At 69.2% G+C, this 57333-nt stretch carries 55 protein-coding genes (1 of these 55 only partly in view); 33 read left to right on the plus strand and 22 right to left on the minus strand.

All coding sequences use genetic code 11. The features are described from left to right. The 4 genes from HPO96_RS33435 to HPO96_RS33450 form a co-directional block, all read right to left on the minus strand. Positions 1-334, minus strand: a 334-nt coding sequence (locus HPO96_RS33435) for a substrate-binding domain-containing protein (RefSeq protein ID WP_171678423.1), incomplete at its 3' end; no start/stop codon positions are given. A gap of 11 nt (positions 335-345) precedes the next feature. Next, on the minus strand, positions 346-1338 hold the full coding sequence (locus HPO96_RS33440; protein ID WP_238355798.1) for an ABC transporter permease: 993 nt from the start codon (positions 1336-1338) through the stop codon (positions 346-348). Continuing rightward, positions 1335-2834 (minus strand): sugar ABC transporter ATP-binding protein, encoded by a 1500-nt coding sequence (locus HPO96_RS33445; RefSeq protein ID WP_337796916.1) that lies wholly within the window; start codon positions 2832-2834, stop codon positions 1335-1337. The genes HPO96_RS33440 and HPO96_RS33445 overlap by 4 nt, the downstream gene beginning before the upstream one ends. A 144-nt stretch (positions 2835-2978) precedes the next feature. Beyond that, positions 2979-5960 carry a 3-keto-alpha-glucoside-1,2-lyase-like domain-containing protein gene (locus HPO96_RS33450; protein WP_171678424.1) on the minus strand — a complete coding sequence of 994 codons (2982 nt, stop codon included), beginning with the start codon at positions 5958-5960 and terminating at the stop codon, positions 2979-2981. A gap of 136 nt (positions 5961-6096) precedes the next feature. Between HPO96_RS33450 and HPO96_RS33455 the strand changes: the two genes are divergently transcribed. Continuing rightward, positions 6097-7224, plus strand: a complete 1128-nt coding sequence (locus HPO96_RS33455) for an ROK family transcriptional regulator (protein WP_171678425.1) — start codon at positions 6097-6099, stop codon at positions 7222-7224. Here the strand turns inward: HPO96_RS33455 and HPO96_RS33460 are convergent. Next, positions 7221-8162: a helix-turn-helix domain-containing protein gene (locus HPO96_RS33460; RefSeq protein WP_171678426.1), complete on the minus strand. Its 942-nt coding sequence runs from the start codon at positions 8160-8162 to the stop codon at positions 7221-7223. The genes HPO96_RS33455 and HPO96_RS33460 overlap by 4 nt on opposite strands. Positions 8163-8251: 89 nt before the next feature. Here HPO96_RS33460 and HPO96_RS33465 point away from each other — a divergent pair, with 89 nt between their 5' ends. Together HPO96_RS33465 and HPO96_RS33470 are read left to right on the plus strand one after the other, a co-directional pair. Then, the gene (locus HPO96_RS33465; RefSeq protein ID WP_171678427.1) at positions 8252-8683 is read left to right on the plus strand and encodes a hypothetical protein; all 432 of its coding nucleotides are present in this window, start codon (positions 8252-8254) and stop codon (positions 8681-8683) included. After that, positions 8680-8922 carry a hypothetical protein gene (locus HPO96_RS33470; protein ID WP_171678428.1) on the plus strand — a complete coding sequence of 81 codons (243 nt, stop codon included), beginning with the start codon at positions 8680-8682 and terminating at the stop codon, positions 8920-8922. Before HPO96_RS33465 ends, HPO96_RS33470 begins: the two co-directional genes overlap by 4 nt. Before the next feature lie 44 nt (positions 8923-8966). On the opposite strand, the gene HPO96_RS33475 is transcribed toward HPO96_RS33470, so the two are convergent. Beyond that, a complete protein-coding gene (locus HPO96_RS33475) occupies positions 8967-10241 on the minus strand; it encodes a glycoside hydrolase family 18 protein (RefSeq protein ID WP_171678429.1) in 1275 nt (424 codons plus the stop codon). A gap of 241 nt (positions 10242-10482) precedes the next feature. Here HPO96_RS33475 and HPO96_RS33480 point away from each other — a divergent pair, with 241 nt between their 5' ends. The 14 genes from HPO96_RS33480 (at position 10483) to HPO96_RS33545 (ending at position 26272) form a co-directional block, all read left to right on the plus strand. Beyond that, a complete protein-coding gene (locus HPO96_RS33480; protein WP_337796917.1) occupies positions 10483-12810 on the plus strand; it encodes a chitobiase/beta-hexosaminidase C-terminal domain-containing protein in 2328 nt (775 codons plus the stop codon). Positions 12811-12917: 107 nt separating this feature from the next. Next, entirely contained in the window at positions 12918-13823 is a 906-nt protein-coding gene (locus tag HPO96_RS33485; protein WP_171678430.1) for a metal ABC transporter substrate-binding protein, read from the plus strand. After that, positions 13820-14560 (plus strand): metal ABC transporter ATP-binding protein, encoded by a 741-nt coding sequence (locus HPO96_RS33490; RefSeq protein ID WP_171678431.1) that lies wholly within the window; start codon positions 13820-13822, stop codon positions 14558-14560. The genes HPO96_RS33485 and HPO96_RS33490 overlap by 4 nt, the downstream gene beginning before the upstream one ends. Next, positions 14557-15426 carry a metal ABC transporter permease gene (locus tag HPO96_RS33495; protein ID WP_171678432.1) on the plus strand — a complete coding sequence of 290 codons (870 nt, stop codon included), beginning with the start codon at positions 14557-14559 and terminating at the stop codon, positions 15424-15426. Before HPO96_RS33490 ends, HPO96_RS33495 begins: the two co-directional genes overlap by 4 nt. Before the next feature lie 14 nt (positions 15427-15440). After that, positions 15441-16100, plus strand: coding sequence for a metal-dependent transcriptional regulator (locus HPO96_RS33500; protein ID WP_337796918.1), 660 nt, complete (start codon positions 15441-15443; stop codon positions 16098-16100). Positions 16101-16153: 53 nt separating this feature from the next. Further along, a complete protein-coding gene (locus tag HPO96_RS33505; protein ID WP_171678434.1) occupies positions 16154-16357 on the plus strand; it encodes a hypothetical protein in 204 nt (67 codons plus the stop codon). Beyond that, positions 16311-16919 (plus strand): hypothetical protein, encoded by a 609-nt coding sequence (locus HPO96_RS33510; RefSeq protein WP_171678435.1) that lies wholly within the window; start codon positions 16311-16313, stop codon positions 16917-16919. Before HPO96_RS33505 ends, HPO96_RS33510 begins: the two co-directional genes overlap by 47 nt. Positions 16920-16960: 41 nt before the next feature. Beyond that, positions 16961-17320, plus strand: a complete 360-nt coding sequence (locus HPO96_RS33515) for a VOC family protein (protein WP_171678436.1) — start codon at positions 16961-16963, stop codon at positions 17318-17320. Positions 17321-17423: 103 nt separating this feature from the next. Continuing rightward, positions 17424-17876, plus strand: coding sequence for a hypothetical protein (locus HPO96_RS33520; RefSeq protein WP_171678437.1), 453 nt, complete (start codon positions 17424-17426; stop codon positions 17874-17876). 150 nt (positions 17877-18026) lie between these two features. Continuing rightward, positions 18027-20660 carry a glycoside hydrolase family 97 N-terminal domain-containing protein gene (locus HPO96_RS33525; protein ID WP_171678438.1) on the plus strand — a complete coding sequence of 878 codons (2634 nt, stop codon included), beginning with the start codon at positions 18027-18029 and terminating at the stop codon, positions 20658-20660. A 177-nt stretch (positions 20661-20837) separates the two neighbouring features. Next, complete coding sequence (locus HPO96_RS33530) at positions 20838-23291, plus strand: glycoside hydrolase family 97 catalytic domain-containing protein (protein WP_171678439.1); 2454 nt, start codon at positions 20838-20840, stop codon at positions 23289-23291. After that, entirely contained in the window at positions 23288-24556 is a 1269-nt protein-coding gene (locus HPO96_RS33535; protein ID WP_171678440.1) for an ABC transporter substrate-binding protein, read from the plus strand. The genes HPO96_RS33530 and HPO96_RS33535 overlap by 4 nt, the downstream gene beginning before the upstream one ends. After that, complete coding sequence (locus HPO96_RS33540) at positions 24553-25455, plus strand: carbohydrate ABC transporter permease (protein WP_171678441.1); 903 nt, start codon at positions 24553-24555, stop codon at positions 25453-25455. Before HPO96_RS33535 ends, HPO96_RS33540 begins: the two co-directional genes overlap by 4 nt. Continuing rightward, complete coding sequence (locus HPO96_RS33545) at positions 25448-26272, plus strand: carbohydrate ABC transporter permease (RefSeq protein WP_171678442.1); 825 nt, start codon at positions 25448-25450, stop codon at positions 26270-26272. Before HPO96_RS33540 ends, HPO96_RS33545 begins: the two co-directional genes overlap by 8 nt. A 4-nt stretch (positions 26273-26276) precedes the next feature. On the opposite strand, the gene HPO96_RS33550 is transcribed toward HPO96_RS33545, so the two are convergent. Both HPO96_RS33550 and HPO96_RS33555 read right to left on the minus strand, forming a co-directional pair. Then, positions 26277-27140: an AraC family transcriptional regulator gene (locus HPO96_RS33550; RefSeq protein ID WP_171678443.1), complete on the minus strand. Its 864-nt coding sequence runs from the start codon at positions 27138-27140 to the stop codon at positions 26277-26279. A gap of 25 nt (positions 27141-27165) precedes the next feature. Then, the gene (locus HPO96_RS33555) at positions 27166-27699 is read right to left on the minus strand and encodes an Lrp/AsnC family transcriptional regulator (protein ID WP_171678444.1); all 534 of its coding nucleotides are present in this window, start codon (positions 27697-27699) and stop codon (positions 27166-27168) included. 108 nt (positions 27700-27807) lie between these two features. Between HPO96_RS33555 and ald the strand changes: the two genes are divergently transcribed. Then, on the plus strand, positions 27808-28908 hold the full coding sequence (gene ald / locus HPO96_RS33560; RefSeq protein WP_171678445.1) for an alanine dehydrogenase: 1101 nt from the start codon (positions 27808-27810) through the stop codon (positions 28906-28908). A gap of 60 nt (positions 28909-28968) precedes the next feature. Next, the gene (locus tag HPO96_RS33565) at positions 28969-31611 is read left to right on the plus strand and encodes a M36 family metallopeptidase (protein WP_171678446.1); all 2643 of its coding nucleotides are present in this window, start codon (positions 28969-28971) and stop codon (positions 31609-31611) included. Here HPO96_RS33565 and HPO96_RS33570 read toward each other — a convergent pair. Continuing rightward, the gene (locus tag HPO96_RS33570; RefSeq protein ID WP_171678447.1) at positions 31608-33653 is read right to left on the minus strand and encodes a P-loop NTPase family protein; all 2046 of its coding nucleotides are present in this window, start codon (positions 33651-33653) and stop codon (positions 31608-31610) included. The two genes, HPO96_RS33565 and HPO96_RS33570, sit on opposite strands and share 4 nt — an antisense overlap. A gap of 145 nt (positions 33654-33798) precedes the next feature. Continuing rightward, the gene (locus HPO96_RS33575) at positions 33799-35127 is read right to left on the minus strand and encodes an FAD-dependent oxidoreductase (RefSeq protein ID WP_171678448.1); all 1329 of its coding nucleotides are present in this window, start codon (positions 35125-35127) and stop codon (positions 33799-33801) included. A 203-nt stretch (positions 35128-35330) separates the two neighbouring features. Here HPO96_RS33575 and HPO96_RS33580 point away from each other — a divergent pair, with 203 nt between their 5' ends. Continuing rightward, positions 35331-35669 (plus strand): hypothetical protein, encoded by a 339-nt coding sequence (locus tag HPO96_RS33580; RefSeq protein WP_171678449.1) that lies wholly within the window; start codon positions 35331-35333, stop codon positions 35667-35669. A gap of 46 nt (positions 35670-35715) precedes the next feature. On the opposite strand, the gene HPO96_RS33585 is transcribed toward HPO96_RS33580, so the two are convergent. Further along, entirely contained in the window at positions 35716-37266 is a 1551-nt protein-coding gene (locus HPO96_RS33585) for a carboxylesterase/lipase family protein (RefSeq protein WP_171678450.1), read from the minus strand. Then, positions 37266-38405 carry a chymotrypsin family serine protease gene (locus HPO96_RS33590; RefSeq protein ID WP_171678451.1) on the minus strand — a complete coding sequence of 380 codons (1140 nt, stop codon included), beginning with the start codon at positions 38403-38405 and terminating at the stop codon, positions 37266-37268. The genes HPO96_RS33585 and HPO96_RS33590 overlap by 1 nt, the downstream gene beginning before the upstream one ends. 169 nt (positions 38406-38574) lie before the next feature. Between HPO96_RS33590 and HPO96_RS33595 the strand changes: the two genes are divergently transcribed. Next, entirely contained in the window at positions 38575-38880 is a 306-nt protein-coding gene (locus tag HPO96_RS33595) for a class I SAM-dependent methyltransferase (RefSeq protein WP_171678452.1), read from the plus strand. Here HPO96_RS33595 and HPO96_RS33600 read toward each other — a convergent pair whose 3' ends face one another. Then, on the minus strand, positions 38881-40290 hold the full coding sequence (locus HPO96_RS33600) for a S8 family peptidase (RefSeq protein WP_337796919.1): 1410 nt from the start codon (positions 40288-40290) through the stop codon (positions 38881-38883). A gap of 302 nt (positions 40291-40592) precedes the next feature. Between HPO96_RS33600 and HPO96_RS33605 the strand changes: the two genes are divergently transcribed. The 3 genes from HPO96_RS33605 (at position 40593) to HPO96_RS33615 (ending at position 43218) form a co-directional block, all read left to right on the plus strand. Then, positions 40593-41183 (plus strand): TetR/AcrR family transcriptional regulator, encoded by a 591-nt coding sequence (locus HPO96_RS33605; RefSeq protein WP_171678454.1) that lies wholly within the window; start codon positions 40593-40595, stop codon positions 41181-41183. An 81-nt stretch (positions 41184-41264) separates the two neighbouring features. Beyond that, a complete protein-coding gene (locus HPO96_RS33610; protein ID WP_171678455.1) occupies positions 41265-41822 on the plus strand; it encodes a hypothetical protein in 558 nt (185 codons plus the stop codon). A 1-nt stretch (position 41823) separates the two neighbouring features. Further along, complete coding sequence (locus HPO96_RS33615) at positions 41824-43218, plus strand: dihydrolipoyl dehydrogenase family protein (protein WP_171678456.1); 1395 nt, start codon at positions 41824-41826, stop codon at positions 43216-43218. Here HPO96_RS33615 and HPO96_RS33620 read toward each other — a convergent pair. Continuing rightward, positions 43206-44144, minus strand: a complete 939-nt coding sequence (locus HPO96_RS33620; RefSeq protein ID WP_171678457.1) for a LysR family transcriptional regulator — start codon at positions 44142-44144, stop codon at positions 43206-43208. The two genes, HPO96_RS33615 and HPO96_RS33620, sit on opposite strands and share 13 nt — an antisense overlap. An 84-nt stretch (positions 44145-44228) precedes the next feature. Between HPO96_RS33620 and HPO96_RS33625 the strand changes: the two genes are divergently transcribed. Continuing rightward, positions 44229-45149 carry an alpha/beta fold hydrolase gene (locus tag HPO96_RS33625; protein WP_171678458.1) on the plus strand — a complete coding sequence of 307 codons (921 nt, stop codon included), beginning with the start codon at positions 44229-44231 and terminating at the stop codon, positions 45147-45149. Here the strand turns inward: HPO96_RS33625 and HPO96_RS33630 are convergent. Continuing rightward, complete coding sequence (locus tag HPO96_RS33630; RefSeq protein WP_171678459.1) at positions 45066-46814, minus strand: transglycosylase domain-containing protein; 1749 nt, start codon at positions 46812-46814, stop codon at positions 45066-45068. The genes HPO96_RS33625 and HPO96_RS33630 overlap by 84 nt on opposite strands. A 178-nt stretch (positions 46815-46992) precedes the next feature. Between HPO96_RS33630 and HPO96_RS33635 the strand changes: the two genes are divergently transcribed. After that, positions 46993-47535, plus strand: coding sequence for a hypothetical protein (locus HPO96_RS33635; protein ID WP_171678460.1), 543 nt, complete (start codon positions 46993-46995; stop codon positions 47533-47535). Here the strand turns inward: HPO96_RS33635 and HPO96_RS33640 are convergent. The 4 genes from HPO96_RS33640 to HPO96_RS33655 form a co-directional block, all read right to left on the minus strand. Next, the gene (locus HPO96_RS33640) at positions 47532-48299 is read right to left on the minus strand and encodes a DUF899 family protein (RefSeq protein WP_171678461.1); all 768 of its coding nucleotides are present in this window, start codon (positions 48297-48299) and stop codon (positions 47532-47534) included. The genes HPO96_RS33635 and HPO96_RS33640 overlap by 4 nt on opposite strands. Positions 48300-48301: 2 nt before the next feature. Beyond that, positions 48302-48652 carry a metalloregulator ArsR/SmtB family transcription factor gene (locus HPO96_RS33645; RefSeq protein ID WP_171678462.1) on the minus strand — a complete coding sequence of 117 codons (351 nt, stop codon included), beginning with the start codon at positions 48650-48652 and terminating at the stop codon, positions 48302-48304. After that, the gene (locus HPO96_RS33650; protein WP_171678463.1) at positions 48649-49083 is read right to left on the minus strand and encodes an SRPBCC domain-containing protein; all 435 of its coding nucleotides are present in this window, start codon (positions 49081-49083) and stop codon (positions 48649-48651) included. The genes HPO96_RS33645 and HPO96_RS33650 overlap by 4 nt, the downstream gene beginning before the upstream one ends. A gap of 80 nt (positions 49084-49163) precedes the next feature. Continuing rightward, the gene (locus HPO96_RS33655) at positions 49164-50606 is read right to left on the minus strand and encodes a glycerophosphodiester phosphodiesterase (protein ID WP_171678464.1); all 1443 of its coding nucleotides are present in this window, start codon (positions 50604-50606) and stop codon (positions 49164-49166) included. Positions 50607-50773: 167 nt separating this feature from the next. Here HPO96_RS33655 and HPO96_RS33660 point away from each other — a divergent pair, with 167 nt between their 5' ends. After that, positions 50774-52009 carry an Nramp family divalent metal transporter gene (locus HPO96_RS33660; RefSeq protein WP_171678636.1) on the plus strand — a complete coding sequence of 412 codons (1236 nt, stop codon included), beginning with the start codon at positions 50774-50776 and terminating at the stop codon, positions 52007-52009. Between the two features lie 65 nt (positions 52010-52074). On the opposite strand, the gene HPO96_RS33665 is transcribed toward HPO96_RS33660, so the two are convergent. From HPO96_RS33665 to HPO96_RS33675, 3 genes are all read right to left on the minus strand, one after another. After that, entirely contained in the window at positions 52075-52704 is a 630-nt protein-coding gene (locus tag HPO96_RS33665; RefSeq protein ID WP_171678465.1) for a ferritin-like domain-containing protein, read from the minus strand. 10 nt (positions 52705-52714) lie between these two features. Next, positions 52715-53374, minus strand: a complete 660-nt coding sequence (locus HPO96_RS33670) for a ferritin-like domain-containing protein (protein ID WP_171678466.1) — start codon at positions 53372-53374, stop codon at positions 52715-52717. A gap of 69 nt (positions 53375-53443) precedes the next feature. Further along, positions 53444-54142 (minus strand): class E sortase, encoded by a 699-nt coding sequence (locus HPO96_RS33675; protein WP_171678467.1) that lies wholly within the window; start codon positions 54140-54142, stop codon positions 53444-53446. 80 nt (positions 54143-54222) lie between these two features. On the opposite strand from HPO96_RS33675, the gene HPO96_RS33680 reads away from it, so the two are divergent. The 6 genes from HPO96_RS33680 to HPO96_RS39955 form a co-directional block, all read left to right on the plus strand. Next, positions 54223-54435 carry a CDGSH iron-sulfur domain-containing protein gene (locus HPO96_RS33680; protein WP_171678468.1) on the plus strand — a complete coding sequence of 71 codons (213 nt, stop codon included), beginning with the start codon at positions 54223-54225 and terminating at the stop codon, positions 54433-54435. Between the two features lie 76 nt (positions 54436-54511). After that, complete coding sequence (locus HPO96_RS33685) at positions 54512-54763, plus strand: hypothetical protein (RefSeq protein ID WP_171678469.1); 252 nt, start codon at positions 54512-54514, stop codon at positions 54761-54763. 170 nt (positions 54764-54933) lie between these two features. Then, positions 54934-55902 carry an iron-containing redox enzyme family protein gene (locus HPO96_RS33690; RefSeq protein WP_171678470.1) on the plus strand — a complete coding sequence of 323 codons (969 nt, stop codon included), beginning with the start codon at positions 54934-54936 and terminating at the stop codon, positions 55900-55902. After that, entirely contained in the window at positions 55887-56720 is an 834-nt protein-coding gene (locus tag HPO96_RS33695) for an SDR family oxidoreductase (protein ID WP_171678471.1), read from the plus strand. Before HPO96_RS33690 ends, HPO96_RS33695 begins: the two co-directional genes overlap by 16 nt. After that, positions 56720-56947, plus strand: a complete 228-nt coding sequence (locus HPO96_RS39950) for an alcohol dehydrogenase catalytic domain-containing protein (protein WP_420371482.1) — start codon at positions 56720-56722, stop codon at positions 56945-56947. Before HPO96_RS33695 ends, HPO96_RS39950 begins: the two co-directional genes overlap by 1 nt. Then, positions 56944-57333: the start of a zinc-binding dehydrogenase gene (locus tag HPO96_RS39955; protein ID WP_420371483.1), read on the plus strand. 558 nt of this gene lie beyond the right edge of the window; only the first 390 of its 948 coding nucleotides appear in the window; its start codon is at positions 56944-56946; its stop codon lies off the right edge, out of view. The genes HPO96_RS39950 and HPO96_RS39955 overlap by 4 nt, the downstream gene beginning before the upstream one ends.

Genomic DNA, 57333 nt, shown 5'->3' on the forward strand with positions numbered 1-57333 from the left:
CGATCGCATCAACCTTCTGGTTGATGAACGTCTCGACCTGGCTGATCTGCAGGTTCACATCATTGGTGCCTTCAGCAACCAGCAGCTCGACGTCGGAGTACTTCTTCGCCTCGGCCTGGGTCGCCTTGGTGATCGCACCCATCCAGCCATGGTCGGCAGCCGGCGCGGAGAAGCCGATCTTCACCTTCTTACCGGGCTCGTCGTTCTTCCCGCTGGCCACGGCCTGCGGCGCGGGGTCGTTCGTCTCGGCCTTGGGGGTGTTGCTGGTACAGGCGGCCAGCGCGAGGACGCCGAGGCCGGCCACGGTGACGGTGAAGGCGGTACGTCGGAACATCGGTCTCTCTCCTATGTGCGGGCGAAACGTTGCTGGAGCAGGACCGCGATCACGATGATCAGGCCCTTCGCGACGGACTGGGCGGAAATGCTCAGATTGTTCAGCGTGAACACGTTGTTGAGCGTGGTGAAGATCAGGACGCCGAACACCGTGCCGACGATCGTGCCGCGACCACCGGACAGCAAGGTGCCGCCGATCACCACCGCCGCGATCGCGTCCAGCTCGTACAACTGACCGTGCGTCGAGCTGCCCGTCGTCGTCCGCGCCATCAACATCACGGCCGCGATCCCACAGCACAACCCGGCCAGCACGTAGAGCGCGACCGTGTGCCGCTGGACCTTGATCCCGGCCAGGCGAGCCGCCTCGGCGTTCCCGCCGACCGCGAACGTCCGGCGACCGAACGTCGTCCGATTCAGCACCACCCAGCCGGCCGCGGCGACCAGCAGGAAGATCCAGACCAGGACCGGGACGCCGATCAGCGAACCCCCGAAGAAGTCGACAAAGGAGTTGTTCGACACGATCTGCGTCCGCCGGTCCGAAATGATCTCGGCCAGCCCGCGAGCGCCCGCGAGCATCGCCAGCGTCGCGATGAACGGCACCACCTTGCCGTAGGCAACAAGTAACCCGTTGACCAGGCCACAGGCCGCGCCGACCAGCAGCGCGGTCGAGACCATCACGATCCAGTGGATGTCCTCGGCGAGTTGCTGGGTGGCCAAAGTGGTGGCCCAGACCGACGCCAGCGCGACCATCGCACCGACCGACAAGTCGATCCCGCCGCCGGTGATCACGAACGTCATCCCGATACTCACCACGCCGATGACGGCGGCCAGCCGCAGGATCGTCAGCACATTGGCGCCGGTCGCGAAGGTGTCCCCCGCGGTCGCCGCGCCGACGATGCAGAGCAGGACGAGCGCGACGACCAGGCCCAGGTTGCGCCCGGCCCCGGTCCTCAACAGGTTCGTCGAGCGCGGCGCCGCCGGTGCTCCGACCGTGTCCTGGCTCATCGGGTGGCTCCTTCCATCACCAGGTCGAGGACCCGGTGTTCGTCGATCTCCTCAGCAGGCCCGGTATGGACGGCCCGACCCTCGCGCAGCACGATCACCCGGTCGGCCAGCCCGAGCACCTCCTCGACCTCGCTGGAGACCAGCACGATCGCCACTCCACTCGCGGCCAGCTTGCGAACGAGCGCATAGATCTCCGACCGCGCTCCGACGTCCACACCCCGCGTCGGCTCGTCCAGCAACAGCACCCGGCACTCACGCAGCAGCCAGCGCGCGAGCACGACCTTCTGCTGGTTGCCGCCGGACAGGTTGCGGACCGGCCGCTCCACACCCTTCGGCCGGACGTCGAGCGCCTCGACCAGCTTGGCCGCGGCCGCCCGCTCGGCGGCCCCGTTGAGCAGACCGCCGCGCGCGAACCGGCCCATCGTCGAGACGGTGATGTTCTTGTAGACGGCCTCGTCGAGCAGCAGCGCCTGGCTCTTCCGTTCCTCCGGGGCCAAACCGACACCGGCCCGCACCGCGGACTGAACCCGCCCGGGCTTCAGCTCCCGGCCGTCCACCCGAACCACCCCGGTGGTCGCGCGCCGAGCGCCGTACACGGTCTCCAGGATCTCCGACCGCCCCGAGCCGACCAGCCCGGCCAACCCGAGAATTTCCCCGGCGCGCACTTCGAACGAGAGCTCGGCGAACTCCCCGGCCCGGCTCAGCCCCTCGACGGCCAGGACGGTCGGCGCGGTGGTCAGGATCTCCTCCCGCGGCGGGAACACGTACTCGATCGAACGCCCTGTCATCAGCCGGATCAGCTCCTGGGTCGGCGTCTCCCGCGCGTCCAGGCCGGTCGCGACCGTCGCGCCGTCCTTGAGGACGGTGACCCGATCGCCGATCTCGCGGATCTCCTCGAGCCGGTGCGAGATGTAGACGACCGCGACGCCGCGCGCGGTCAGGCCGCTGATCACCCGGAACAGGTTCGCGACCTCCTCGGGATCGAGGACCGCGGACGGCTCGTCCATCACGATCAGGCGCGCATCCCGCGACAGCGCGCGAGCCATGCTCACCACCTGCTGCCCCGCGGCCGGCAGCGACCCGACCGGCCGGTGCAGTGGGATCTCGCCGTGGCCGAGCCCTTCGAGGATCTCCCGGGCCCGCGTGTTCGCCTCGTGCCGGCGGCTGAACCCGAAGGACGACGGCTCGTGGCCGAGGAAGATGTTCTCCGCGACGGTCAGCTCGGGGACCAGGTCGAGCTCCTGGTAGATCGCCGCGATCCCGCGCTCGATCGCCGCGGTCGGCGTGTTCAGCCGGACCGGCTCGTCGTTGATCGCGATCGACCCGGCGTCCGGCTGGTGCGCGCCGGTCAGCACCCGGATCAAGGTCGACTTCCCCGCGCCGTTCTGCCCGAGCAGGCAGTGCACCTCACCGGCGCGCACATCCAGATCCACGCCGTCCAGCGCGCGGACGCCGGGGAACTGTTTGACGATCCCCGTCATACGCAGCAGATCCACCGAGTGCTCCCCCGACTTTCGACAGTCGTGCACGGACTTTTGGTTATGAGCAACACAAAGTAGGGAGGTCGGCAGCGCTCGTCAAGACCTGAACGCTGCCGATCGGGCCGAGGGGCCCGGGTCGAACGGGCCCCTCGGGGTTCGTCAGCCGATCGGCTCGATCCAGATGTTGCGGAAGCGCGGGTTCGCCCCGGGGTCGCCGTGGTCCTGGAGCCGGATCGCGCCCGGCGTCGGGCCCTCGGGGATGTTGCCGCCGGTCCCGCCGTCGATCGCGACGTCGCGATGGACGGTCTCGCCGTTCCAGACCACCGTGACGCGCGCGTTGTCGACCTTGCCGGCCGCATCGAACCGCGCCGCGCGGAACGTGATGTCGTAGCTCTGCCAGGTGTTCGGCGCGGTCGCCGCGTTCACATCCGGCGCCTTCTTGGAGTAGATCGAGCCGGCCTCGTTGTTCCGCGGCGGCTGCCCGAACGACTCCAGCACCTGGATCTCGTACCGCTCCTGCAGGTAGACGCCGCTGTTACCGCGACGCTGGCCGGTCACATCCGGCGGGTAGTCCGGTTCGAGCCACTCGACGTGCAGCTTGAAGTCGCCGAACTCCTGCTTGGTCCTGATGTCACCGCCGAGCGACTCCATCGAGCCGCGCGCGATCGGCCAGGTCGCCGGGCTGCCGTCGCCCTTCTGCCAGGCATTCAGGTTCCGGCCGTCGAAGAGCTGGATCCGGGTCGCCTCGGTAATGGTCAGGTTGTCGAGGTTGACCTTGCCGGTGTCCAGACCGTCGTACCGGTAGGAGATCGTGTTCTTCCCGGCCTTCAGCCGGAGCGGCTCGGTCTGCGTCGCCCACGCACTCCAGATCCCGGTGCTCGCCAACCGGGTCTGCTGCACTTTCACGCCGTTCACATAGACGCTCAGCGACTTCAGCCCCGGCGGGTTGGGCCCGTTGGAGTAGCGCAGCCCGGCGTTGTACGTCGCTGCCTTCGGCGCGTTCACCGTGAAGATCGTCTCGGCGCCCTCGGTCGTGTACCCGTCGACGAATCCTGGGCCGTAGTACCCGCTGTGGTTCTTGTTGACACCCGCGCCGTTGCGCAGCGTCGCCTTCTCCGCCTCGTAGGTCTGGCCGGGCAGCTGACCACCGACCAGCGAGTTCAGCGTGTACCAGGCCTCCGTGCTCCACAACGGCGTACCGGACGCCGAAGCGAACGGCCGCGGCGAGCGGACGTGGACGACGTGCCCGGCCCGCAGACCATCGATCCGCAGCGTCACCTTCTTGCCGTCCGCGGACGACGTCGCCGTCGTCACCCGCAGCGTCTGGTTGTCGATCTTCGGCCCGCCGTACCCAATCGTCGGGTGGTACCGCCACTGCTGGACCTGGTACTTCTTCGCCAGCTCCTGCAGCGTCCCGGCCGACAGTGGCTGGGTGTACTCGAGCTCGAAACCGCCCGCGACCGCGCGCATCGCCTTGATGTCGAACGCGCTGGTGCTGTTCGGCGTCAGCTTCTGCAGGCCGAACTTGAGCTTGCCCTCCTGGCCCCAGTTGCCCCCGGCGCCGATCCCGCCGGTGTAGAGCGCGCCGTCCGGCCCCTCGCTGAGATGGTTGACGCCGGACTCCAGACCTTGGGTGAGCCGGAAGACCGCGCCCTGGTACTCGCCGTTGACCTTGTCCAGGAAGACGCGCTGGATGCCGCCGTAGGTGACATCGCCGTACGCGAGCTGCCCGGCGAACGGGCCGCGCTTGAGCAGGATCGGGTTGGTGGGCGAGTTCGCGATCTCGTTGTGCGGCAGCCAGACGACGGGCGCGATCACCGGCGTCGCGTCGAACGGACCCGCGGGATTCGTGTAGTGGTTGAAGAATCGGCCCGGCTTGATCCGGACGATCTTGTTCGACGGCAGCCAGCCGCCCTGGTTGTCGGCGACGAAGATGTCCCCGTCGGGACCCCAGCCGATCCCGTTCGGCGTCCGCAGCCCGCCCGCGAGATACGTCACCGCGCCGGTGCGCTTGTCGATCTTGATCGTCGTGCCGCGATTGGCCGCCGGCTGCGGATCAGTGGTCGCGCCGCCGTAGTTGATCGCAACGGAGAGGTTCAGGTAGAAGTAGCCGGCCTCGTACAGCAGCCCGAACGCGAACTCGTGGAAGTTGCCGCCGTACGGCCAGGTCGCGACCGTTCGCGGGGTGTCGGCGACGCCGTCCCGGTTGGCGTCGTTGAGCTCGACGAGCCGGTTCTTCTCCGAGACGTAGAGCTTGCCGTCGACGTACTTGATCCCCTGCGGCTCCTTGAGGCCGGTCGCGAACCGCTGGAACTTCACCTTGCCCGGATCGGTCGCGCCGGTGACGTTGCTGAGCAGGTAGACCTCGCCCTGGACGAGGTCGGTCCCGCCCCAGGTCGTGATGGCCAGCCGGCCGTCGGGCAGCCAGTCCATCCCGGTCACCTGCGGCTCGAAACCGTCCGGCCGCAGGTTGGTCAGGGTGAGGCCCGGATAGACGCTGTCGAGTGGCAGCCCGTCACCCGGCGAGTCGGTCGAGGCCTCACATTCCTTCTGGCCCGGCGAGGTCACGCGGACGACGTCCGCGTCCGTGCTCAGAACGGACGTCGGGACGACCACGAACGTCTCCGAGTTCGGCGTCCGCCACTCGAGTTTGATCTCCTGTCCGTGCAGGTTGTCGAAGTGCTCGATGCGCAGCGGGTGCGAGCCCGCGGCCAGCTCGACGGACGCCGTCGCGGCCGGATCCGAGCCGTGCAGGCCGTCGTGGTTGATCACCAGCTCGTCGTCGAGCAGCAGCCGGGAGCCGTCGTCGCTGGTCAGCCGGAACTCGTAGCGGCCGGCCGCGGCGAGGTTCAGGTTGGCGGTCACCTCGGAGACGAACCGGTCCGCGATCCCGAAGTCGTCGGTGCTGCTCCAGTTGATCGTGGGCAGCAGCTTGTCCACGTTGGGGGTCTGGCCGGGTTTGAGCTTGCAGATCCGGTCGAGCGGGGCCTGCAGGTCGAAGACCCGGAGCGTGACGCCGGGCTCCTGCGGCGGCAGCGCGGCCCGCGCGGGCCCGGTCACCAGGCCGGGGAGCGCGATCAGGACGGCGGCCGCGGCGGCGATCGGGCGTCGGTAACGTTTCCGTACGGAGGGAAGCAACATCGTTACTCCTCGAAGTGGGCGGTGACCGGACCTTAGGCCGACTTTTACCGTGCGTCAATCGAAAGTCGCTGACCAATCGGCGGAAGGTTTGGACGTAAGCTGTGCCAACTTGCCGTCGGACGGAAGGGTCAGGTGGATGGGCGAACAGGACTCAGCGGGTTCCGACCTGTTCCTGCGGCTGCTCCTCGACGGCCGCCCGCGGACCCGCGCCGAGCTCGTCGACTCCAGCGGTCTCGGCCGCTCGACGGTGAACATCCGGATCGAGTCGCTGCTCTCGACCGGTCTCGTCGTCCCGTACGACGACGCCGAGTCGACCGGCGGCCGGCCGGCCGCGCGCTTCCGGTTCAACCCGGCGGCCCTGGTGATCCTGGCCGCCGATATCGGCGCCACCCATGTCACGGTCGCGCTGACCGACCTGCACGGTGAGATCCTCGACCGCGCCAACACCCCGCTCAGCATCGCCGAGGGGCCGGAGGCCGTCCTGCGGACGGTCGCGAAGACCGGCCGCGCGCTGCTGCGCAGCACCGGGCGCGCCAAGACCGAGCTGGCCGGGATCGGCATCGGCCTGCCCGGCCCGGTCGAGCACTCGACCGGCCGTCCGAACCACCCGCCGATCATGCCCGGCTGGGATGCGTACGACGTCGCCGGCCGGCTCCGCGACGAGTTCGCCGTGCCGGTCCTGGTCGACAACGACGTGAACATCATGGCGCTCGGCGAACACGCGACGCAGTACGCCGAGGTCGAGCATCTGCTGTTCCTGAAGGTTGCCACCGGCATCGGCGCCGGCATCATCAGCGGTGGCCGGCTGCACCGCGGCGCGCAGGGCGCGGCCGGCGATATCGGCCACATCCAGACGCCCGGCAACACGGAGATGTGCCGCTGCGGCAACCTCGGCTGCCTGGAGGCCGTGGCCTCGGCGTCCGCGCTCGCCGCGAAACTCGACGGCGCGAGCTCGAGTCAGGACATCGTCGACCTGGTCCGCGCCGGCAACACCGCCGCGACGTCGGCGGTTCGCCAAGCAGGCCGCGAGATCGGCACCGTCCTGGCCGCCGCGGTCAACCTGCTCAACCCCTCGGTCATCGTCGTCGGCGGCTCGCTTTCCCAAGCCGGCGACAGCCTGCTCGCGGGTATCCGCGAAACCCTCTACGCGCGTTCGTTGCCGCTGGCCACCACCGGCCTGCGGATCGTCACCGCCCATGCCGGCCAGGACGCCGCGCTGCGCGGCGCGGCAATCCTTGTCCAGCAACACGTTCTGGCCCTCTAGCCGGAGCAAAACGTCTTACGGTAGACCCCGGGCGTGACGCCGACAGTCTGCGCGAAAAGCGTCCGGAAGTTGCTGGAGGTTGGGAAGCCGACCTGCAGCGCGATCCGGTCGACAGTGTGGTCGGTGGTCTCGAGCAGCTCCTGCGCGTGCCGGATACGGACCCCGGTCAGCCACTGCATCGGGCTCTGCCCGGTCTCCTCGGTGAAGCGGCGCGACAGCGTTCGGACGCCGAGGCCGGCGGCCGCGGCCAGCTCGGCGAGTGTCAGCCGGCGGTGCGCGTTCTCCTCGATCCAGGCCAGCACGCTCTCCAGGTCGCCGGTCCGGCCGGTCGGCCGGTTACGCAGGATGTACGGCGCTTGCCCGCCGGAACGATGCAGCGGCGCGACCGCGATTCGCGCCGCATCGGCCGCGACCGCGACGCCGTAGTCCCGCTCGACGATCCGCAGACACAGGTCCAGCCCGGCCGAAGCGCCCGCCGACGTCAGGATCGGGCCGTCCTCGGCGTACAGCACATCCTGATCGAGATGCACTGCCGGGAACTGCCGAGCGAACTGGGCGGCGGCGAACCAATGGGTGGTCGCCCGGCGGCCGTCGAGGAGACCGGCCTCGGCGAGCGTGAACGCGCCGACGCAGATCGACGCCACCCGCGTCCCCCGAGCCACCGCAGTCCGCAGCAGCTCGAGCACCGCCGGGTCGGTCGGCCGCGTCGGATCATGGCGACCCGGCACGACGATCAGGTCGGCGCGCGCCGCCTCCGCCAGCCGCACGCCAGGCTCGATCCGCAGCGGACCGGCGTCCACCGAAGCCGCCTCGCCGGCTACCAGCACCCGGTAGCCGGCCCGCTCGCCCGGCAGCCGCGTGGTGCTGAAGACCTGAACCGGGGTGGCCAGATCGAACGGGATCACATCATCGAGCGCCAGGACCGCGACCGTGTGCACGAGCGCAATCTAGCCGATGACCAGATTCAGGCGAAGCGTGTCCGAATAGTCAGTATCGCGGGCGGTGACGGATCGCCAGGATGGGCCGGGTGACTGGGTTGCTGCTGTCCGTCCATGTCCTCGGAGCGATCCTCGCCGTCGGCCCGGTGGCGGTCGCCGCGAGTATGTTCCCCGCGGCCGCGCGCGCCGACGACGCGGCCACCACCCTCCGCGTCCTGCACCGCATCACCCGGGTCTACGCGACGATCGCGATCTTCGTCCCGGTCTTCGGGATCGCCACCGGCGCGAAGCTCGGCGTCCTCGGCGACACCTGGCTGATCGTCTCGATGATCCTCACCACCGCGGCCGCCGTCGTCCTGATCGCGCTCGTCATCCCCGGCCAGCGCGCACTCCTTGCCGGCGGCAACAAATCGGCCGCCCGGCGGCTCGGCATGCAGACCGGAATCTTCAACCTGCTCTGGGCCGTCGTCGTCGTGCTGATGATCTACCGCCCCGACTCAACCACCGGCGCCGGCCTGTGACCCCCCGCCGGACGTTGCACCTGATCGGCGCGATCGAGCTCACGACGTTGCTGCTGATGCTGGTCAACCTCGCCACCGTGCACGCGGAGTCCGTCTCCAGCACCCTCGGGCCACTGCACGGCCTCGCCTACCTGACGAGCGTCGTCGCGGCGGTCCTGCTCCGCAACGGCAGCCATCGGACGTGGCTGCTGGCGCTGATCCCCGGGTTCGGCGGATTGCTGGCGGCTCGCTCGGCATGAGAAGGCGCCCGGGGGTTGCCCGGGCGCCGTCTGCAGAGGGGTGATCAGCCGATGGTCTTGACCGCGGTGATCAGGGAGCCGTTGGCGGTGTCACCGGACAGCTCCCAGAAGAAGGCGCCGCCGAGACCCTGCTGGTTCGCGTAGGTCATCTTGCTGCGGATGGTGGCCGGGGTGTCGTAACCCCACCACTGGCCGTTGCAGAAGGCGTACGCCGTGCCGCCGACGGTGCCGGTGGACGGGCAGCGGGTCGAGATCAGCTTGTAGTCCTCGATGCCGGCTTCGTACTTGCCGGGTGCGGCGCCGGTCGCGCGGCCGCCGGGAGCGGCCTGGGTGACGCCGGTCCAGCCGCGGCCGTAGAAACCGATGCCGAGCAGCAGTTTCGAGGCCGGGATGCCCTTGCTCTTCAGCTTCTGGATCGCCGCGTCGCTGTGGAAGCCGGCCTGCGGGATGCCGTTGTACGACGTCAGCGGCGAGTGCGGGGCCGTCGGGCCCTGCGCGTTGAAGGCGCCGAAGTAGTCGTAGGTCATCGGCATGATCCAGTCGAGCTTGGGCGCCGCCGCGGCGTAGTTGGTGGCGTCGATCTTGCCGCCGTTGGTGCCGTCGGCGGTGATCGCCGCGGTGACCAGCGCCGAGGAGCCGAAGCGGTTCCGGAGCGCGGTGATCACGTTGTTGAACGCGTTCGGGCCGCTGTTGTCACAGCTCAGGCCACAGGCGTTCGGGTACTCCCAGTCGATGTCGATCCCGTCGAAGACATCGGCCCAGCGCGGGTCCTCGACCAGGCTGTAGCAGGAGTTGGCGAATGCGGTCGGGTTCTTCGCGGCCTCGGTGAACCCACCGGACCAGGTCCAGCCGCCGAACGACCAGACGACCTTGATGTTCGGGAACTCGCGCTTCAGCTTGCGGAGCTGGTTGAAGTTCCCGCGCAGGGCGCCGGCGTCCCAGGTGTCGGCGACGCCGTCGACCGAACCGGCCGCGTCGTACGCCTTGTCGTAGGCGGCGTAGGAGTCGCCCATCGTGCAGCGGCCGCCGGTGGTGTTACCGAAGGCGTAGACGATGTTGGTCAGCTTCGACGCCGAGCCGCTGGTCTTGATGTTCTTGACGTGGTAATTGCGGTCGTAGACCCCCCACTCGGTGAAGTAGCCGACGACGCGCTTGGCGGCCGCCGGGGCATTCACCGCGGCGGGCGCCTCGCGAACGGTCAGGGCGGACTGCTCGCTCGGCTCCACCTGGGGCGCGGCCGACGCGCCGACAGCCGGCAGCAGACCGGCTCCCAGCAGCGCGACCGCGGTCAGAGCGGATGAGACGGGGCGGTATCTCATAGTTGATTCCTCCGGACGTGAATGCAGGGGCAACTGACCGCATCCTCCCCGGTACATCAGGTTAAGAAACGGAACTTTCTGAAGTAATTCGGCAACCGATTACCCTCCCAAACGCGTGATTGATTTTCAGTCTCTCGATGTCAGTGGCCGACCCCTTCCCCGGCAGCCCGAACACCTCTACGGTCGCGGGACGTGAGAGCGCTCTCACTCCCTTGCTGCTTCCCGCCCCGGAGGTGTCCCCGTGAGTCCCCACAGATTCCGCCGAAGTCGCGCCCGCCGGCGCGCCGCCGTCATCGCGCTCGTGCTGGCCGTCTGCTCGACCCTCCTGGTAGGCGGCGTGGCGACGGCGGCCGACGAGTACACGCAGTCCGTCAGCTCACTGAACGCGACGCAGGCCCAGATCAGCTTCACCCCGACCACGCCGGCCGTGTACGTCGACGTCCACTACATCGTCACCGGCCAGGGGCAGCAGAACTTCCGGATGGACCTCAGCGGCGGCACCTGGCGGAAGACGGTCAGCGGGCTGTCGTCGGGCACGGTCGTCGACTACTGGTTCACCTATGAGAAGAGCGGGCCGCAGTACGACACCCCGCATTTCAGCTACACCCACGGCGGCACGACCACCCCGACCGTCGCGACCCCGGCCTTCTCCCCCGCCGGCGGCAACTACGCGACCGCGCAGACGGTGACGATCGCGACGGCGACCGCGGGCGCGACCATCCGCTACACGACCGACGGGACGACGCCGACGGCGTCCTCGACCCTCTACAGCGGGCCGATCAGCGTCGCGACCTCGCGGACGATCAGCGCGATCGGCCTCAAGGCCGGATCGACGAACTCGGCCGTCGCGAGTGCGACGTACACGATCGGGAGTACGCCGATCAGCTGCACGACGCAGCCCGACGTCCCGAACTTCGGGCCGAACACCCGGATCTTCGACCCGAGCATGTCGAACACCGCCATCCAGGCCCAGCTCGATGCCGACTTCAACGCCCAGAAGGACACTCTGACCCACCAGATGGGCACCGGGCGGATCGCGCATCTGTTCAAACCCGGCGCCTACAGCGTGCACGACGACGTCGGCTACTACACCTCGGTCGCGGGCCTCGGCCAGAACCCGGGTGACGTCGTCATCAACGGCGCCATCACCGTCGACGCGTTCAACGAGTCCGACCAGGGCGTCGCGCTGCAGAACTTCTGGCGGTCCGCGGAGAACCTGGCCGTGAACCCGATCGGCGGCTCGAACCGCTGGGCGGTCGCGCAGGCGGCGCCGTTCCGCCGGATGGACATCCGCGGCAACCTGCAGCTCTACCCGGCCAGCTACGGCTTCGCCAGCGGCGGCTACATCGCCGACTCCAAGATCTCCGGACAGACGGCGTCCATCTCGCAGCAGCAGTGGTACACCCGCGACAGCAACCTCGGCAGCTGGGACGGCGGCGTCTGGAACATGGTCTTCTCCGGGACGCCGGGCGCCCCGCCGACCACGTTCCCGAACCCGCCCGAGACGACGCTCGCGACCACGCCGGTCTCCCGCGACGTCCCGTACCTCTACCTCGACAACACCGGCAAGTACCGCGTCTTCACCCCGGCCCTGCGCACCAACGCCTCCGGCGCCAGCTGGGCGAACGGCTCCACCCCGGGGACGTCGATCCCGATGAGCCAGTTCTACGTCGTGAAGGCCGGCGACACCGCAGCCACGATCAACTCGGCGCTGGCCTCGGGCTGCAACCTGTTCTTCACGCCGGGCATCTACCACCTGAACCAGACGCTCAATGTGACCCGGCCGAACACCGTCGTCCTCGGGATCGGCTACCCGACCCTGATCCCGGACAACGGCGTCAACGCGATGCAGGTCGCCGACGTCGACGGCGTCCGGATCAAGGGCATTCTGTTCGACGCCGGGACGACGAACTCCCAGGCGCTGCTCACGGTCGGCCCAGCCGGCTCGTCGGCGAACCACGCCGCGAACCCGACCACCCTGCAGGACGTCTTCTTCCGGATCGGCGGCTACATCCCCGGCCACGCGACGACCAGCCTGATCGTCAACAGCAACCACACGATCATCGACCACACCTGGGCCTGGCGCGCCGACCACGGGAACGCCGGCACCTGGGGCTGGACCGAGGCCACCGGCGACACCGGCGTGATCGTCAACGGCAACAACGTGCTCGCCACCGGCCTGTTCGTCGAGCACTACCAGAAGACCCAGGTGATCTGGAACGGCCAGGGCGGCCGGACGATCTTCTTCCAGAACGAGATGCCGTACGACGTCCCGAACCAGGCCAGCTGGAACCGGCCGAGCGGCCGCAACGGCTACGCGGCCTACAAGGTCGCCGACCACGTCACCTCCCACGAGGCATGGGGCCTGGGCAGCTACAACTTCTTCAACGTCAATCCGTCGGTCAGCGCCTACAACGCCTTCGAGGCGCCGGTGAACGCCGGTGTCCGCTTCCACTCGCTCTGCACCGTCTCGCTCAACTACAAGGGCACGATCACGCACGTCATCAACGACACCGGCGGCGTCACCCCACCCGGCACCGTCCCGGTGAACGTGGTCAGTTATCCCTGACCCCATCCGCCCGCGGCCCGGATCAGCCCACCTGATCCGGGCCGCGCCCGCCTGCTTCGACGCTCAGAAGACTTGTTTTCGGTCCACCGAACTCTTAGATTCGGGGGATGAAGAACTGGGGCCTGTCGTTGGTGGTCGTGGTGGCGTTGCTGACCGGGTGCACGCTGCCCGGCGGGGCCGCCGCGAAGGACGGGCGGCCGGTCGTGCTGACGACGTTCACGGTGCTGGCCGATATCGCGCGGAACGTCGCGGGCGACCACCTGGCGGTGGAGTCGATCACCAAGGTCGGAGCCGAGATCCACGGCTACGAGCCGACGCCGGGTGATATCGCGAAGGCCTCGAAGGCCGCGCTGATCCTGGACAACGGGCTGAACCTGGAGTCCTGGTTCGCGAAATTCGTCGAGAGCGCGGATGCGCCGCACGCGGTGGTCTCGGAGGGCGTCCAGCCGCTCGACATCACCCAGGACGCCTACGCCGGGAAGCCCAACCCGCACGCGTGGATGAGCCCGCTGAACGTGCGCACGTACGTCGACAACATCGTCAAGGCGTTCGAGAAGCTCGACCCGGAGCACGCGGCCGACTACGCGGCCAACGGGAAGGCCTACCAGGCGAAACTGCAGACCGTGCAGAACGAGTTGGTCAAGGGTCTGGCCGGGCTGCCGAAGAACGAGCGCGCGCTGGTCACCTGCGAGGGCGCCTTCTCGTACTTGGCGCGGGACGCCGGGCTGACCGAGAAGTACATCTGGCCGGTGAACGCCGAGCAGCAGGCGACGCCGCAGCAGATCTCCTCGACGATCGAGTTCGTCAAGGCGGACAAGGTGCCCGCGGTGTTCTGCGAGTCGACGGTGTCGGACAAGCCGATGCAGCGGGTGGTCGACGCGACCGGGGCGAAGTACGGCGGCGTCCTGTACGTCGACTCGCTGTCCGAGGCGGACGGCCCGGTGCCGACGTACCTCGACCTGATCCGGCACGACGCGGCGACGATCGTCGCCGGGCTGACGGGCCGTCCATGACCGCGGCGATCGAGGTCAGCGGGCTGTCGGTCCGGTACGGCGAGATCCGGGCGCTCGAGGACGTCGACCTGAAACTCGACGCCGGCCGGGTGACCGGTCTGATCGGGATGAACGGCTCCGGGAAGTCGACGCTGTTCAAGGCGATGATGGGGATCGTCCGGCCCGATCAGGGCGAGGTCCGGATCGCGGGCCGGACCGCCGCCGAGGCGCGGAAGCACGGCACGATCGCGTACGTCCCGCAGAGCGAGGACGTCGACTGGAACTTCCCGGTCTCGGTGCACGACGTGGTGATGATGGGCCGCTACAGCCACCTCGGCTGGACGCGGCGGCCCGGCCGCGCCGACCGGGTCGCAGTCGCGGAGGCACTCGACCGCGTCGAGCTGAGCGAGTACGCCGGGCGCCAGATCGGCCAGTTGTCCGGTGGGCAGCGGCGGCGCGCGTTCGTCGCCCGCGGGATCGCGCAGGAGGCGGGAATCCTGTTTCTCGACGAGCCGTTCGCCGGGGTCGACAAACGCTCCGAGGCGACGATCGTGCGGCTGCTCCGGGAGCTGGCCGCCGACGGGCGGACGATCCTGGTCTCCACCCACGACCTGCACGCGCTGCCCGAGCTGGCCGACGAGGCGATCCTGTTGCTGCGCCGGATTCTCTTCCAGGGTTCGGTTTCGGAGGCGCTGCGCCCCGAGAGCCTGGCCCGCTGCTTCGGTCTCGATCCGCTCGAACAGGACGCCGTGTCATGACCTTGCTCGATCTGCTGCTCGAACCGCTGTCCTACGACTTCATGGTCCGGGCCCTCGTCACGACGGTCGTGGCCGCGGTGGTTTGCGCTGTCCTGTCCTGCTGGCTGGTGCTGATCGGTTGGTCGCTGCTGGGCGACGCCGTGTCGCACGCCGTCCTGCCGGGGGTCGTGATCGCGTACGTGTTCGGTCTGCCGTTCGGCGTCGGCGCAGTGGTGTTCGGGTTCCTCGCGGTCGGGCTGATCGGCGCGATCCGCAGTACCAGCCGCGTGAAGGAGGACGCCGTGATCGGGATCGTCTTCACGACGCTCTTTGCGCTGGGGCTGGTGCTGATCTCCGTGGTCCCGAGTCAGACCGATCTGAACCACATCATCTTCGGCAACATCCTCGGCATCTCGCAGTCGGATCAGTTGCAGATCGGCGTGCTGGCGGCGGTCGCGCTGGTCGTCTTGCTGGTCAAGCGGCGGGATCTTACGCTCTACGCGTTCGACCCGGTGCACGCGCACGCGATCGGGCTGTCACCGCGCCGGCTCGGCGGACTGCTGCTCGGCGTCCTCGCGCTGACCGCGGTCGTCGCGCTGCAGGTGGTCGGAGTCATCCTGGTGGTCGCGATGCTGATCATCCCCGGGGCGACGGCGTACCTGCTGACCGATCGGTTCACCCGGATGTTGTGGATCGCGCCGCTGCTGTCGGCGACCAGCTCGGTGATCGGGATCTACCTCAGCTACTGGCTGGACGCCGCGTCCGGCGGGCTCGTCGTCGTCACGCAAGGCGTCACGTTCGGGCTGGTCCATCTCTTCGGTCCGCGGCGCGGCCTGGTGCCCACGTATCTGGCAAGCTGGTCGCGGCGAGCGGTCGCGAACGGATGACGGGGAGGCGAGCAGTGGCGGAGACGCAGGTGACCGAGAACTACCTGAAGGTCGTCTGGAACGCACGCGAATGGTCCGACGGTCCCGTGACGGTCGGCGTCCTCGCCGCGCGGCTCGGCCTGGCGCCGTCGTCGGTGTCCGGCGCGGTCCGCAAACTCACCGAGCGCGGCCTGCTGACGCACGCGCGGTACGGCGATATCGAGCTCACCGATCAGGGGCAGCGGCTCGCGCTGGCGACCGTCCGCAAGCATCGGCTGATCGAGACGTTCCTGGTCGAGTACCTCGGCTACACCTGGGACGAGGTCCACGACGAGGCCGAGATCCTCGAGCACGCGGTCTCCGACACCTTCACCGAACGTCTCGCCGCCAAACTCGGCGAACCCGACCACGACCCGCACGGCGACCCGATCCCGCGCGCCGACGGCACCCTCGCCGCCGCCGACCACCCGGCCCTGGACACCATCGAACCCGGCCGCACCGTCCGCGTCGCCCGCGTCTCCGACGAGGACCCCGACCTCCTCCGCCACCTCGCCGAACTCGGCCTCACCATCGGAACCGCCCTCCACGTCCACCGCCGCCAAGACGCCATCGGCACCATCGACGTCGACTACAACGGCGCCTGCCACATCCTCGGCCTCCCCGCCGCCCGCTCCATCCGGGTAACCGCCAACTGACAACTTGCGGCCACCCGCTCCCGGCGGCCGACCGACCGCCGTACGTTCGTAGGGTGACCATCTCGCGGACAATCGTTGCCTTGGGCCTCTTGTTGCTGACCGCCTGTTCAGGGCCGGCCGATCAGCCACGCACCGAGCCGACCGCGACCCCCACTCCGGCCACCACGACACCCGCGCCGACACCGGGTGTGCAGTTGGTCGCCTGGGCGGATGGGATGTGCGACGGCATCGACCAGTTGGCTGCAGCTGACCGCTGACGCCTTCACCGCGCTGGAGCCGACGGGCAACCCGGCCGCCGACCGATTGACCGCGCAGTACAAGACCGCCCTGGGCAAAGCGGTCCCGAAGATCGAAGCCCTGGCTGGTGAACCGCAGGACGCCTTCCGGCGCGACGACGCCGAGGCCGTCCGCGTGACCCGCCAACTGGCAACGCTGATCACCGCCATCAAACCAGCCGGACCAGACCTCGCCGCGCTGGTGAAGACCGACCCGATGATCGCCCTCGCCTATCGCCGAGCCCCCACCTGCAAGCCTGCCGGCCAGGCCCTCCCGATCGCCGACGACGGCCAGAACTACGCGGCCTGCGCCGACGGCACATGCGTCGTCCTGATCAAGAAGTCCGCCGCCTTCACCGTCCGAGGCACGCGCATCACCGTCAGCGTTGCCGGCGGCACCGTGAGTATCGGCAACCGCACCTCCGATGGCGGCGGCTTCTCGACGAACGTCGGCGGCAAGGCCGGCTGGGGCAGCGCCGGTTCGATGACCAACGCGACCCCGCTCGGCCTCAACGGCAGCACCGCCGTCCTTCGCATCACCTAACCGGACGCAGACCGTCCGGAATGCCGGGTAGCGTCCCAGTCATGGCTATTGCGATGTATCCCAGCTTCGTCCTGGACTGCCCCGACCCGGCCGCGCTCGCCGCCTTTTACGGCGAGCTCCTCGGCTGGACGGTGAAAGCCGACGGCAAGTGGGCGGAGATCCGGCCCGAGGACGGCAGCAATGTGATCTGTTTCCAGGGCGTCGAGAACTTCAAACCGCCCGCCTGGCCCGGCCAGGACAACCCCCAGCAGATGCACCTCGACGTCATGGTCCGCGACCTCGACGAAGCCGAACCCGAAGTCCTCGCCCTCGGCGCCGCCAAACCCGCCCACCAGCCCGGCACCACCTTCCGCGTCTTCCTCGACCCCGCCGGCCACCCCTTCTGCCTCTGCGTCTCCTGATCCACTCCCCTTGCGGTACGGGACGAGTACGGGCAGCAGCCTGCCGCGGCCGGTTCCTAGAGTCACGGGTTCCAGATCGGGTCGCAGGGTTGTTGGAGGGTTTGTGAAGAAACGTGTTGCCGGAGTCGCGACGGCGCTGGCCGGAATCGGGGCGCTGCTCGTCGCCGGACCGGCGCAGGCGGCCGACGGGTTGGAGCTTGCCCGCTTGTACTACCCGGCGGGCGAGGTGAAGGGCGGCGAGGCCCGGGCCACCGTCGACTTCCGCAGCCGCAAGTCCGTGGTCTTCCGGGACTTCAAGGTCCGCGACGTCTGCCCCGGTGACGACCTCCCGGTCCGCGGCCGGGTGGAGTGGGTCCATGCCGACGGAACCCGGGGCGTGGGCTCCTGGAAGGCCGACACGAACGGCTGCGGCGTGGACGGCACCAACTTCGGCGACATCCGGCGGACCGACACCAAGGTCATCGTCGAGGTCATGCTGACGGTCTGCGTCTATCGGCAGTCGGGCGGCAACATCCGTTGCCACACCAGCGGCGGGCGCGCCAACCCGTACGTCTGAGCGGCACCGCTGGTCCACCGGCGCCGCGTGCGCCGGTGGATTGCGGCGGATCATCCATGGTGTGGGGACGAAGTCTCATTCTCTCGGTGGTCGGGCGTCCATACCCTCGGAAACTCGGGGGCACAGTGGCTCAGGACCGAGGGGAAAGACATGCGAAGTTCCCACAGAACAAGGCGTTCGGCGTGGCCGGCGGTGGTGCTGGCCGCGGCGCTGGCGCTGGTGGCGCCGTTGCTGACGGCGATGCCGGCGCAGGCGCTGGTGACGCATACGCTGACGTCGCCGGACGGGTTGACGAACATCACGGTGACCGATCAGGCCAGTGGCGCGCTGACGTACAGCGTGGTGTCGGGGAGTACGACGATCTTCGGCGACTCGCCGCTCGGGATCGCGACCAGCGGGGTCGACTTCACGTCGGGGCTGACGTACGTCGGGGAGGCGCGCTCGGTGATCACCGAGACGTACTCGCTGCCGGCCGGGACGAAGCCGAGTTACAGCAACGACGGCCGGCAGCTGACGCTGACGTACTCGAAGAGCGGCGCGACGATGCAGCTCGTGGTGCGGGCGTACAACGACGGGATCGCGTTCCGGTACGTGCTGCCGGGCAGCGGGAACGTCTCGATCACCGGTGAGTCGACCGGGTTCCGGTTGCCGGTCACGACTGGTGGGTGGGCGGCGCCCTGGAACGGCAACTACGAACAGGACTACATCTACCGCAACGCCACCCAGCTCAACTCCGGCGTCGATCTGACCATGCCGGCGCTGGCATCGATCAACAACAACGCCTACTACACGCTGATCAGCGAAGCCAACGTGTACAACTCGAACGCGAGCTACGCGCCCGGCATGCTGGAAGGCGACGGGCTCGGCACCGGCTTGCTGAAACTCGCCCGGACCCCCGACCAAGGGTTCCCGATGGCGAGCACCTACCCGTTCCAGACGCCGTGGCGGGTCGCGATCATCGCGCCGAACCTCGACGTCCTCTACAACTCCGACCTGGTCCAGAACCTCAACCCGCCGGCCGCGAGTACGCCGTCCTGGGTGAAACCCGGCCGGGCAGCCTGGTCCTGGTACTCCGACGAGGACAGCGCCTCCGATCTGACCAAGCAGAAGCAGATGGTCGACTTCGCCGCGGAGATGGGTTTCGAGTACGTCACGGTCGACTGCTGTTACACCCCGGCGGTCGATCTGCCCGCGATCTCGGCGTACGCCGCACAGCGCGGCGTCAAGATCTTCGCGTGGGTCACCGCGGACGCGGCGCAGACGCCCACGCAGGCCAACCAGCTGGTCGTCGACCACAAGGCGTACGGCGTCGCCGGGCTCAAGGTCGACTTCTTCCTGAACGACTCACAGGCCGTGCAGCGCTGGTACCAGTCGATCGGCGACGCCGCGGGCGCGAACCAGATGATGCTCAACCTCCACGGCAGCACCAAACCCGGCGGTGAGAACCGGACCTGGCCGTGGGTGCTCACCTCGGAGGCCGTGGCCGGCACCGAGCACTACAAGTACCCGCCGCCCACGACGGCGGCCGCCGACGTCACGTATCCGTTCACCCGCGGCCCGATCGGCTCGATGGACTACACGCCGACGATGATCTCGCAGAACGCGTCGATCCTGACGCAGGGCCACACGCTCGCCCAGGCGATCGTCTACAACACCGGCATGATCAACTACGCCGACTCGGCCGCGGCGTACCAGCAGTGGCCCGGGCGGCACCTCATGCGGGCCATCCCGACCACCTGGGACCAGACCAAGGTCGTCGAGGGTTTCCCGGGTGACCACATCACGCTGGCCCGGCGCTCCGGCGCCGACTGGTTCGTCGCCGGGATGACATCGCCCGCGCGAACGGCGTCCGTACCGCTGTCGTTCCTCGGCGCGGGCACTTACACCGCGACGATCTTCTCCGACACCGCGGCCGGGCGCGTGCAGGTCAGCACGCAGCCGGTGACGAGTGCGACGACGCTGTCGCTGCCGATGATCGCGACCGGCGGGGTGTCGGTGCATATCTCGCAGACGCCGCTCCCCCAGGTCGGCAACGGCGACACCCGGTACGAGGCGGAGTCCGCGAGCAACACCCGCGCCGGCGCGGCCTCGGTCGACGCCTGCAAGGGCTGCTCGACCGGCTCGAAGGTCGGCAACGTCGGCTCGGGCGGATCCGTGCAGTTCAACAACGTGACGGCCACGACGGCCGGCACCCACAAGATGACCTTCACCTACACCTCGGCCGACCCGCGGTCGGTCCGGATCACCGTCAACGGCACGGTGCTGAGCACGGTGAACCTGCCGGACTCGGGCGGCTGGGAGTTCGTCAACAAGTGGACGGTCGACGTCCCGCTGGTCGCGGGCGCGAACACGATCAAGTTCGACAACCCGAGCGCGTTCGCCCCGGATATCGATGCCTTGATCATCGAACGGGCCACCGAGGCGGAGGCCGCGGGGAACACCTTGGCCGGCGGTGCGGTGACGGCCGCGTGCGCCGGTTGCTCGGGCGGCATTTTCGTGAAGTCGCTCAACGGCACTGGCACACTCGACGTCAACGGCGTCACGGTGGCGGCCGCGGGTAACCACACCGTCCGGCTGGACTACGCGAGCGCGACGGCCCAGACCGTCCAGGTCCAGGTCAACGGCGGGACGGCGGTCACGGTCAATCTGCCCGCCACCGGGTCGGCGACGGCGGTGGCGACCAAGACACTGGGCCTGGCCCTCACGGCCGGATCCAACGTGATCAGAGTGCAGAGCGCGTCGTCCGCGGCGGTCGGGATCGACCGGCTGGGTGTCGTGCGCTGATCGTCCGTAACCAGGCCGCACACCCCGGGTAGCAGCGGGGTGTGCGGCCTGCTTTGTTTCGTCGGATCGTCCATGTCGGAGCGCTGAACAGCCATGTTCGCGGGGGTGCCGCCTGACTATGGTTGCGCTCCAAGAGGCGTTCCGAGCGCCGTTATCCCAACGCAACATGGAGAAACTGTGGGCAACCAGGTCGACCGCCGCCCGAGGATCCGGAACGGCGCTGTCGGCGCCGCGCTCTCGGTCGGCGAATCATCCATCGACCTGACGATCACGCGCCGCGATCAGCCACTCGTGGTGGTTGCCCTCGGCATCGGCGTGGACGGCGTCGACCTCGGCGCGGGCTCGACGGTCGTCCGCTCGGCCGAGTTCCCGGTCGTCGAGGAGTGGTTCGCTCCGTCCGGAAAGGCGCGCGGCGAGCACCTGGTCGACCACCGCGAGCTGCGGGTCGAGCTGCAGCACACGGCAACCGGCCGCGCCTGGGTCATCCGCATCCGGATCGGCCCGGACGGCGTCGCCGTCCGCTATGCCATGCCGGAGCTGCCGGGCACCACGACCCTGACCGCCGACCACACCCGCCTCGACCTGAGCCAGTTCGACCGGGCCTGGGTCCTCGACCACCAGACCTGGTACGAGACCCCGCGCGTCGGCGTCGACCTCGCCGACCTCGAGCCCGGCGCGTACGGTTTCCCCTTCCTCGCCCGATCGGACGACGGCTACCTGCTGGTCTCCGAGTCCGGGATCGACGGCCGGTACGCCGGCGCCCACGCAGCCGTCGCCGATCAGCGACTCGGATTCGGTATCGCCGACGTCCCGGTCGAGATCGCCCGCGGCGACGTCACACCGTGGCGGGTCTTCGTGATCGGCTCCCTCGCCGACGTCGTCGAATCGCTGCTCGTCGACGAACTGGCCGCCCCCGTCCGGCCCGAACTGGCAGGTGCCCGCTGGGTGCGCCCCGGCCGGGCCGCCTGGTCGTGGTGGTCCGACTTCTACTCCGGCGCTCAGCTGGCCGAGCAGAAGCGCTTCGTGGACGCCGCGGCCGAGCTCTCCTGGGAGCACCTCCTGATCGACTGCGGCTGGGAGGAGACCTGGGTCCCGGAGATCGTCGCGTACGCGAGCCGCCGCGGCATCCAGGTCCACCTGTGGACCGTCTGGCACGACCTCGACGGCCCGGAGAAACTCGGCAAGCTCGCGCTCTGGCGCTCCTGGGGCGTCGCCGGGATCAAGGTCGACTTCATGGAGTCGGAGTCCAAGGACCGGTATCGCTGGTACGACACCGTGCTGCAGGAGACCGCGCGCCTCGGCCTGATGGTGAACTTCCACGGCTCGGTGATCCCGCGCGGCTGGGCGCGAACCTGGCCGCAGGTCGTCGGCTACGAGGCTGTCCGCGGTTCGGAGTACTACGTCTTCTACAACGACACCCCCCTGACGGCCGAGCACAACGTCATCCAGCCGTTCACCCGCAATGTGGTCGGCGCGATGGACTACACGCCGGTCGCGTTCTCGGCCCCGGACCGGGTCACCAGCGACGGTCACGAGCTGGCGCTCAGCGTGGTGTTCGAGTGCGGTATCACGCACTTCGCGGACGACGTCGCGGCGTACGCCGAGCGCCCGCTCGCGGCCCGCTTCCTCGCCGAGCTCGCGCCGGTCTGGGAGGAGACGATCCTGCTCTCCGGAACACCCGACACCGAAGCCGTGCTCGCACGCCGGTCCGGTGACCGCTGGTTCATCGGCTGTATCGCCGCGGGCGATCAGCGCGTGCTCACCGTCGACCTGAGCCGCCTGGGACTCACCGATCCGCAGGCCTGGATCGTCGCGGACGCCGTCGGCGGGCTGGCCGAACGGGCGCTGGCGGCCCGCACGTTCGACGTCGAACTGGCCGCGAACGGCGGCTTCGTCGCGATCGTCTCGGACGGCGAACTGTTCCGCTCCCGCCCGAACCCGACGGCCGCGGCCCCCACGGTCGAACCGGCCCTGGTCGAGCTCGACGAGCAGCACACCGCCGTCATCACCGCCGGCGCCCGCGTGCGCGTGGCGCCCGGGTGGAGCGCCACGGCGCTCGGCGACGGCCGGTGGCGCGTCCAGGCGCCGAGCGACCTGCCGCCCGGAGCGCAGGGCGTCATCACCGTCGAGTCGGCCGCGATGCCGCCGGTGGTCGCGCACGCCCGCGCCGTCGTCCCGCTGGCGACCGGCGTGCACCGCGTGTCGGCCTTGCCGATGCTTGCCTTCGACAACGAAAGTGGTCCGGTCGAACGCGATCAGAGCAACGGCGGCGGCAACCCCGCCGACGGGGCGCCGATGCGGGTCGCCGGGACGCCCTTCGCCGACGGGCTCGGAGTGTCCACGCCATCGGCGGTCCAGCTGTACTTCGGCGGTCACGCCGGCCGATTCACCACCGCGGTGGGGATCGACGACGAGACGCCGCAGACCCGCACCCGGGCCGTCGTGAGCGGCGACGGCCGGGAGCTGGGTTCCGTCGTACTGGAGGCAGGAGAACCCGCGGTCGAGCTCGACCTCGACGTCTCCGGCGTTCGCGTACTCACCTTGTCCACCCGACAGGTCGCCGCCGGCGATCCGCCCGCGCACGTGGACTGGGCCTCGGCCCGCCTCATTGTGACGAAAGGAAGCAAATGACCAGGAAAACGTTGCTGGCGCCGGCGATCGTGGCGGTCGCGGCGCTGCTCGCGGGGTGTTCGAGCGGTAGCGGGTCGTCGGAGTCGGACGGACCGGTGACCATCACGTACGGGATCTGGGCCGGGACCCAAACCCCGGCCATGCAGGAGATCGCGACCGCGTTCACCGCGGAGAACCCGAACATCACGGTGAAGATCCAGGAACGCCCGTACCCCGAGTTCTGGTCGACGCTGCAGACCAGCGCCGCGGGCGGGACGGCGCCGGACGCGTTCTGGATGCTCGCCCAGCAGATCCGCCCGTACGCCGCCGGGAACCAGCTGCTCGACATCTCCGATGCCGTCAAGGAGCAGCAGGTCGATCTCGCGAAGTACCCGAAGGCCGTCCTCGACCTGTACGACCAGGGCGACGGCAAGCTCTACGGGCTGCCGAAGGACGTCGACACGAACGCCGTCTGGTTCAACAAGGCGCTGTTCGACAAGGCCGGCGTCGCGTACCCGAAGGCCGGCTGGACCTGGGCCGACTTCCGCGAGACGGCGAAGAAGCTGACCGACCCGGCCGCCGGAACCTGGGGCGTGGCCGCGCCGCTGGACTACCAGGGCGGGTACTACAACTCGATCTTCCAGGCCGGCGGCAAGGTGATCGCCGACGACGGCAAGACGGCGGCCATCGACAGCCCGGAGGCTCAGGCCGGGATCAGGTTCTGGACCGACCTGCAGGCCGACAAGTCCTCGCCGACGCTGCAGCAGCTGTCCGACACCGAGGCCGAGACGATGTTCGAGCAGGGCAAGGTCGCGATGTACGTGTCCGGCGCCTACTGGGCGCTGAAGCTCTACGACAACCAGGCGATCCGGGCCAAGGTCGACGTCGCGCCGCTGCCGACCGGCGTCAAGCAGGCGACCGTGACGAGCGGGATCGAGAACGTCGGGTACGCCGGCACCAAGCACCCGGAGGCGGTGAAGAAGTTCCTGCTGTTCGCGAGCGGTGAGAAGGCGGCGAACATCCAGGCCAAGTCGGGCGCGGTGCTCCCGGCGTACCAGGGCGCCGAGAAGACCTGGATGAACGCGATGCCGGAGTTCAAGAACCTGCAGGTGTTCATCGACGCCAAGGCGTACTCGGTGCCGCTGCCGGTCCAGGGCAACGCGGCCGAATGGCAGGGGCTGCAGGCCAAGTACCTGACGCCCGCGTGGGACGGCAAGGTCTCGGTCGCCGACGCCACCGCCCAGTACGCCGACGCCATCGACAAAGTGCTGGCCGAGAACGGATGACGAGACAGCCGGCGCGCCCGCGCACCTCGGGCCGGATCGACTGGTCGGCGTACGCGATGATCGCGCCGGCCTTCGCCGGGCTGGCCGCGCTCTACCTGTGGCCGTTCCTGTCCACGTTCCTGAAGAGTTTCCAGACCGTGCCGGTCTTCGGCCCGGGCCGGTTCACCGGCGGCGCGAACTACGACAAGCTGCTCGCGGACGCCGACTTCTGGGGCGCGCTCGGCAACTCGGCGAAGTACACCGCGATCGTGCTGCTCGGCATCCCGCTGGCGATCGTGCTGGCGGCGATGATCCAGCAGGTCGCCCGCGGCCGGGCCGTCTACCGGGTGCTGTTCTTCCTGCCGGTGGTCACGCTGCCGGTGGCGGTCGGCATGGTCTGGCGGTTCATCCTGAACGGCGACTTCGGGTTGCTCAACTACGCGCTGTCGCTGATCGGCGTCCCCGGGCAGTACTGGGTGGCCGACGACCGGTTCGCCGTCTACGCGTTCGCGGTGGTCGGGATCTGGATGGGGCTCGGCGTGAATCTGATCATTCTCGGGGCCGGTCTGCAGAACATCCCGGTCGATCTCTACGAGGCGTCGGCCCTGGACGGCGCGAGCCGGGTCCGGCAGTTCTTCGCGATCACGTTACCGCTGCTCAGCCCGAGCGTTTTCTTCGTGACCATTCTGACGACGATCTCGGCATTACAGATGTTCGATCTCGTCTTCATCATGCTGGGCAGTGTCAACAACACCGCGCTGAGCGGCTCGAAAACCATCGTCTATCTCTTTTACGAAGCCGCTTTCGTGCAGTTCAAACAGGGGTACGCCGCGGCGATCGCGATCGTGTTGCTGGTGATCATCATGATCGTGACCGCCGTCCAGTTCGCCGTGCAGAAGAAGTGGGTCGTCTATGACTAGCCGGGGCGCCGGGCAATGGCGCATTCACGTCGTCCTGATCGTCGCCGCGACGCTGATGGTGGTTCCGTTCGGCTGGGAGATCCTGACCTCGTTCAAGACCAGTAACGAGGTCGCGTCGCTACCGCCGACGCTGTTCCCGGCGGAGCCGACGGCCGGCGGCTTCCGGACCTTCTTCGACAAGACGCCGTTCCTGGCGCAGTTCCTGGTCTCGGCGGGCTCGCTGATCCTGCGCGTCGCCGGCCAGGTCTTCGTCGCGGCGCTGGCCGGTTACGCGTTCGCCCGGCTGAACTTCCCCGGCCGCCGGACGTTGTTCGCCTGCTTCCTGCTGATGCTGATGGTGCCGAGCCAGCTGTTCCTGCTCGGCCAGTTCGACATCATGAAGGGGCTGGGCCTGCTCGACACGCTGCCCGCGCTCGCGATCCCCGGCATCTTCTCGGCGTTCGGGACCTTCCTGATGCGGCAGGCCTTCCTGACCATGCCGAAGGAGTACGAGGAGGCAGCGCGACTCGACGGCGCGGGCACCTTCCGCACCTTCTGGAGCGTGATGCTCCCGATGGCGCGACCGATGCTGGCGGCGCTCGCCGTCCTCACGTCGCTCTACTCGTGGAACGACCTGCTCTGGCCGTTGATCGTCGCGCCGGCCGGCGACGCCCGGCCGCTGCCGGTCGGGCTGGCCGGCCTGCAAGGCCAGTTCGGGACGGACTACCCGACGCTGATGGCCGGTGCACTGATCTGCACCCTGCCGCTGGTCGTGGTGTTCATCGTGTTGCAACGGCAGTTCTTCGCCGGGATCGCCAACAGCGGTCTGAAGGGCTAGCGGGTCAGACGGCGTCGCGGCGGCGGAACTGGGTCGGGCTCATGCCGTGGAAGCGGCTGAACTGCCGGGAGAAGTAGAGCGGGTCGGCGTAACCGAGCTCGTCGGCGATCTTCGCGACCGTCGCCGGCGAGCTGTCGAGCAGCGTCCGCGCGCGAGCCATCCGCAGGCTCTGGTGGTAGGCCAGGACGCCGCCGCCGGTGACCTTGCGGAACAGCGCGCTCAGATGGGACGGCGAGACGCCGACCAGCTTCGCCAGCTCCGGAACCCGGACGCTGCTGTCCAGCCGATCGGCCAGATAGCTCATCGCCCGCTCCAGCGGATCGCCGTCGGCCGGCATCACCCGATCGACGTTGATCTGCGTGAGCAGCTTCCACGCGGCGCCCGCCGTACCGATCAGCCAGGCCGGCGCCTGGCCGCGCTCCAGGGTGGAGACGATCTCGTCGAGCAGCGCAACCGCCCGCTCCATCCGGCGGATCGGGACGATCGGCCGCTCCACCGAGACCTCCAGCGTCTCGACCAGCTCGGCGACGTCCGTCCCGGACAGGTGGCACCACCAGATCGTCCACGGATTGTCGGCGTCGGCGCCGTACGTGTGCGGCACGCCGCGCGGAATGATCAGCGCGGACTGCGAACCGATCCGGTGCGTCGTTTCGCCGACCCGGGCCCAGCCCATACCGGAGGCGCAGACAATGACGATCGTCTCGTCAATACCGCGCGGCCTTTGCATCCGGTGCCCGGCGGCGGCCGGGAAACAGCCGGCCACGGTGACGGCGAGCCGCCGGGTGACCGGGCGCGCCAAGGCCGCCGTCACCAACGGTCGCGGCACCACCACGATCCGCTCGTTCCGAAAGCCTTCCTGAATCGACATCCCCCTATGATGCCGGGGAAATGCGTTATTCGAAGGCGGCCGCGACGACATTTCGGTGGTACTCGAAAATGACGCTCGTCCGGGTCGAGGCGACGCTGCGCTCACCGGAGAGATGGTCGACGACGAACCGGCGCAGCTCCGACGAGTCGGGGACGGCGACGTGCAGCAGGAAGTCGTCGGTACCGCCGACGAAGAACAGTTGCACCACCTGCGGGAGCCCGCGGATGCTCCGGGTGAACTGACTGAGGCTCTCCTGCCGCAGCCCGGCGCGCAGCGTGACGCCGATCATCGCCTGCAGCCCGTTGCCGATCGCGGACTGGTCGACCGCGGCGTGGAAACCGGCGATCACCCCGCGGTCCAGCAGCGAGCGGACCCGCCCGTGCGCCGTCGACGGCGCGATCCCGGCCGCCTGCGACAACTCACTGTTCGTGGCCCGGCCGTCGCCGGCGAGACGAGCCAGGAGCTGCTCGTCGACCGAATCAAGCGCCCCCGATTGAAGCACTTGTTTCGGAAGATTCTTCGGCTCGGAGTCCGACTGGATTCCGATCGTCGAACGCATCAGCAAGAATCCTTCGGATTGTCGGAAAATCTTCAGCCTCAGGCTACTACAGCCGAATCACGTGCGACAGTTTGCTCGAATCCGCGAACGGCGAGAAGGAGAGCAACGATGCGCGTCGGCGTCCCCACCGAGGTCAAGAACAACGAGAACCGCGTGGCGATCACGCCCGCGGGCGTCGACACCCTCGTCGCCCGCGGCCACCAGGTCCGCGTCCAGCAGGGCGCCGGGCTCGGCTCCCGTATCCCCGACCACGAGTACGCCGAAGCCGGCGCGATCCTGGTCGAGACGGCCGAGGAGGTCTGGGGCGACTCCGACCTGGTGACCAAGGTCAAGGAGCCGATCGCCGGCGAGTACGGCCTGCTGCGCGCCGACCAGGTCCTGTTCACCTACCTGCACCTCGCGGCCGACCGTCCGCTGACCGATGCGCTGCTCGCTGCAGGGACGACGTCGATCGCCTACGAGACCGTGCAGCTGCCCGACCGCACGCTGCCGTTGCTGTCCCCGATGAGCGAGGTCGCGGGCCGGCTCTCGGTCTCGGCCGGCTCCTACTTCCTGCTCAGCGCGGCCGGTGGGCGCGGCACGCTGCTCGGCGGCGTCGCGGGCACCCATCGGGCCAAGGTCGTGGTGATCGGCGGCGGCGTCGCCGGTGAGCACGCCGCCGCGAACGCCATCGGCCTCGGCGCCGACGTCACGGTCATCGACTTGTCCCTGCCCCGGCTGCGGGAGCTCGAGCACCGCTATGCCGGGCGGATCCGGACCAGCGTCTCCAGCCGCTGGGAGATCGCCGAGCAGGTCGAGACGGCCGACCTCGTGATCGGCTCGGTGCTGATCCCCGGCGCGGCCGCGCCCAAACTCGTCACCGACGCGATGGTCGCCACGATGAAGCCGGGCTCGGTCCTGGTCGACATCGCGATCGACCAGGGCGGCTGCTTCGAGGGCTCCAAGCCGACCACCCACGACGCCCCGACGTTCGGAGTCCACCAGTCGCTCTACTACTGCGTGGCGAACATGCCCGGCGCCGTCCCCGAGACCTCGACCCGGGCCCTGACGAACGCCACCCTCCCCTACCTGACCGCCCTGGCCGATCACGGCTGGCAGGCGGCCACCGAGCAGGACGCCGCGCTGGCCAAGGGCCTGAACACCCTCGCCGGCCGGGTCACCAACGACGGCGTCGCCGAGGCCTTCGGCCTGGAGCTCGCCGTGGCCTGAACAGAAGTCGAGCGCCGATTGACCTGGCGGCCGAACCGGCAACGCCACAACTCTGCGGACATGGTGTTGAAACTCGCCGTCGCGGTCGCCCTGACCGCGACGGGTCTGCTGCCCATCTCAAGTCCCCAGTCCCCCTTCCTGACCGGCCGCAGCGGTCAGCCGGCCACCGACGTCGCGCTGGACTACGTCAAGGCGCACCCGGAGGTGTACAAGCTCTCGGCCGCCGACCTCGCCACCCTGAAACTCCGCAAGGACTACGTCGATGAGCTCGGCACCCATCACGTGTTCTGGACCCAGGAGCTCGACGACCTCGAGGTCTTCGGCAAAGGACTGAAGGCCAACGTCACCAAACACGGTGAGCTGATCTCGATCGTGGGCGGGCCGGTCCGCGGTCTGACCGGCCAAGCCCGCAGCCGGTCAGCCGCGCCGACGCTCTCGGCCGCCACGGCGCGCGCGGCCGCCGCCGCGGATATCGACGGTACGCCGGCCACCGCGGCCGCGAAGACCACTGGCTCCACCGTCAAGTGGAGCAACGGCGATCGCGCCAAGCTGGTGTGGTTCGAGAGCGCCGACGGTCTGCGCAAGGGCTGGTCGACGTACGTGAACGCCGGGACCAACAAGGTCTTCACTCACGTCGTCGACGCACAGACCGGGAAGTTGCACCATCGCAAGGACCTGACCCGGGCCGCGCACGGCGATGCCCTGGTCCAGGACAACTACCCGGGCGCACCAAGCGGCGGCGTCCAGCGCGTCGAGAACCTGATCCATCGCAAGTGGCTGCTGAAGAACGCCAAGACGCTGCTCGAAGGGACGTCGGTCAGCGCGTTCGCCGATGCCAACGACAACGACCAGCCGGATCCGGGTGAGACCGTCGCCGTGCCGAACGGGCAGCACAAGATCGTGCCGTTCCAGAGCTCGTCGTTCTGTGCAACGGCGTTCGTCTGCACCTGGGATCCGGCCGAGCCGGACTCCTGGAAGGCGAACAAGGACCAGAGCGTCACCAACGCGTTCTACCTGGCCGGCAACTTCCACGACTGGCTGGCCAAGCCGCCGATCGCGTTCACCCCGGCGGCCGGCTCGTTCGACGCGGCCGGCGGCGACCCGGTGAAACTGAACGCGCTCGACGGCGCGGGCACCGGAACGCACGGCGGCCCGGATGAGGACCACGTCAACAACGCTTACATGGCCACGCCGCCGGACGGTATGTCGCCGGTGATGGCGATGTTCCTGTTCCACGCGCCGGGCGGCGACGACGTGCAGGAGCCGTGGGTACCGGCCAGCGGCACGAACTCGGCGGACGTGCTTTACCACGAGTATGGGCACGGTATGAATGCCCGGCTGGTCGTCGACGCGTACGACATCTCCGCGTTGAACAACATCCAGTCCGGCGCGATGGACGAGGCCTGGGCCGACTTCTACGCACTCGACTACCTGGTCGCCCACGGCCTGGAGCGGGACACCACCGCCTCGGGCGACCTGCTGGTCGGCAAGTACGTCGCGGGCGGCAAGACCATTCGCACCATGGCGAGCGACTGCCGGGTGCATGCGGACAGTCCGCAGTGTGTCCAGAAGGACGGGACCAAAGGCGGGTACACGTACGGCGACTTCCCGACGATCGGCCGCTTCCCCGAGCGGCACGCCTCGGGTGAGCTGTGGACCCAGACGCTGTGGGATCTGCGCGAGCGGCTCGGCCGTGCGGACGCCGTCCGCGTGATCACCCGCGCGATGGAGCTCTCTCCGCCCGATCCGTCCCTGCTCGACATGCGCAACGCGATCCTGCAGGCCGATCTGGTCGCCACCGGCGGCAAGCGGGCCGACGCGATCTGGCAGGTCTTCGCCAACCGCGGCCTGGGCTGGTTCGCCGGCTCGGTCGACGGCGGCGACGCCTATCCGGCCGAGGACTTCCAGCTACCGCCCAAGGCGGCCGCGCCCCGGCTGACCGGGACGGTTCGGGAGAAGTACACGAATGCGCCCGTGGCCGGCGCCCAGATCGTGTTCAGCGGTCATGCCTCCGGTTTCGCCGGCAGCTACGTCGCGGTGACCGATGCCCAGGGCAAGTACGCCGTGCCGGACGTGCGCCCCGGCACCTACCGGAAGGTGATCATCCGGGCCGCGGGCCACGAGGCTCTGCTGCAGGACGTCACCGTCCGGGCCGGTCGGCCGACCGACTTCACGCCGCGCCGCAACTGGGCCGGTAGCGAAGGCGGCGCCCAAGTGGTCGGCTTCAACGGGCTCGACCGCACCGAGGACGACTGCGGTCCGGCCGGAGCGATCGACGGCAGCCAGGACCGCGGCTGGGTGACCTCGACCGGTAACGACAACGGCGATCCGACCAACGTGATGATCCCGAAGCACCTGGACCTCAAGCTGCCGCAGCCGATCGACGTTGCCGCCTTCTCGGTCGATCCGGCACCTGACTGTGCGACGTCACCGACCGCCGCGACCGGTAAGTACCGGATCGAGACGTCCGCCGACGGGAAGACGTGGGCCACCGCGCGGACCGGGGAGTTCACCGCCGCCGACCTGCGCAAGTTCAACGAGCTGACGCCGACGGCGAACACGGCAAAGGTCCGGTACGTCCGGTTCTGGATTCTCAGCCCGCAGGTGCCGAACTTCGCGACGGCGTGCCCGGACAACCTGTTCGGCAGCGGGTGCGCGTACTCGGCGCTCACCGAGTTGCAGGTGTTCGGCAAGCAGAGCTAGCCGGCGCCGTAGAGCTCGCGGTTCCACAGGATGCCGCAGATCTCTTCGAGGCCGCGGGTGAGGTGCCGCCGATAGGTGCTCAAGGGCAGATCGAGCCTTTCGGCGGCCACCTCCTGCGTCGGCACACCGCGCAGATAGGTGGTCGCGACCGCCCGATAGAGATGCTGGGTCCGGGCGTCGCCGTCGAGGACCTTGGCGGCCGCGCCGATCACCTCCCGCAGCCCCTGGACCGGGTCCGCGTTCTTGCTCTCAGCAACCAACCGGCTGCGGATCAACGGGTTCGCCGTCAACTGGTCGGTCCGCCGCCACGCGCGCAGCGCCCGGCGGACGGCGGCATCGAAGTCCTCGCGGGACAGCACGGTGAGGTTGTCACTCGGCACGCTCTGCTCCAGCTCCGCGCCGAACAGCTCATGGTTGACGTAGCGGTCGAGCCACAGCTCCACCGGCACGGCACGCCAGTCATGTGCGAACAGCGTCACGGCCCCACCGGAGACCTGGTCGTGGTCGAGATACTCGAGCTGCTCGCGCCAACGGTCGACGTCGGTGACCGCGACGTACGTCCAGGCCAGCCGTTCGCCCTTGATCCACTCGTGGATCAGCCGCATCTGCATCAAGTCACCGGTGCCGCAGGGCAGCTCGCACTCCGGGGCCAGCACGAAGTAACGGACGACGGTCAAGTGCTCGCCGCCGCGGACCGGACCGGCGGCGCGGCTGTGTTGCCACGCGGTGGCGACGACCGCATCCGCGGCCAGATCGTCGGCCCGCGGCTCCTCCAGGCGCAGCTTCGCGACGAACGCCGTCGGCGTCGGTGACCCCGGCGACCGGTAGACCGAGAAGGCTTGCGGCTGGCGCTCCAACCAGTACTTCAGCGCCGGCAGCGCCGCCTCGCCGAGTGATCGGGCGCCGAGCTCCAGGACGGCGCGGACGTCGTCCTGGCCATCGATCGGCAGCTCGGTGCCGAGGTCGCCGCGTTCCCAGCTGAGGTAGCGCTGCATGACCGGGCTGGTGCGATGCAGATAGGCCAACGCCCGGAGCTCTTCGAGTGCGGCCATCCCCTCGGCCGCGCGGATCTTCTCGAGCAGATGCGCCTTCAGCTTGCGGTGCACGGATTCGTAGCCGGTCGCATCCCGCCAGCGCAGGTCGACGTCCAACGCGTCCCGGACGACGTCGTGCGGGTAGAGCCCGCGGTCGCCGTACTCGATGAACGGCTGCAGCCGCAGCCAGGCGAACAGGTCGGCGGACTCGGTGGCCGAGCCGAGCACCGCGCGCAGCAGCTCTTCGGTGGTGTCGTAGGCGTGCGCGCAGATCTCCAGCGCCAGCCGGTGCCGGGCGCTCGGCACCGAGCCGACCAGCGTCGACAGCAGCGTGCGGACGACGTCGTGCGACGGCCGCATCGACCGCGTCAGCCGCCGTCCGTCCACCGCTACCTCGGCGGCCAGCGAGAGGGCCAGCGGATGGCCGCCGGCGAACGCGAGGATCGGCTCCCGGCAGCTGTCGCCGACGCCGCGCGCCCGCAGCAACTCCTCGGCGACGTCCGGCGGCAGGTTGCGCAGCGAGATGACCCGGAGCAGCTCCGTCCAGGCCAGATCAGCGCGCCACCCCGGGTCGGGCGGCAGCCGGTGCGCGATCACGACCAGGACGTCGGCCGGCAGCGACGGGACGAATTTCTGCCGGAACCAGTCTTCCAGCTGCTCGTCCCAGGCAACCTCGTCGACGAGCAGGACGGTCGTCTCCCCCGCCGCGATCTCGGCCTCGCGGTCCAGGAACAGCTCGCGGGACGGACCGGCGCCGCGGCCGTTCACGCTGACCACCGGGCGGCCCGCGCCGCGGGCATCCTCGGCGAACGCCTCCAGCAGCGCCGTCTTGCCGATCCCGGGTGGACCCGAGACCCACAGCACGACGAACGCCGCCGCCGGGGACGCCGCCAGCGCGCCCGCGAACAACTCCCGCTCCGCGGTCCGACCGGCGAACCGCCGCATCCGCGCCGACCGCAGCCGGACCGCCAGCGACCGTTCCTCACCCTGCACCGGGACCATACTCACCCTCTCCACCACCGACAGTTACTTAACCGGTTTTGTCGACAGTAGACAGCGCTTTCCCACCCAGGCAACCGACGTAAGCGCGGCTTAAGCGCGCGGGCAGCGAAATGCGACAAAGACGCCACAACCGGAGCGTGAGCTGAAACATTCACCGGCCGCGGCGCGCCAGACTGCGCGCGACTACCCGGCCGATCAAACGCGGGGCGAGCAGCTCCTTGGTCGGGGCCGCCAGACTCGCCACGCGCGTGACGGCGGCGCTGAGCTCGCGGTCGTCGGGAGCAACCCGCACCAACGCCTGAACATAGCGGTCGGCCAGATCGGCCGTGCGGCTCCGAAGTGCGGCGTCCCGGCCGGCCGCGATCCGCCACGGGTCCGTGAGCAGGGCGGTGCTGCGGGCGAAGTACTGCTGGGTGACAGCCGTCGTACGGGCGCAGACGTCGCGCAGCAGGACAGCTTCGCGAGCCGCCATCGTCACGCCCTGACCGTAGGCGGGGTTGAAACTGCACAACGCATCGCCGACCGCGACGAAGCCGTCCGGTGGCATCGACCGGTCGTACCGGCGCCAGCGGTTCGAGCCGGCGTCGAGGCGGAGCGGCTCGTCCAACGGCTCCGCCGTCCGCATCACCTCGGCGACATCGGAGCAGACCAGCGACTCGGCCCAGGCCAGCATGCCGTCGTCGTCGATCGGTGGCGCGGCGCCGAGCATGCCGCCGAGGACGACGGCGAACACATCGTGCTCCTGCGCCATCACGACCCCGCAGCGCGGCTCCTCCCGGGAGTAGTTGACCCAGGTGGCCGCGCGGCCGCCGAGCGCGCCGGGCACGCGCCGGTAGTGCCGACCGACATAGACGACATTTACCTCGACCTCATCGACCTCCGGACCGGCGTACCCCAGTTCGCCGAGCCAGCACGTCGCGCGCGACCCGCGACCGGCCGCGTCGACGACCAGATCCGCGACCAGGTACGACGTCGCGCCGCCATCGAGCCGCGGCAACAACTGGACGCCGGTGACGCGCCGCCGATCGCCGATCAGCCCGAGGACGTCGTACCCGGACCAGATCTCGACCTGGGGCAGCTTCTCGACCCGCGTCCGCAGTACCGACTCCAGCAGCGACCTGCTGAGGCCGAACCCGGTCAGCCCGGTCACCCCGGCGTGGAGCCGCCGGCCGCCGACGTACGAATGCACGTCGCGCTGCGGATCGGCGGGACAGGCGCCCACGCCGAGCAGGTCGGAGGTGAAGTCCGGCGCGAGCTCTTCGAGGGCCTGCGCCCCACCGGCCAGCAACCACTGCGGCTGCCACCCGCCGGCCGCGCGCCCTTCCGTCCCGTCCCAGTCGATCACCGTCACCCGCGCGCAGCTCGCACTCAGCGCCATCGCCGCCAGCAACCCACTCACCCCGGCGCCGACCACCACCGCCCGCTCCATCTCCATCCCCCGATGCTCCCTACCCGGCCGCCCACCCGCCAGCTCATTCACCGGTCACCTTCCGCCCACCCAGACGGCCGGAGCGCCCGAAGGGTGGGGATGGCGGGCGCTCCGGCCGTAGGTGACACACGGGGTGCCTCTCACCCGCCCCGGGTTGAGACTGTGTCCTGTCCGTGTGCCGCGCCCAGCATGCGCCCGGGGACAACCCATCCCACAGCTCAATCCGCGCCCAACCTCCGCTCACTCCCGCGAATATGTTGCCTCCGGCAAATGCTTCGGCGACGCACCGGACGACGACGCTGTCCCTCGAGCTGACGCAGTCGAATCACGGGCAGAACCGGATCGCCTACTCGACTTTCCTGCCCCTTCGGCGGCGCGTACGACTCACTGACAAGACAGGCCGCGCGGGGTCGGGGGATTCGCCGATCTCGTTCGACGCGGTGATCGGCGCGATCGTCCAGCTCAACCGGCTGGACGCCCGCCGGTCGTTACCGGCTTCGGAGTACCGGAGCACGGCGCGGTCGCTGCCGACCCTGATCCAGATGCTGTTGGGCCGGGCCGGTGCCGACGGAGGCAAACACCCGCAGCTGTAAAGCTGCCTGCCCGGCCCCGGCTGCACGAGCCGGGGCCGGGCGAGGGTCAGCCGAGGGTGGACCACCAGGCGCAGTTGCTCTCGATTGCGGGGTTGGTTGGGCCTACTCGGTCGAGGGTCATGGTTTGGACGGTGTTGTCGGTGGTGAAGCGGGGCCAGTGTGGGGTGGATGGGGAGTTGGGGTTGCCGGTGCGGGCGAAGGTGGTCCAGTAGGTGGCCAGTTGGTCGGAGAGCTGGTTCTGGGCCGGTGTGAGGGTGGTGCCGAAGGCGCCGGGCCAGAGGTAGTAGAGCTCGGTGCCGTGGGCAGCGCCTTCGTCGTAGTCCGGCCAGTCCTTGAAGCTGGGGGCGGTCCGGTCGGCGAACTGGTAGGCGTAGACGGGCGTGTGCCGGCTGAGGGACTGATAGCCGCGGAGGTTCAGGCAGGTGCTGAGACCGCCGAAGTAGCCGCGGGCCAACGTCTTGTCGGTCAGCATGGTGGCGAGTGCGATCGCCGGGGACGGGTAGGCCGCAGCCGGGTACTTCGCGAGGACGGCGTCGGCATGTTCGCCGAGGAGCTCACGGGTCGTGGTCTCGTAGCCGGCGGCCGTGACCGGGTCACCGGCGTCGAAGTACAACAAGCTGACGACGAGCCGCGCCTCGTCGCGCGTCGTCCCCCACAGCAACGGCACCCGCCGGAATTTGCCCTCCTCGAACAGCTGCTCCGGCCGGACCGGGAACTCCTTGCCCCCGACAACAGGCGCCGCCGGGACGTCGGTCCCCCAGGTGTCCAGGACGTCGGCCGTCGACTTCGCGCGCAGGCAGGCGAGGTCCGCGCAGCCGGTTCGCCCGACGAACGCCGTACCCAGCGTCTCGGCCTCCTGCCCGGTCGCGCTGGTCGGCTCGGCGCAGGCCCAGCTCTGCCCGATCGCCTTACTGAACAGGCCTGCCGACCCGGCCGTCACCAAGTGCCCGCAGACACTCGCCGCACCGGCGGACTCGCCGAAGATCGTCACGTTGCCCGGATCACCGCCGAACGCGCGAATGTTGCGCTGCACCCAGCGCAACGCCTCCTGCTGGTCCTGAAAGCCGAAGTTGCCCGACTGATTCCGGCCCTCCGCGGTCAGGTCAGGCGTGGCCAAGAACCCGAACACACCCAACCGATAAGACACCGTGACCACCACGACGTCACCGCGCTTGACCAGTTTCACCGGGTCGTACGCCGCGGCTTCGCCGTTCGTGAACCCGCCGCCGTGAATCCACACCATCACCGGCAACGCACCCTTGCTCCGGCTCGGCGTCGCCACATTGAGGTAAAGGCAGTTCTCATTGACGATCCGCCCGGATCCGAAGCCGGGAATCTGCGAGCACCCGGCCCGCGGCGCGGTGGCGTCCCGCACGCCGTGCCACGCCTTACCGGCCTGGGGCGGCCGCCAGCGCAACTCCCCCACCGGCGGCGCCGCGAACGGCACTCCTTCGAACGTCCGCACCCCGTCCGCGACCGCGCCGCGCACAGCACCCCGATCAGTACGCACGATCGTCGTCGCCCCCGCCACCGGCGGAGCAACCGCCAGCACGAGCGGCAACACCAGCAATCCACTCAGAAGTCGTCGCAGTCTCATCAGTACGCCACATCCGCGATCTCGAGAGTGTGCGCCATATTCGTCCACTTCTCGAAGTACTCGTTGTGGGCGTCGGAGCCGACGTAGCTGCCCAGCGGATGCCGGCCGGATTCGTCCTGGGTGAAGACCATCGCGCCGGAGTCGCCGTTCTGCGCGCAGCAGGGGCCGACGGTGACGGCCAGACCGTGGGTGCACCCCTCGGCATCGCACAACGAGGCCGCGGTTTTCCAGATCTCCAGATTGCAGCGGTCACCACTGACCCCACCCGAGATGCAGACCCCACCGAGACCTGCGACGGCGGATCGAGCCGACGACTGCTGAACGGTTCCGTGGCTCTGGGCACCGCCCGGACCGCTGTGGTTCCGGGTGCCGACGACCGCGTCGATCAGCGCGAAGTCGTTCGCCGGGAACGGCGCGTTGTAGGTCAGGTTGCCGTGGCTGAACATGCCGCTCTTGAGCGAGGCGCCCAGCCGGAAACAGTGCCCGGCCGTGGTCATCGCCTTGCGGCCGTTCTCGAGTTTGACGGCGATCCCCGTCGTACAGCGCGTGTTGCAGCAGGGCTTCGCGCGCCCCTGGCCGTTCACGATCGCGCCGCCGAAATGCGGGCTCGGATCCAGCGCCCGGCTGTAGGCGTCGGCCTGGATGCCGACCGGCGCGTCGGCCACGGTCTCCTGCTGCCGGGACGACGTCGCGTCGGACGCCCGGACGGTGACATCGATCGGGCTAGCCTGTTCGATCGCCGGCCAGACCTCGCGCGGCAGCGTGGTCTCGACCAGGACCGTGTCGGACGCGCCGTCCAGGCTCAGCGTCGAGACGTTCCCCTGCCGCCGATACTCGGGCGTGTCGACGACCTTGGCGATCGCCCGGGTCGCCTGATCGACCTCCGCCGTCGTGTACCGGCTGACCCGCACCGGGACGTCGACCTCGGCCTTGTCGAGACCGGCCTGCTCACGCGGCAGCACGTAAGTCCGCTCGCCGCCCGAGTTCGGGTAGAAGTTGACCGCGGCTTGCTGCGCGGCCGCAGTCGCCACCGCGACGGCAGCGTCATCGGTGGACCGCGCCTGGGCCGGCAGCAACGTCCACGCGGACAGGAGTAATGCGGCGACGACGAGCGCACCGCGTTTCAGAAGTAATGGCATGACTGATTCCGTTCTGGTCATCGACGGCAGGGTTGGCGAGAGCCGTCGACGACGCTCTCGCCGGGGACCGGTCATCGAACAGCCCAATTGCTGCTCAGGTTCTGGCCGGACGGCAACTGAGCTGGTAATGGGCTGTAGATCGGATGGAGATTGGGCCCAGGGTGCGAGAGTGGAAACCCTTGTAGGGCTGCAGTTGCCGGAAGGCGATGCTGTGGACGGCATCCAACAGATCGTTGTACTGGGCACCGAACTGGACAGCCGCGCGCACCGGCCCGGCCTGTTCCTCGTCACGGACTTGCGGGGGCCCTGGGTGGAGTCGCTGATCGTGTCCGGCTTCCGGCCCGGCGAACGCTCGCTCTGGATCGCGGACGGCGTTGCCGACCAGCTCACGGGCGCAGAACTCGCCCAGCTCCGGAGGCGGATCGGCACCCTCTCCGCCCCCGGCAGCCGGCTCGTGATGACGTCGACCTACTGATCAGCGCTTGACGGCGGCCTGTGCGTTGAGGAGGCCGTGGCCGTAGAAACTGTTGTAGGCGGTCGATCCGGAGCAGGTGGCATCCGTCGTGCCGTCGTTGTCGAAGTCGTAGTTCGGCGGGCAGGCGAGTTTGCTGGTGCTGGCGAAGAGGCGGGCACGGACTTCGGCCGGCGAGGCCTTCGGGTGGACCGACCGAATCAGAGCCGCTACGCCCGCGACCATCGGCGTCGCCATCGACGTGCCGAGGACGTACTCCCAGGTGCCGCCCGGGACCGGAGCGATGATCTGGTTGCTCACCGCAGGTGCCGTCGGCGGCTGGTAGTCCTCCTGCTCGCCGCCGGGCGCCGCGATGTCGATGACGCCAAGACCGTAGTTCGAGTACGACGATTTCAGGTTGTGCGCCCCGGTCGCCGCGACCGTGACAACGCCGGGCAACTCGGCCGGAATGCTGATGCAGCGCGAACGGTCGACCGTCCGGGTGACCGGCGTCCCGTCCCCCGGGCTGGACTCGTCCACCAGGGTAGGCGCGCCGAGGTCGTGGCCGCTGTTCATCCCCGCTGCGACCAGGACCGTTCCCTTCCGCTCGGCGTACTTCGTTGCCCGCTGCACCGATTCGGCCAACGCCCGCTGATCGGGATCGTCCAAGCAGTTGAAGTACCACGGGTCGACGTAGAAGCTCATGTTCACCACATCGGCACCGTGCTCGGCCGACCAGACCAGCCCGCACACCACCGACTCGGTCGTGTACAAACCGCCCGAAGCAACCTTCACGGCCGCCAACCCGACACCAGGCGCAACCCCCGCCGTCCCGACCCCGTTCCGCGCCGCCACCGCGATCCCGGCCACACTCGTCCCGTGCGACGACGTCAACGTCGTCGGCCGCCACGACCCCTCGGTCGGATCCGGCCTCCCGCCGACACAGTTCGCCGACGCGGACTTCTCGAAGTTCGGCGCCAGATCCGGATGCGTGTCGTCAACACTGTTGTCCAGCACGGACACCAACACGTCCCGCCGCCCAACCGTCTTCTGATGCGCCTTGTCCGCCCCGATCGCCCGCAACCCCCACTGCAACGACTCCAGCGGCTCCGCCCCACCGGGCTTCCCCGCCACCGGCGGACTCACCACAGCCGGCATCGTCGGCCCCGCCGGCGCCACCGGCACCGTCCGCGTCTTCCCCGCCGAACTCACCGCCCCCGACCGCCGCACCACCACCCCCACCCCAGGATCAGCCGCAGTAACCACCAACACCCCAATCTGCGGATACTCCATCTTCACCACCCCACCCGCCGCAACCACCGCCGCCCGCGCCGCCCCGAACGCCCCCGCCCCCGGCTTGGCATTCACCACAAACCCGTACTCCCCCGCCGCCGCAGAGGCACCGGCCGGCAGCCCCACCGCCACAACAGCCACACCCGAAACCACCGCAGTAGCTCGAATCCACCAAGGTCGTCGCATCTCGAACTCCTCACCAAACTCGCGGAAGATCAGATTGAACTCAGCGTCGGCGGCTCGTTAGGAAGGTCAGTTCGCGCTCACTTTGTGTTCGGGACACGGGGTGGCGGAAGTCGGTTGCCGAATGGGCTGTTGTTCGGGCGGGCCGGTCGGTGACCGTTCGGCGGTGAGGGGTTCTCGGCCCGAGGGCTCCGTGTTGCTCGTCGGGAGATTCGTCATGAAGGACATCATCGTCCGTTGACGCGTCCTATCATGGCTGGATGGCGAGGGGTTCTGGGGTGTCCAGCCGGGACAGGATCTTGAACACGGCGCGCAGCCTGATCGACGCCAACGGGTACGACGGGATGGCTGTGTCGGAGTTGTCGACGGAGTCGGGGCTGCCGCCGAGTTCGATCTACTACCACTTCGGGAACAAGCTCGGGGTGCTGGCCGCGCTTCTGGAGCGGACGTTCGAGGAGTTGCACTCCTACTTCCCGCAGCCGGCCGCGTTCGACGACTTGCCGCCGGTCGAGCGGTTGGAGGCGTGGTTCACCGCGGCCTGTACGGCGCTCGACGAACAGCCGGATTACCTGCGGCTGCTCGTCTCGGTGAGTGTCGGGCCGCAGAAGGACATCGAGGCCGTCGCGAAGACGCTGCGCCGGATCCGCGACTACGCGCACGCGTCCTGGACGGCGGCGCTGACGCCGATCTTCCCGGACGACGCGGCGCTCGTCGACCAGCTGGCCGTGCTCGGCCGGGCACTGTCGGACGGGCTCGCGGTGAGTAACAGCGTCGACGGGCTGAGCCACCGGGCGCAGGTCGCGCCGTTCGTGGCCCTCGTCCGCGGGCTTGCGGAATCACCGAAGAGATAGAACGATCGGTCTTGCATTTCGGTCCGTCATTGGGCATGCTGTGAATGGAACGTTCACTACACAGCTCCTGAGAGGACCATCGTGACCACCACCCTCGACTCCCCCGTCGTGAGCGCCGCACCGGCGCTGCGCCGGTTGTACTTCGCGCGCTTCGGCTTCGCCATCGTCTGGGCGGCCCTGCTGTTCAGCACCGGGAAGCACCTCGGCGGCCTCGCCACCGCGCTGCTGATCCTGTATCCGCTGTTCGACGTCGCCGCGGCCGTCGTCGACGCGCGCTCGGCCGGTGCTGCCGGGCCGACCCGCGGGCTGTACGTGAACATGGCGATCAGCCTGCTCGCCGCGCTCGGCCTGGTGGTCGCGACCGGCTCCGGCGTACCGCAGGTGCTGCGGGTCTGGGGCGCCTGGGCGATTATCGCCGGCGTGATCCAGCTGATCGTCGCGATCAAGCGGCGCGCGCTGGGCGGTCAATGGCCGATGATCCTCAGCGGCGGCCTGTCCGTGCTGGCCGGTGGATCGTTCGTGATGAGCGCCGGGGCCGAGAACCCGGTGCTGACGAGCATCGCCGGGTACGCCGTCCTCGGTGCGATCTTCTTCCTGGTCTCCGCCATCCGCCTCGGCCGCGCCGCGAAGGGGAACTGAGATGACCTCGACGTACGACGTCGTCGTGATCGGCGCGGGACCGGTCGGGGAGAACGTCGCCGACCGCGTCGTCCAGGGTGGGCTGACCGCGGCCATCATCGAGCGGGAGCTGGTCGGCGGTGAATGCTCGTACTGGGCTTGTATGCCGACGAAGGCGTTGCTCCGCAGTGGTGCGGCGCTACGCGCGGCCCGGCAGGTGCCCGGGGCCCGCGAGGCTGTGACCGGTGAGTTGGACGTCGCCGCCGTGCTCCGCCGCCGGGACGCGTTCGCCTCGAACTGGCAGGACGACGGCCAGGCGGCCTGGCTGGAGTCGGTCGGCGTCCCCCTCTACCGCGGGCACGGGCGAATCAGCGGCGAACGGACCGTCGAAGTAGGCGGCACGACCCTGACCGCCCGGCATGCGGTCGTCGTGGCGACCGGGAGCAGTGCGCTCGTCCCGGAGATCGAGGGCCTGCGGACGGCGTCCGCGTGGACCAGCCGGGAGGCGGTTGCGGCGCGCGCGGTCCCGGCCCGGCTGGCCGTGATCGGCGGCGGAGTGGTCGCCGCGGAGATGGCGACGGCGTTCGCCGAGCTGGGCGCGGCGGTCACGATGCTGGCGCGGGACGGCGTCCTGCCGCTCGCCGAGCCGTTCGTCGCGGAGCGCGTCACGGAATCCCTGCAGAACAAGGGCGTTTCGGTGCGACTCGGCGCCGAAGCGGTCGCCGTCCAGCGGAACGCCGACCAGACGGTCGCCGTCACACTGGCGGATGGCGAGCAGGTCGAGGCGGACGAACTGCTGGTTGCGATCGGGCGGACGCCGAACACCCAGGATCTCGGGCTCGACACCATCGGCCTCACCCCGGGCGACTGGCTCACGGTCGACAACACGCTGCGGGTCAACGACTGGCTCTACGCGGCCGGGGACGTGAACCGGCGGGTGCTCCTGACCCACCAAGGCAAGTATCAGGCCCGGCTGGTCGGTGACGTGATCGTCGCCCGTGCCAAAGGCGAACCCATCGACGACACCCCGTGGGGCCGGCACGCGGCCACGGCCGACGAACGCGCCGTCCCCCAGGTCGTCTTCACCGACCCCGAGGTCGCCTCGGTCGGCCTGACCGCGGCCGCCGCCGAAGCCGCCGGCATCCGCACCCGAGTCGTCGACTACGACCTCGCCGCCATCGCGGGCTCCGCACTCCACGCCGAGCACTACACCGGCCACGCCCGCATGATCGTCGACGAGGACCGCCAAGTGATCGTCGGCTTCACCCTGGTCGGCCCCGACGTCGCCGAGATGTTGCACGCAGCAACCATCGCCATCACCGCCGAAGTCCCCCTCCCCCGCCTCTGGCACGCCGTCCCCGCCTTCCCCACCACCAGCGAGCTCTGGCTCCGCCTCCTCGAAACCTACAACCGTTGAGCCTGGCTCTCCGGCATCGGAAGCCAGACGTCGGCCATGGAAGAGGCAGGTTGTGCGTCGAGGAGGTGGTGGAGGAGGGGGAGGGCTGGGTGGTGCCAGTCGGTGCGCCAGAGCATGGACCAGGGGTAGAGCGGGGTGGGGTCGGTGAGGGGGCGGAGGGTGGTGCCGGGGACTTCGGGTTGGTTGACGGTCGTGAGGACTGGGGGCTCGCCGGGGCGGAGGTGGTGGGCTAGTTCGTCGGCGCCGCGGACTCGGGGGTGGGTGGGTACTGGGATGGCGTCGTAGGCGGCGAGCAACTGGAGTGCGGCGTCCTCCCATTCCGGGGTGACGTGGTCGCCGGCTTGCCAGCAGATGGTGCGGCCGCGCAACGCCTTGAGGGGTAGGGGGTCGGTGCCGGCGAGGTCGTGGGATGCGGGCAGCAGGAGCGCGAAGGGTTCGTGTCCGGCTGGGCGGTGCTGGACGCCGGCCGGCAGCGGCAGCGCGCCGAGGCGACCGAAGCCGACGTCCAGGGTGCGGGCCGCGATTCGGGTGAGGGACGTCGCGAGGCTCGGTTCGAAGACGGAGTAGAACTCGAAGCCGTCCTCCAACGGGCGGGCCGCGGCAAGCAACCGGGCCGGCGTCGTACCGTTGCCGACCGCATCGACGACGACGCGGTCATCGGCGCCCAGTAGCGTTGCGACCAGCGCGTCGTGGTCGGCCAGTAACGCGCGGGCGCCGGGGAAGAACGTCGCCCCGGCCGCCGAGAGGGTGACGTTGCGCGAGCTCCGGTCGAAGAGGCGGACGCCGAGCTGGTCCTCGAGTTTGCGGACGTCGCGGCTGACGACCTGCTGGGCGACGAACAGCCGGGCCGCCGCGCGGCCGAAGTGCAGCTCCTCGGCGACCGCGACGAAATGCCGGACCAGCCGCATGTCCAAGTTCGCCTTCACGTCACCTTTGTAACACCGGATCTGTGTTGATCGGGCCGAAGAAGGTGTTGGACGCGGCCGCCACGGCCCGCCGACGATGGCGGTATGTCAACACATCCGGAACGCCTGCTGACCATCGACGACGTCGCGCTCTGCGCCCAGGCGTTCGGCGATCCCGCTGATCCGCCGGTGCTGCTGGTCGCGGGCACCTCCTGCTCGATGGATTGGTGGACGCCGGACTTCTGCCGCCAGCTCGCCGGCCACGGGTACTTCGTCGTCCGCTTCGACCAGCGCGACACCGGCCGGTCCACTCACGACCGCCCCGGCGAGCCCTCCTACACCCTCGGTGATCTGACAGCGGACGCCGTCCGCGTCCTCGACGGCTACGGCCTCAGCAGCGCGCACTGGGTCGGCTTCTCGCAAGGCGGCTGGATCGCCCAACTGGCAGCCCTCGACCACCCCGATCGAGTCCGCTCCCTCGCTCTGCTCTCCACCCGCCCGACCGGGCACGGGCCGGCGGACGCCGACCTGCCGGAGGTGTCCGGCAAACTGATGACCGCGTGGCAGACCCCCGGACCCGACCCCGACTGGGACGACGTCGACGCCCTCACCGACTACCTGGTCGACGGCGAACGGCTCCTGGCCGCCGAGCCCTTCGACGACGCCGCCGTCCGGGCGATTTGCCGGAACAGCGTCACCCGCGGCGCCGACGTCGCGGCTCAGCTGGCCAACCATCCGATGGCCGATCAGGGCCCGCGCTGGCGGGAGCGCCTGGCCGAGATCGCCGTACCGACGCTGGTCCTGCACGGAAGCGACGACCCGCTCTTCCCGCCCGCCAACGGCCGCGCGCTGGCCGCTGCCATCCCCAACGCTCGCTTCCAGGAGCTGGCCGGGGTCGGCCATGAGCTTCCGGCCCGGGTTCACACGATCGTCATCGATGCGCTAACGAACGGCGGGCACCTTCCAGAGGCCGAGGTACTGCGCCCAGGTCAGCGTCGCGCCCAGCTTCGCTCCGCCGCCGGGTAAGGCGGAGCCGCCCTGATCACCGGCCCGGTGGACCACAGCGGTGGACAGATCACCGCTGTAGCCGACATGCCAGGAGGCAAAGAGCTCCGAACCCTTGCTCCGACGGCAACGGCACTTGGCGTTGGCCTGACGCTTCTCGATGCTCAACCCGCTGACCGTGGTCGCCTTACCGCCGCCGATGAGCTCGTTGGTCAGCGCAGCGACCTTGTCCGGGTAGACCTGCACTGTCGGCAGCCCGCGATGCTTGGCTGCCGACCACAGCACCTTGCCTCGCGCGTCCCGGACCTCCTTGACCACGTGCGGCGCCGTCCGCCGGCCGTTCGCGGCGAAGACGCTGTACGCCGACGCGACGTCGAGCGGCGAGGCCAAGGCGTCCGGGCCGAGGCCGGGAGCGAGCTGGTCGGCCTTGGGCAGCCGTGGGATACCGGCTGCTTCGGCCGCCGCGGCGATCAGCGGTCCGCGCCTGGAGTCGACCAGCTCGAAGAACATCCGGTCGAGCGATACCTCCGAGTTGAGCTCGCCGGCCCCGGTGCCCAGCCCGGCCGGGATCGCGAACGGGCGCAACAACGCACCGGGCGGCGCCTTCGTGGTTGCCCAGTTTCGCTGGCTCTTCAGGAAATCCGCACCACCGACGAGCGCCACCACCTCACCGGTGCCGGGTCGCACCGAGGCCAGGCCGATCTGCAGACCAGGGATGGTCGACTGCTTGACGGCGGCCGCGGCCTTCGTCTGCAGCGGATGGTCGAACGTGGTGATCACCCGCAGCCCGCCGCCGCTGAGCCGATCCCCGGTGAAGCCGTACTTGGCCAGCTCCCGGCGGGTCAGGTCGAGCAGGAAGCCGGTCGGACCGGCATACCGGCCGCCTTTGGGTTTCTGGCGCAGCTTCGGCACGGCCTTCCGGTACTGCACGAGCTCGCGGCGCTTGATCGTCGACATCTCGGCCATCCCGTCGAGCACGTACCGGTAGCGGCCGAGGATGCGCTCGGCCGCGGCGGGATCGTCGGCGTCGAACCGGGTCGGGTTGTTCAGGACGGTCGCGAGGTACGCCGCCTGCGGCACCGTCAGGTCTTTCGGGTGGTCGACGCCGAAGTACACCTGCCCGGCCGCGCGGACGCCGTACGCGCCCTCGCCGAAGTAGATCGTGTTCAGGTAGTTGCCGAGCACCCATTTCTTGTCGCGGTTCCGGCTGATCTTGGTCGCGATGAACAGCTCGTCGAGTTTGCGCGACATCGTGCGCTCCTGGTTGAGGTACATCACCTTCACGTACTGCTGGGTGATCGTCGAGCCGCCCTGTAGCTGCTTGCCGCGCGCGATCGCGAACGCCGCGCGGCCCATCCCGGGCAGCGAGATCCCGGGGTTGGTCCAGAAACTCCGGTCCTCGGCCGCGATCACGGCGTCCTGGACATGATCGGGGATCTGCTCCAGCGGCACCGATCGGCGATTCTGCTCGTAGAACGAGCCGAGCGGCGTCCGCCCGTCGGCGTACGTGACCACGGTCGTGTTCGCCTCGAACTTCTCGTTCGCGTCGGGGATCTCGGTTCGCGCGTAACCGACGAAGAACGCCGTCACCACGCCGATCACCAGCACGAAGAACACCCCCAGCAACCAGCCCGCGATCCGCCGCCACTTCCTTCGGTGGGTTTTCCGGACAAGCACGTGGCGCACCAGGGACCTCCAGAGCCGGGGCGAACATCTGCGCTCTGAAGGACTCACGACGCCCCTGATCCGGATGACACGCGGCCGCCATTTCGTCCTGAAGAACGACCGCCCTCGTCCTTAGGGACGAACGGCAGCATCCGGCCGACCGTCCCCGCCGCGGACGAGCGCTCGCTACGCTGACCCGATGACGATCAGCAACCCGGCCGACCAGCCGCCGCTCCGGGTGCTGCGCCTCGCCGAACGCGACCACCTCGGCCGCTACGAACGCCGCTTCCGCCGCCACGTCGGCATCGGCGGCGCGCTCGCCTGCCTGGTGATCCTCATCGTCGTCCTGAACCTCTTGGTCAACGGCCCCGACAACCTCTGGGGCCGCGCCGCCGTCGCCACCGGCTTCCTGATCATCCTGCTCTGGGCCTACAGCTGGTTCAACCGTACCCGCGGCGGCCTCTACCTGTTCGCCGACGGCTTCGTCGACGCCGCCGGCCGCCGCGTCGTCAGCATCCCCTTCGCCGGCATCCACTCCATCAAGGCCGAGAAGACCCAGTTCGCCGTCGGCTCCCTCCCCGCCGGCAGCAACCTGGCCTACGAGATCGCCTTCACCTTCACCACCGGCGGCCAAGCCGTCTGGCGCCTCAACACCACGTACGCCGACCTCCCCCTCCTCACCACCCTCATCTCCCGCCGCTCCGGCGTCCCCCTCACCGGCTACCGCGACCCCTATTTCTAGGAATTCAGGTCGTCGGAGCGGCCGGCGGCGAGGCGGGACCATTGACTGAGGGGGCGGCCGTTGGCGGTCCAGGTGGGGTCGTCGCCCCAGGTTTTGGGCCAGCCTTCGGGGGTGTCTTCCCAGGATTCCTGGCGGCCGAAGAGGGTCAGGTCCATCAGGGCGTTGCTGTAATCCATGACTTCGACGCCGCGGTTCCACGTCCAGTAGGTCTGGAAGACGCGGTCGCCGGCGCGGACGTAGCAGACGAGGCGCATGAGGCCCGAGCCGCCGCCGGCGGTCGCGAGTAGCGCGTCACGTGACGGTTCGGCCGAGTACCAGGGGACCTGCCAGCCCATGAAGTCGCGGTAGCGGCGGCTCACCTCGTACGGCCCCTGACACAACACCGCGTAGGTGATGTCGCGGGAGTTGAGGTAGGAGAGCTCCTGAACCTGACCGGCGCACCAGGTGCACCCCTCGCACTGGTCGGCGGCCGAATGGTCGTGGTGCCACATGAAGTAGTACGCCATTAGTTGCCGACGGCCCTGAAACGCCTCCAGCAAGGTCAGTTGGCCGTCCGGTCCGGTGATCGGCAAGGCGCCGTCCACCTCGACCATCGGCAACCGGCGCCGAGCGGCCGCGATCGCGTCGCCTTCGCGGGTGTGCGCCTTCTCGCGCGCCCGCAGGATCTCCAGCTCCGCGTCGTACGTCGCCTGGTCGACAACCCGAGGCTCGCACAGCGCCGCGGCATCCCCATCCGAAATCGCTGCTCTCGTCACATCTGTCATCGTCAGCTCCTTTCACTCGCGCGCTGCTCGTCCGCATGAATGGCCTCGGCAAGCCGCTTGATCGCCCGCAGCCGCCGGTTCCAGCCTGCGGCCCGGGCCGCCATCGCCTGCGCCGCCTGCTCGAGGCGCGCATCGTCGATCCGGCACAGCACCTCTCGGCCCTGTTTGCGCCGGCTGATCAACCGCACGTGCTCCAGCGTCGCCAGATGCTTGACCACCGCCTGCCGCGAGATCGGCACCTGACCCGACAGCCAGCTGGCCGTCACCTCACCGTTCTCGACCAGCAGATCGAGGATCCGCAGCCGGGACACATCCCCGACGGCCGACCACAGCTCCTCGTCGACGTCCGTCACGGCAGAACCACGCCGGCCAGCCGGGCCAAGAACTCCGCCCAGCCTTCGCGGTGCTCATCGGCGTACCGCTGCTTCTCGGCGTCCGGCCACGCGGTGAGCTCGTGCCCGCTCTCGACCACGCGCACCCGAGTCCGCTCCGGCCCTTCCGCCGCCAAGGTGAACGCGACCAGCATCGAATTGCCGGCCAGCGGCTCGCTGCCCTCCGGATGATTCCACCGGAAGGTGAAGCGGGACGGCGGCTCCACCTCCTCGACCACCACCGGTCCACCCTGGTCACCGAACCGCAGGCGCCCCCGCGCACCCGGCTCGATCACCAGGTCGACGACATCGGCGAACCACCCCGTCATCAGCTCCGGATTCGTCACCACCCGCCACACCACCTCGATCGGCGCCTCGACGACGATCTCGTCCGCAATCAGCAACTCGGCCACGGCAACCCTCTCCCTCGGAATCTGCAACCAAAGGTAGCGGGTTATTCCGAGAATGCGCAACCGTTGGTTGCAAATCCGGGTCAGCTCAGCAGTTTGAGCGAGCGCAGCGCCAGGCGGCCGTCGATCGCGGCCCGGCCGAGATGTAGGTAACCGCCGCGGTACGACGTATCCGTGGCGACCACGGACGCGGGCCGATCCAGCCGGGTCCAGATCAGCCGCGACGGCGTCACCGTCAGCCGGAACCTCATCCACTCGTCGGCGCGCGGGGCAGCTGTATTTCGGACGGCAAGCAATACCTCCGCGGCCTGGCCGGCCCGATGGACGGCGAGCGTCAACCGGCCGTCGGCCCGCAGCGACGCCGTATAGCCGTCGGAGCGTCCCAAGCCCTCCTCGAAGTACCGGTCGTCGGCATGGCCGAACGCGAGGCTGAGCCCGGCCGCCGAATCACTCGGCAGCGCCGGGAAGGCCGCCTCGAACTCGATCGTGTACGCCGGCGCCGTCACCGGCGAAAGGTTCCCCAGCGTGAGGAAGTGCTGATCCCCGGTCGCGCCCAGCTCGACGACGCCGTCCGGCCGCCAGGTCAGCGCGAACCGGTCGTTGTACGGGTCGCGCGTCAACTCCCCCGGCACGATCGCGCCGCGCGCCCACTGGTCGCTCCTGACGGGCTTGGTCCGGTGGTTGATGTAGCCGAAGTTCGAGGTGATCGCACCGCCCAAACCGCGAGCCAGATAGTGCTCGACGTCGGCCCGCCGGTGCAGCGGATAAGGCCAGACCGGCATCCCGCTGCCCTTGACCAACTCGACCAGCTCATCGGACAGATAGCCGTCCGGGCTCGAGTACGGCACGATGATCGCGTCAGTTGCTGGTGACAACAAACCCTTGAGCCGGCCGACCGCCTCCGAGGTGATCTCGGGCGGCGCGGTGAAGTAGGCGAAGATCCCGAACCCCTGCGCCTTCCAGTCCGCGAACTGCGGGCTCAGGTAGTACGACTTCAGCATCACCGACCGCTCCAGCCGGTACTTGGCCACCATCGCCAGCAGCGGCTCCCACGCCGGCCCGTCCTTCGCCTCCACACACAAGATCACCCGCCCGCCGAACCGCCGCAACACGTCCTCGAACAGCGGCACCCGCACCTTGGCCCGCTGCCAATACGGCCCCAACCGCGGCACGTCGACCCACCCCGCACGCAACTGGGCCCACGTGATGTCCCGCAGCCGGCCGGTCAGGTTCGTCGTCCGCTCCAACGTCTTGTCGTGCAAACAGACCAGCACGCCATCAGCCGTGATCCCGACGCTGATCTCCATCGCCTTCGCCCCACGATCGACCGCCGCCTGATACGACTCCATCGTGTGCTCGGGCCACACATCCCCAACCCCGCGATGCCCCACCAGATAGCGCTCGCCCCGCTCGCGCACCCAATCCGCCAACGTGTACGCCGGCGCTGCCGCCGCCCCACCCACTCCCATCCCGCCGAGCGCCCCACCCAGAGCACCCGCCAAAACCACCCGCCGCCCGAGCTCCATCTTCGCCATCCTTCCCACCCGTCATGACAGACGCCCGGAAGCCTAGAGGCTGCGCAGGTCCCGAACAGGCTGTTCGAACCAGAACGAATCAAAGGCAGTTGCAGCCATCCGGATCGCGGGCCGCGACGAAGACCGATCAGCACGTTTGCCGAGTGAGGGGCACACCTGTGTACGCACCGGCGCCATTACGGCGGCAAGTGAACCGGTCCGGGTTGTTACTGCTCGGAACGGCGTTCGTGGCGGCCGTCGCGTACGTCGACCCGGGCAACTTCGCGACCAACATCGCGGCCGGCGCGACGTACGGATATCTGCTGTGCTGGGTGGTCGTCGGGGCGAACCTGATGGCCGTTCTCGTCCAGTACCTCGCGGCGAAGGCAAGTATCGCCACTGGCCGGACCTTGCCGCAGCTGTGCCGCGATCACTTCAAGCGGCCGACGTCGACGGGGTTGTGGGCGCAGGCCGAGCTGGTCGCGATCGCCACCGACCTGGCTGAGGTGGTGGGTGGTGCGATCGCGCTGAACCTGCTGTTCGGCGTCCCGCTGCTGCTCGGCGGCGTGATCACCGGGGTGGTCTCGTTCGCGCTGCTGATCTATCAGTCCAAGCGCGGGCAGCGTCCGTTCGAAGCAGCGATCGTCGGTCTGCTGGCGGTCGTGCTGATCGGCTTCGTTGTCTCTACGGCCCAATCCGCGCCATCGGCGTCCGGAGTCGTCGGCGGTCTCGTCCCGCGACTCGACGGCACCGCCTCGCTCGTACTTGCGGCCGGCATGCTCGGCGCGACCGTGATGCCGCATGCGATCTGGCTGCACGGAGCGCTGGTCACCGACCGGCACGGGAAGACGATCCGCTCAGCCGCGGGCAAGAGCCGCGTGCTGCGGGCCACGCGCAGTGACGTGGCCATCGCCATGGCACTGGCCGGCGCCGTCAACCTGGCCATGGTCGTTCTGGCCGCGGCTGCGCTGAACGGGACCGGCGCCGACTCGCTCGACGCCGCCCACACCGCCATCGGCGACCGGCTCGGCCACTTCTCCGCGCTGCTGTTCGCACTCGCGCTACTGGCCAGCGGCTTCGCGTCGTCCTCGGTCGGAACCTACGCCGGCTCCGTCATCCTGGACGGATTCTGGAAGCGCAAGATTCCACTCTCGGTACGCCGGTTGATCACATTGATCCCGGCGCTGGCGATCCTGGCCGTCGGCATCGATCCAAGCCGGGCGCTGGTCGTCTCCCAGGTGGTGCTGAGCTTCGGCATCCCGTGCGTCCTGTGGCCGTTGGTCCGGCTGACGGCGTCGAAGCAGGTCATGGGGCAGCTGGTGAACCGCCTGCGCACGACCGTCGCGGCCTGCCTGGTGGCGACCGCGGTCACCGCCTTGAACGTCGTGCTGATCGTGCTCACGATCCGCGGCTGAAACCCCCTGTCCAGAACGCGAATCGGCCCGGTCCCCCACCTGCGGGACCGGGCCGATTCACTGCCTCAGTAGGTGATCGCGGCAACGACCTTGCCGGGATCCTGCAGGAACGGCGCCACCGCCTTCAGGACGTCCGCCTTCGGGATACCGGTCTCGGTCGCCCCTTGGTACACCCCGCCTTCGGCCTTCAGGCCGAGCAGGTTGCCGACCACTGCGGCATGCCGGGCTTCGACGCCGAAGATCCCGGCCGCGGCCTGCAGGATCATCTTGTCCTTCACGAAGCCGGCCGCGCCGAGGTAGGCGCCGACGCCCTTGTTCTCGAAGACGTGCGCAGTGGTCAGATAGCTCTTACGGGAGTCGAACGCGCCGCCGAAGTCCACCGCCGGAGCGCCGGCCGGCGTCCCGCCGAGTTTCTGGATGGTGGCGGTCAGCGTCGCGACATGCGAGGCCTCGTCGGCCCCGATCTGCATCAGGTACTGCTTCTCCTTACCGGAGACGAGGCCGGCCCGGTTGCCCTGCCGATAGAACTCGGCCTCCAGGTACTCCAGCGTCAACGCATAGTTGAGCACCTCGATGTCGCTGGTGAAATCCTTCGCCGCAGCCAGGTGGAAGCCGTGGCTCAGCGCTCCGAGTGCAGCGCCCGCCTCGACGTTCGAGGCGTTGCCGTGGATCAGATCACGAATGGTGTCGGTCATCGTCTGCTCCTCACTTCGCGATGAACGGCATCGCGGCCTTCAGGACCGGCGCCATGCCGAGGTTGGCCTCGATCGGGGCCGGGAACGGATTCCCGCCGCTGATCTGCGCGATGATCGCCGCATGGCGCGACTCCACCCCGGCGATCGACGCCGCCGCGGCCAGGATCGCGCCGTCCTTCACCAGCGGAACCTGCCCGTGGTAGGCCTTCACGCCGAGCTCCTCGAAGGTCGCCGCGGTCTTCAGGAACGACGCCCGGTTCGCGAAGGTGCCGGCCGGGAACTTCACCTTCGGCTGAGCGACCGGCCGACCGCCGAGATCGGTGATCGTGGTCCGCACGGCGGTGACATGGTTCGCCTCGTGCTGCTGGATCGGATCGACGAGCTCCAGCTCGCGACCCTTCAGCAGGTTCGCCTTCAGGCCGGCGGTGTAGAAGGCCGCCTCCAGGTACTCCAGCGTCAGCGCGTAGTTCAGGATGTCCAGATCGCTCTTCGCGGCGTCCCCGGCGTAACCGCGGTCGGCGTCGCCGAACGCGAGCGGATCGCCCAGCTGGGAGGCGACGTACGTCGCCCCGACACCGACCAGCGCCGCGTTGCGCAGAAAGCTGCGCCGGCTGTGCTCATCGGCGAACTCGAGAACCGGACGGCCCCCGAAAATTGCCTTGATACCCATGACTCTCCTCAGTGCCTCAGTAGTGGTGCAACAGGGTTCGTACTTGGGTTCAGGGGGTGTATCGCCTCCTCAGCCGGCGCGCGCCTGCACGACGATGCGCTGGTAGTGGGCGGTGATCGGATGGCAGGCGAACAAGGTGATGACCTTCTCGCCGGCCCGCTTCGGCTGCCGCAGCACGAATTTCACGTACTCCGCCTGCGGCACGATCGTCGTCTTGAAGACCTTGTACGTCGTGGCCTTCGCGCCGACCGTGACCGTGATCGGATCACCGGGACGCAGCCGATCCAGGTTCAGGAACGGCTTCTCGTGGGTACTTCGATGACCGCTGATCACGGAGTTCCCCGCGCTCCCGGGCAACGGCGTACCGGGCCAGTGCCCGACACCGTGGACCAGCGCGGCCTCGTCGACCCCGTTGTTCAGCTCGTCGTCGAGCTTCAGCCGGGGAATCGCGAGCCTGCCCAGCCGTAGCTGCTCACCAGGCCGGGCCTTGATCGCCTCGATCGGAACGCCCGCGGCCGGATTGCCCTCACCCGGCGCGAACTGCGGCTCCACGGTCTCGCCGTTGCGGAGCTGATCGAGCATCCGATTCACCAGCGCGTCCGGCTCGTCCGCCGTCGGCGCCGAACTCGTCACCGGCGTGCGTACGGCATTCGGACGATCGGGAACGTCGTCCCCACTCGGCCCGAGCACCACCACACCCACAGCCACAGCCACCATGAACCCAGTACTTGCCACCAGCCATCGGTAGACCGGTTTCCAGGTCTTCATACGGCCGACCATCTCCTCACGAGGCGGGTCATCGTGAGGTATTCGGAGTCATCAGCCCTTCGGATGGGCACCGAACGAGAATGACGACGAACGCCGAAGAACCCGCGACCGCGATCCGCGCGTATCCCAACGGCCCCATCCTGGTGCGGGGCGACTTCGAGCTGCTCGACGAGGACGGCGTCCCGGTCGCGACCGACCGCCGTACCGTCGCGCTGTGCCGCTGCGGCCGCTCCGCGATCGCCCCGCTCTGCGACGGCACCCACAGCCTGCTCCCCCGGACCCCGCGATCCTGATGACGCGCGGCGGGTTTCGGCTGTGCTCGGCCGGGCACCGGGCACGCCTTGTTTGTCGACGAAAGGAGTGGTTGCCGTGTCTGTTCTGGAGCGGTTCAAGCGCTGGCGCGAGTCGCACGAGCTGAACGAAGGCGACGCTCCCGCGGACACGACGACGGCGATGACACGGGCCGAGGGCGGCGACCCCGAGGGCGACACCCCGGCCACCACAGGGACCGGTGCGAGCGGTGAGTTCGTCGGGCGAGTGGCCGGCGATGAGGCTGACACCGGTACGAGCGGCGCCGAGAAACGCTCCGGCCTGCCGGACGACTCGGGCACCGGTTCCTGACCCGTTCTCATAGCCGCCGGGTTGGGCGATCTGTAGGTGGGGTACCCGGACGGTGCTCCGGTCGCGGCTCAACCAGTAGCCGATCCTGGCCGGAGGATGCAGACAGGACACCGACAGATGTCGATGATTCGTCCACCCTTGGCCGCTGCTCCCCACAGGGGGATCGTGTGATGCGGCTACCACCGGCACGAGGCCCGCTGAGTGAGTGGCTGATCGGGCGGCTGTGCGAACCTCAGCGGACCGCCGTGAGTCCGGCGTACCGGTCGAAACTTCCGTGGGCAGATGAGGATCTGCAGCTGTCGCTGTGGATCGCTTACGAGCTGCACTACCGCGGGTTCGAGGATGCCGCGATCGACGGGCAGTGGGATCCGGAAGTGCTGGCGTTCCGCGCGATGCTCGAGCGGGAGTGGGTCGCTTGGCTGGAGCGCGAGTGCCGGGTGATGCCGTCCGACGCGCCGATCGCCGAGCAGTTGCGGGAGTTGGTCGACGCCGAGGACGGTCCGCGGCTGTCGGCCTACGTACGGCGGCACGCCACGCTCGACCAGTTCCGGCAGTTCGTGGCGAACAAGTCGGTCTACCAGCTGAAGGAGGCCGACCCACACAGCTTCGGCATCCCCCGCGTCGACGGCCCGACGAAGGCCGCGCTGGTCGAGATCCAGTCCGACGAGTACGGCGGCGGCCGCCCCGAGCGGATGCACGCCGAGCTGTTCCGGACGACGATGCGCTGGCTCGGCCTGAACGATGCCTACGGCAACTACGTCCCCGAGGCGCCGGCCGTCACGCTCGCCGTCTCCAACGTCATGTCGCTGTTCGCCATGCACCGGCGCTGGACACCCGCGCTCCTCGGCCACCTGGCCGCGCTCGAGATGACCTCAACGCTCCCGAACCGCCAGTACGCCGCCGGCGCGCTACGACTCGGCGCCACCGCACAAGACGCGCGCTACTTCACCGAACACGTCGAAGCCGACGCCGTCCACGAACAGATCGCTGCCCACGACCTCTGCGGCAGCTACGTCGACGACCACCCGACGGCCCTCAGCGACGTCCTCTTCGGAGCCTCCTGCGCCCTGAAGCTGGACAACCTGTTCGCCCATCACTTGCTGGACCAATGGAAGGACAAGCAATGCGTAGCGTCGTAATCACCGGAGCCGGCAGTGGGATCGGGGCCGCGACGACCGTCCGGCTGGACGCAGCGGGCTGGCGCGTGTTCGCGTGCGTGCACGGCGAGGGCGCCGAAGTCCTCGACCAGCAGACGTCCGAACGCGTGACCGTCCTCCACCTCGACGTCACGGAGGCGAACTCGATCAAGACCGTTGCCGCCCAGGTCGACCTCGCGCTGGGCGGCGGCGGGTTGCACGCCCTGGTCGACAACGCGGGCACCGCCGCCCCCGGCCCGTTGGAGACGTTGCCGATCGACAGCCTGCGCCACCAGCTCGAAGTGAACGTGGTCGGCCAGGTCGCCGTCACGCAACGGTTCCTGCCGCTGCTACGGCGGGCCGAGAGCTCGCGGATCGTCCTCGTCGGATCGATCGGCGGCCGGGTCGCCACCGGGTTCGCGGGCGCTTACCACGCCTCGAAGTACGCGCTCGAGGCGATCGCCGACGCCTGGCGGCAGGAGCTGCTCCCGGACGGGATCCAGGTCGCGATCATCGAGCCCGGTCCGCTGGCGACGCCGATCTGGTCGAAGGCCGCGCACAAACTCGACTCGCTGCCGCCGAGCACGATCTACGACCAGCGTCTCGAAACGCTCCGCAAGGTCCTGCGCCGCCGCGGCAAGGAGAGCCCCAGCCCGGAGGAGGCGGTCGAACTGATTCTGCACGCGGTGGACGCCGATCGCCCGCACACGCGGTACGCGAACGGCCTGACCGCGACCATGCTGCCCAAGGTCCGCCGGCTGATCCCGGATCGGCTCTTCGACCGGATGGCGCTTCGGACCACTGGATTGGGAGCACCCTGATGAAAGCACTGACCTGGCAGGGCAAACGGAGGATCGGGTACGGCGACGTCCCGGACCCACGGATCGAAGAGCCGACCGACGCGATCATCAAGGTGACCTCGAGCGGTATCTGCGGCTCGGATCTGCATCTGTACGAGGTGATGAGCCCGTTCCTCGACTCCGGTGACGTACTCGGCCACGAGGTGATGGGGTCGTCGAGGAGACCGGCTCGGCGGTACCGGGGCTGAGCGCCGGCGACCGCGTCGTCGTACCGTTCCAGATCGCCTGCGGCTCGTGCTTCATGTGCGATCAGGATCTGCAGACGCAGTGCGAGACCACGCAAGTCCGCGACCAGGGTATGGGCGCGGCACTGTTCGGCTACACCAAGCTCTACGGGCAGGTCCCGGGCGGCCAGGCGGAGTACCTCCGCGTTCCGCAGGCCCACTACGGCCCGATCAAGGTTCCGCACGGACCCCCTGACGACCGCTTCGTCTATCTGTCCGACGTCCTGCCCACTGCTTGGCAGTCGGTCGAGTACGCCGCGATCCCCAAGGGCGGCACGGTCGCCGTCCTCGGCCTCGGTCCGATCGGCGACATGGCCTGCCGTGTCGCGCTGCACCGCGGCCACCGTGTC

The sequence above is a fragment of the Kribbella sandramycini genome (assembly GCF_013131805.1).
Taxonomy (GTDB): domain Bacteria; phylum Actinomycetota; class Actinomycetes; order Propionibacteriales; family Kribbellaceae; genus Kribbella; species Kribbella sandramycini.

What these genes read in the sequence shown, in the direction of transcription:
- HPO96_RS33550 (WP_171678443.1), bottom strand. Translation starts at nt 27,140, where the DNA reads ATGTCGATTCAGGAAGGCTTTCGGAACGAGCGGATCGTGGTGGTGCCG.
- HPO96_RS33670 (WP_171678466.1), bottom strand. Translation starts at nt 53,374, where the DNA reads ATGGGTATCAAGGCAATTTTCGGGGGCCGTCCGGTTCTCGAGTTCGCC.
- HPO96_RS33525 (WP_171678438.1), top strand. Translation starts at nt 18,027, where the DNA reads ATGCGAAGTTCCCACAGAACAAGGCGTTCGGCGTGGCCGGCGGTGGTG.
- HPO96_RS33615 (WP_171678456.1), top strand. Translation starts at nt 41,824, where the DNA reads ATGACCTCGACGTACGACGTCGTCGTGATCGGCGCGGGACCGGTCGGG.
- HPO96_RS33535 (WP_171678440.1), top strand. Translation starts at nt 23,288, where the DNA reads ATGACCAGGAAAACGTTGCTGGCGCCGGCGATCGTGGCGGTCGCGGCG.
- HPO96_RS33485 (WP_171678430.1), top strand. Translation starts at nt 12,918, where the DNA reads ATGAAGAACTGGGGCCTGTCGTTGGTGGTCGTGGTGGCGTTGCTGACC.
- HPO96_RS33665 (WP_171678465.1), bottom strand. Translation starts at nt 52,704, where the DNA reads ATGACCGACACCATTCGTGATCTGATCCACGGCAACGCCTCGAACGTC.
- HPO96_RS33475 (WP_171678429.1), bottom strand. Translation starts at nt 10,241, where the DNA reads ATGAGATACCGCCCCGTCTCATCCGCTCTGACCGCGGTCGCGCTGCTG.
- HPO96_RS33695 (WP_171678471.1), top strand. Translation starts at nt 55,887, where the DNA reads ATGCGTAGCGTCGTAATCACCGGAGCCGGCAGTGGGATCGGGGCCGCG.
- ald (WP_171678445.1), top strand. Translation starts at nt 27,808, where the DNA reads ATGCGCGTCGGCGTCCCCACCGAGGTCAAGAACAACGAGAACCGCGTG.
- HPO96_RS33585 (WP_171678450.1), bottom strand. Translation starts at nt 37,266, where the DNA reads ATGAGACTGCGACGACTTCTGAGTGGATTGCTGGTGTTGCCGCTCGTG.
- HPO96_RS33510 (WP_171678435.1), top strand. Translation starts at nt 16,311, where the DNA reads ATGGGATGTGCGACGGCATCGACCAGTTGGCTGCAGCTGACCGCTGAC.
- HPO96_RS33640 (WP_171678461.1), bottom strand. Translation starts at nt 48,299, where the DNA reads ATGACAGATGTGACGAGAGCAGCGATTTCGGATGGGGATGCCGCGGCG.
- HPO96_RS33655 (WP_171678464.1), bottom strand. Translation starts at nt 50,606, where the DNA reads ATGGAGCTCGGGCGGCGGGTGGTTTTGGCGGGTGCTCTGGGTGGGGCG.
- HPO96_RS33545 (WP_171678442.1), top strand. Translation starts at nt 25,448, where the DNA reads ATGACTAGCCGGGGCGCCGGGCAATGGCGCATTCACGTCGTCCTGATC.
- HPO96_RS33635 (WP_171678460.1), top strand. Translation starts at nt 46,993, where the DNA reads ATGACGATCAGCAACCCGGCCGACCAGCCGCCGCTCCGGGTGCTGCGC.
- HPO96_RS33605 (WP_171678454.1), top strand. Translation starts at nt 40,593, where the DNA reads ATGGCGAGGGGTTCTGGGGTGTCCAGCCGGGACAGGATCTTGAACACG.
- HPO96_RS33540 (WP_171678441.1), top strand. Translation starts at nt 24,553, where the DNA reads ATGACGAGACAGCCGGCGCGCCCGCGCACCTCGGGCCGGATCGACTGG.
- HPO96_RS33495 (WP_171678432.1), top strand. Translation starts at nt 14,557, where the DNA reads ATGACCTTGCTCGATCTGCTGCTCGAACCGCTGTCCTACGACTTCATG.
- HPO96_RS33440 (WP_238355798.1), bottom strand. Translation starts at nt 1,338, where the DNA reads ATGAGCCAGGACACGGTCGGAGCACCGGCGGCGCCGCGCTCGACGAAC.
- HPO96_RS33490 (WP_171678431.1), top strand. Translation starts at nt 13,820, where the DNA reads ATGACCGCGGCGATCGAGGTCAGCGGGCTGTCGGTCCGGTACGGCGAG.
- HPO96_RS33590 (WP_171678451.1), bottom strand. Translation starts at nt 38,405, where the DNA reads ATGCCATTACTTCTGAAACGCGGTGCGCTCGTCGTCGCCGCATTACTC.
- HPO96_RS33455 (WP_171678425.1), top strand. Translation starts at nt 6,097, where the DNA reads ATGGGCGAACAGGACTCAGCGGGTTCCGACCTGTTCCTGCGGCTGCTC.
- HPO96_RS33515 (WP_171678436.1), top strand. Translation starts at nt 16,961, where the DNA reads ATGGCTATTGCGATGTATCCCAGCTTCGTCCTGGACTGCCCCGACCCG.
- HPO96_RS33580 (WP_171678449.1), top strand. Translation starts at nt 35,331, where the DNA reads ATGTTGCCTCCGGCAAATGCTTCGGCGACGCACCGGACGACGACGCTG.
- HPO96_RS33450 (WP_171678424.1), bottom strand. Translation starts at nt 5,960, where the DNA reads ATGTTGCTTCCCTCCGTACGGAAACGTTACCGACGCCCGATCGCCGCC.
- HPO96_RS39950 (WP_420371482.1), top strand. Translation starts at nt 56,720, where the DNA reads ATGAAAGCACTGACCTGGCAGGGCAAACGGAGGATCGGGTACGGCGAC.
- HPO96_RS33675 (WP_171678467.1), bottom strand. Translation starts at nt 54,142, where the DNA reads ATGAAGACCTGGAAACCGGTCTACCGATGGCTGGTGGCAAGTACTGGG.
- HPO96_RS33565 (WP_171678446.1), top strand. Translation starts at nt 28,969, where the DNA reads ATGGTGTTGAAACTCGCCGTCGCGGTCGCCCTGACCGCGACGGGTCTG.
- HPO96_RS33625 (WP_171678458.1), top strand. Translation starts at nt 44,229, where the DNA reads ATGTCAACACATCCGGAACGCCTGCTGACCATCGACGACGTCGCGCTC.
- HPO96_RS33555 (WP_171678444.1), bottom strand. Translation starts at nt 27,699, where the DNA reads ATGCGTTCGACGATCGGAATCCAGTCGGACTCCGAGCCGAAGAATCTT.
- HPO96_RS33690 (WP_171678470.1), top strand. Translation starts at nt 54,934, where the DNA reads ATGCGGCTACCACCGGCACGAGGCCCGCTGAGTGAGTGGCTGATCGGG.
- HPO96_RS33680 (WP_171678468.1), top strand. Translation starts at nt 54,223, where the DNA reads ATGACGACGAACGCCGAAGAACCCGCGACCGCGATCCGCGCGTATCCC.